The sequence below is a fragment of the Clostridium mobile genome (assembly GCF_018918285.1).
GTDB lineage: Bacteria > Bacillota > Clostridia > Clostridiales > Clostridiaceae > Clostridium_AW > Clostridium_AW mobile.
The window spans coordinates 1-51,964 of the sequence record NZ_JAHLQF010000006.1 but is presented as its reverse complement, the minus strand read 5'-3'; the positions used below and the strand labels follow the sequence as shown (position 1 = coordinate 51,964).

The window sequence follows — 51,964 nt, the reverse complement described above, 5'->3', positions numbered from 1 at the left end:
GATTATATGAATAAAGTAGTGTTAATAGGAAGAATGACAAAGGATCCAGAGTTAAAATTTACACCAGGTAATGGAACCGCAATAGCAAATTTTAGTATAGCAGTAGATAGAAGATTTTCTAAAGAAAAAGAAGTTGATTATATTCCAATAGTAGTATGGGGAAAACAAGCTGAATCAGTAGCCAATTATATGACTAAGGGGAAATTAATAGCCATAAGTGGAAGAATCCAAGCAAGAAATTACGAAGCAAAAGACAGAACAAAGAGATATATAACAGAAGTTGTGGCTGATGAAGTGCAGTTTTTAGAGTGGGGAAATAAAGAAAAAAGTGATTATGACAACGATATAACACTAATTGATGATGGAGAAATACCATTCTAATTTTTTATACCCTAAATCAGAACTATATTCTAAAATATTCTAATAAAATTCTAAGGAGGAAACATGGAATTGATAGATTGGGCAGATGAAGTAAAAAGGTTATACTTTGAAGGCTATACGCTTGATGAAGCTAGGGTGAAAGTTAAAAAAATGATGAAAGAGCAAGAAAGGAGAGAATTATGCAAATAAGAGAGTTAGTAGAACAGGCGCATGCAAATGCAGAGAAACATGGCTTCTGGGAAGATTTCCAATATAATGCAGACTTCTTAGATTATATGCTTCAAATGCCAACAGAAGATAAATATGCGATTCATAATTCTATAAGTACCAGATTAATGTTGATAGTAAGTGAGTTAGGCGAAGCATTGGAAGGACTTAGAAAGTGTGATATGAGCAATTTTAGAGAGGAATTGGCAGACGTTGCAATTAGATTAGGTGATCTTTGCGGAGGTTTAAATATAGATCTCGAAAGAGAGATAAAAAAGAAGATGGGAAAAAACAAGAACAGACCTTATAAGCATGGAAAGGAATTTTAGGAGGGGAATTAATGCCCCTCTAAGGAGGTACTAATGAAAGAGTGTGCTATATGCAATCGACCCAATAGCGAAGAACACCATAGAATCTACAGAAGTGAATGTAAGCCTTTAGTAAAGTGTAAAAAGAATTTAGTTTATCTGTGTGCTGAACATCACAGGGGTAGCCAAGGAGTACATGGAAAGCATGGAGATAAGTTAAATAGAAAACTAAAGATAGAGTTCCAGGAGTGGTTGCAAGGAGAATTTAAGAAAGATAAATATACCATGGAGGAAATACAAAAGAAGTTAGATGTAAGTTCAAATGCGGTAAGGAGTTTAAGTAAGTTAATGAGATTAGATAAAGGAGCATATTTGAGAGAGGACATTATAAGAGTGTGTATGGGAGGGAAAATGTATGATACTAGCAATTGACCCAGGGAATATAGAAAGCGCATATGTAGTATTGGACAAGGATTTAAAGCCTATAAGATTCGGTAAAGAGAAGAATGAAAAAATAATGGACATAGTTAGAGTTGAAGCACAGCTAAATGAACATGTGGCAATAGAAATGATAGCTAGTTACGGAATGGCAGTAGGCAAAGAGGTATTTGATACATGTGTATGGATTGGAAGATTTACAGAAAGAACATTAAGGTCAAGGGATTCACTACCTGAGTTTATTTATAGAAAAGACGAGAAAATGAATCTATGCGGAAGTATGAAAGCAAAGGACAGTAATATAATACAAGCCTTAATAGATAGATTTGCACCTAATACAAGGAATAAAGGGAAAGGAATAAAATCTAATCCAGGTTGGTTTTATGGGTTCAAGAAGGATATTTGGCAAGCGTACGCGGTCGGAGTCACTCTTCATGATTTATACCTAAAGGAGGGTAACCAATGAATAGGCAACAAAGAAAAGCTATGCAGCGGGAACAGAATAAACTGGAGAAGAAATTAAACAAGCTAGATGCTACAAGTTTAAAGATGGTAGAAGTTCTTGCGATGCAACGTTTTGATGAATATGTAAAACTCGTGAAGGAATTGCTAAGCGGATCCACTTATGAAGCTATGAGAGAAAACAGAGTCGGAGAAGAAAGAGCAAATAGGATTCTAGTGAGAATAAATGAAATAATGTTTGAGAAATCGGAGGGTAAAGCATGATTATAGATTGTAAGAAAGTGGCTGATAGTATACACCTAGAACCTAAGCCAAGAACATTAGGAATAATAAGATATGGAGAACATAAAGACGCTGAATATTTCTGTAAAAGCATAATGAAGCAGGCAGAGGGAACCAAATTGTACATAATTGAAATTGACTTAAATACATACGATTACAAAGGTATGATGATAGAAAATATGATTAATGCATGCGATAAAATAGTGTGTTGCAATCCATTTCCGAAAGAAATTAAAGAGTTGTTACAGGACATGATTCCACCACAGAAAGATATAGACAACTTTACTGGTCGCAGCAGATATAGAAATTGCACAGCAGAAGCTGTAAGAATGGTACTAGAAGATAAATATGAAAGTATAGAAGGGTTAAATGCAACTGTACTTGGTGCTAATGTAGGTTGGGAAATAGCTAGAGAATTAAAAGATATGGGATCAACTGTAACGGTGTATAATAGTAAAACAAAAAATGAATATCGAACAATGTACGCTGACATAATAGTTTCTGCCGTAGGAAAGGAAGATTTAATTAAATACCTACCATGTGCTGAAACAATAATTGATGTTGGAAATGATATTGGAGATTTAATATATGAACATGCTATGAATGATTTATATGATTTAACACCACAAAGAAACGGCATAGGATTAATAACAACTAAAATATTATTAAAGAAAGTGTTGGAGGATGAACATGAGATTTGAAGGTAATTTAAATAATGTGTGTATTGAACATAACGACGAATGGTTGATACTAGGCACAGGAAACCACGATAGAGTTGGAAGAAAGCTAGAATGGTACAATGCATACTTCTGTAAAAAGTGTCTTAAAGTTTATTTAGAGGAAATAACCAAAACTAATATGGCTAAAGTGTTTTATAGCAAGAAAGTGACAAAGTCATATCTCAAAGAAAGGTGTGTTTTTCAAAATGAAATTATTGGACAAAGTTACTGATTTTTTAATAATTTGTGGGTTGGTATCAACATTGTTGGTTGGGAGGATTAATTTCAAGGAAAGTGGCAGGGTAAGTTTAACTTGGATAATTCTGTTTATCTCAATATCAGTCATAACTATAGCCTTGAGATGGCTACAGATAAGGAGGAAATAAAATGGAAAGGCTAGTAAGTATAGAGGTGATACCTTACAAAAGCCATAAAGAGAAAATGAGATTAACTAAAGAGCTAAGAGGAACTACAGTTATAGTGGAAGACAATTATTTAATAGTAGAAAGGTTGATGGTCGTATAATGGATTATATAGAAGTAGGTCAGGCCATCTATGATACTTCAAAGAGAATAGAGAAAGGTGTTAATGCTATAACAGAAAAAGCTAAAGAGTATGCAGAAAATGAAAAGAAATATAGGATAGCATTAGCTAAAGAAATTATGAAGCTAAAAGCAGAAGGCTTACAGGCTACGTTAATTCCAGATGTAGCAAGAGGGAATGTTGCAGATTTGAAATTTAAAAGGGATTTATCAGAACTAGAATATAAAGCATACAGAGATATGATAGAAGGGTTAAAGGCTGAATTAAGTGGATTACAAACTATCTATAGGAGATTGGAGGATATGTAATGTATATGCTAATGGGGAGTTTAGCTGTTATATGTTGGTATCTAGCTTATGTATGGACAAAGGAGGAATAGAATGTATTGTATAAAAGCATATAAGGACCTTATTACAGAAATAGAATTAACTAAGATGAGAATAGAAGGACTAGAAAAAGAAAGGGAATTATATAAAAAGACCATATATGGAAATGCACCTAAAGAAATAAGCGGACAATCCTATTCGGACATGCCTAGGGGATCAAGAAATTATATGAGTTTAGACAGAATAATTGAAGCTATAAGCAGAATAGATAGTGCTTTGTACATAGAGGAAGAAAGATTAAAGATATTACAAGAGTTAGAAAATGGCATTACCAGTAAGTTAGAGCAATTGAGTGGATTACACTACAAGGTATATTATTTAAAAGAAATAGAAGGCAAGACATATAGAGAAATAGCAGAGGAATTATATATATCAGAGCAATATGCAAAGGAATTAGGAGCAGAAGCTAAGAGAAATAATAAGAATTAAAGAAGGTTTCTTGAAAAGAATAAAAGAAGGAAAGAATTAAAGAGGGAAAATTGCTTCCCTCTCAAAACAATTATGAATACTTTTATCCTTGCGAAAGGTTGATATTCCTACTATTTGCATACGTTGCTATTGAAAAAGTGTGTTATACTAATAGTATAGAGAAGTATATAGAAGTCATAATAAATTTGGATTAGAACACGAGGTGACGGGTTTTAATCTATAACATAATAAAAAATGAATTGACTAGGGAAGGATAAAACCTTCTCTTTTTTATTTACAGAAGGGAGTGTGAAAATTGTGTAAGTATAGGGTAGAAGTGAATGGAATATGTGTGCATTACTTAGGTGGGCATTATACACATGATAAATGTAATAGACAGTGTGAGTTTAGTTCTTCTAACATTAAGCGCATAATGGAGGAAGATAGCTATATAGATTATAGAAAGTGTTGAGAGGGGACACGGCTTTGAAATGTAATAAATGCTGCATAGCTTGCAAAATAGATAATAAGTTTTGTGAATATAGAAAAGATAGAAGTAGAGCAGTAAATAAAATGTTGTATAAGGCTAGAAAAGAAAAATTGAAAGAAATATCATAGCTCAAATGATGTAAAACTATATTCGCTAAACGTTGATTTAGCGAAGTTGATTATACAAGCCTAGCAATATCAATGGTTTGATGGGTTGGATAAAATACAATATCAATAAAACTATAAATTATTCTCAATTAGAGGGTGATTTTTTTACTTTTTATAGGGAGTAAGGTACTAAATGGAGCAAACTAATGAAACAAATAAAATTATATCTAAGTATAAAAAGAAAATGTAGCAAGTAGCAATTGAGGTGGTGGTATGGACAATATAAGAGGTCCAGATTATGAATTAGCTGAAAAAGACTATATGGATGGAATGAAGTATAAAGATATTGCTGAAAAATATAATGTGTCTTTGAATACAGTTAAGAGTTGGAAACAAAGATATAAGTGGAATAGAAATGGTGTGCACACAAAGGAAGAGGTATGCACACAAAAAAAGAATGCGGATAAAAGTGTACAAGAACCTATTGTTAAGGAAGTTAAAGAAGTTTTAGATGACTCTGAACTAACTGATAAACAAAGGCTTTTTTGTATTAAATACAGTAAGTATCTAAACGCCACTAAAGCATATAGAGAAGTATATAAATGCTCATATGAAACTGCAATGGTAGAAGGGTGCAAATCCCTAAGAAACCCTAAGATAAATGAACTGATAGAAAGACTTACGGAGATAGAATTTAATAAAGAATTAATTAAACGAAGTGTAGTTCAAAAATATATAGATATAGCTTTCAGTGATATTACTGACTATGTAGAGTTTGGGAAAAAGAAAATACAAGTAGGCAAAAAAGAAGATGGAACTCCAGATATGATAGAAATAAACTACGTGGATTTTAAAGAGAGTTCTGAAATTGATGGAACTATATTAAGTGAAGTTTCCCAAGGTAAAAATGGAGTATCAGTAAAGCTGCAGGACAAAATGAAAGCATTAAAGTGGTTAAGTGAACATATGGATTTAGCTACAGAAGAACAGAAAGCTAGAATAGAGGTTCTAAAATCTAAAGTTACTGGTGGTAATGATAATCAAAGCAATGAAGGTATTCAGGAGTTTATTAAAGCTACTACTATGTCAGAAGAAGAAGTAAATAAATTGTTTGAAGGTGATGAATATGGGCAAGAAGAAAAAGCAGATTAAAGGATTTAGATTTAAACCTTTTTCTATGAAGCAAAAGAAATTACTCTTCTGGCATGAAAAAGGTTCACCACATGATGATAAAGACATAGTGATAGCAGATGGAGCTATAAGAAGTGGGAAGACTGTAGCTTGTATATGTAGCTTTATTAGATGGAGTTTAAAGAATTATACTGGTGAGAACTTTATACTAGCAGGAAAGACTATAGGGTCATTAAAGAAGAATGTTATAAGTCCTATGCAACAGATATTAACTTCATGGGGCATTAAGTATGAATATAATAGGTCAGAAAACTACATAGTGATAGGTGATAATACTTATTATATGTATGATGCTAATAATGAAAAGTCGCAGGATAGATTGCAAGGATTAACTGCTGCAGGAGCTTTAGCTGATGAAGTAGCTTTGTTTCCTCAAAACTTTGTTGACCAGATGATAGGTAGATGCTCAATTGATGGTGCAAAAATCTTTATGAATTGTAACCCAGCAGGACCATATCATTATATTAAAACTGAATTTATTGATATGTTTAAAGACAAGAATATATTATACTTACACTTTACTATGGATGATAATCTAAGTCTTTCAGAGAAAGTTAAAGAAAGATTTAGACGTATGTTTAGTGGAGTATTCTTCAAGCGCTACATTCTCGGATTGTGGGTTCAGGCAGAAGGTATCATCTATGATATGTTTGATGAAGTTAAACATAAAGTAAAGACAGCATTAAGAGATTATAAAGAATTTTATGTCAGTTGTGACTATGGTACTCAAAACGCAACTGTTTTTCTTCTATGGGGTAAATACTTGGATAAATGGTATCTGGTTGATGAATATTATTATTCAGGAAGAGATAAAGGAAAGCAGAAAACAGATAATGAGTACTATGAGGATTTAGAAAACTTTATAGGCAATAAAAGAATAAAAGGAATAATAATAGATCCATCCGCAGCATCATTTATAGCATTAATTAAAAAGAAAGCTAAATACAAGATTATAAAGGCTAAGAATGATGTATTGGAAGGAATAAGAAACGTAGGAAGTGCATTAAATGATGCACTTATTTTATTTAATGATTGTTGTATAAATGTTTTTAAAGAGTTCTTCTCATATATTTGGGACAACAAAGCTATTGAACGTGGTGAAGATAAACCTGTAAAAGTTATGGATCATGCTATGGATGCTATTAGATACTTTGTTAATACAATTTTATTTAGAAAAGGTGGCATAGCAGTATTAAAGTAAAGGTAGGTGAGAAAATGTTTTTCAAGCCAAAGGAAGAGCCAATGGCTAAAGAAGAAATAATAAAACAATTTATTGATGAATTTGATAAATCAGATACAAGAAAATCCATGTTAGAAGGCGAGAGGTACTATAAAAATAAAAATGATATAAACAATAGAGAAATATATTGCTACACAGATAAAATAAAAACAGTAGACCCAACTAAACCTAATAATAAATTAAGTCATGCATTTATGAAACTCTTAATAGATGAAAAGATAGGTTACTTTTTAGGGAAAGCCCCTAACATAGTGGCAGAAAATAAAGATTTTCAAGATAAATTAATAAATATATTTGATGATGGAGTAGATGATCTATTAAATGATATAGGGGTAGAAGCTTCAAACAAAGGTATTGCATGGATGCAAATTTACTTTGATGAAAAGAGTAAACTCAAATTTATGAAAATACCTTCAGAGCAAATTATTCCATTATGGGCAGATAGTTTTCATAAGAAGTTACAGGCTGTTATTAGATACTATTGTATTGAGGTTTATGAAGGTAAAAACAAAAAGAATGTGCTCAAAGTAGAATATTGGGATGACAAAACAGTAATGTATTATACAGAGTACAATGGTAAGCTTATACCAGATGTTGAAGCTAATAGAACTGCAGAGCCAATAGGACACTATGCAAAGGATAATGAAAACTATGGATGGGGAAAAGTGCCTTTCATATATTTTAAGAATAACTCTAATGAACTAAATGATTTAAATTATGTTAAAAGTATCATAGATAACTATGACCTAATAACTTCTGATACCTCAAATACTTTGGAAGAAATACAAAATCTTATATATGTATTAAAGGGATATGGTGGAGAAGATTTATCTGAGTTTATGAAAGACCTTAAATATAATAAGGCTATTAAGATAGATACGGATGAAGGTGCAGGGGTAGATACACTTAATGCAGATTTAAATATAGATGCAGTAGAAAAGCATTTGGATAGATTAAAAAGGGATATTTATCAATTTGGACAAGGTGTAAATATGGATACAGATAAGTTTGGAGCTAATCCTAGTGGAGTGGCTCTTAAATTTTTATATTCAGGATTAAGTTTGAAGGTAGACCAAATGGAGAGAAAATTTAAATCTTCATTTAAGCAGCTATTTTGGTTCGTAGCAGAATATTTGAAAATAACTAACCAAGGCAACTATGATCCACTTACAGCTAAAGCAATATTCCATAGGTCTACTATTACTAATGATTCAGAGTTAATTGAATCAGTAAATACAAGCACAGGAGTAATCTCAAAGAAAACTTCTATAGCACATCACCCATGGGTAGATGATGTAGAGCTTGAATTAAAGCAATTAGAAGATGAAAGAAAAAAAGATGAAGAAATATACCCTAACTTTCCTTTAGAAAAACCACCGGGAAGTGAAGACAATGAGGAATAAGGCTTATTGGAAGAAACGTTCTGAAGTTGTAGCTAGTAAGCAATTTAAAAAAACAGATGACTATATCTTAGGACTACAATTAGAATACCAGGAAGCTTTAAGCAGCATACAAAAAGATATAGAAGTATTTTATCAAAGATTTGCAACTAACAATGAAATAACTCTAGGAGAAGCTAGAAGGTTATTAAATTCTAATGAACTTCAAGAGTTCAAAATGGATTTAAAAGAGTTTACTAAGAAAGCTAAAAACAATAAAAACCTAGAGTGGGAAAAAGAATTAAACAATGTATCTTATAAGGTTAGAGTAACTAGGCTACAAGCTCTACAGACACAGATAAGAAACCAAATAGAGTTATTATATTCTAATCAATCAAAGGACACTACAAAGCTTTTAGGGGACATTTATCAAGATACTTACTATAGGAATATATACGAAGTACACAAAGGCTTAGGAATTGGTGTCAATTTTGCAAAGTTAGATACTAATACAGTTAATAAGGTACTTGCAGAACCATGGCAGGGTGCTAATTATAGCAGCAGGATATGGACTAATAAAGATAAACTAATAATGGAGTTACAAACTAACTTAGTGCAATCTTTTATTAGGGGAGATAGTATAGATAGAACTGCTAAAGTAATAGCTGAAAGAATGAATGTAGCTAGAAATAGAGCTAGAACACTGGTTAATACAGAAAGTGCTAATATAGTAAGCAAGGCTACCTTTAATAGCTATAGTGGTAGTGGAGTTGTAAAGCAATATGAAATACTTGCAACTTTAGATTTAAGAACATCTAAAATATGTAGAGAAATGGATGGTAAAGTATTTAAAGTTAGTGAAAAAGAGATTGGGATTAATGCGCCACCGTTTCATGCTAACTGCCGAACCACTACAGTAGCTTATTTTGATGATGCCATAGATGAAGAAAGAATTGCTAGAGATAACAACGGTAAAGTTTATTATGTAGATGGAAATATAAAATATGAAGATTGGTATAGCAAGCATGTTGTAAATAATGGTAATAATGATATAATAAAAGAAAAGGTCATTAAAGAGCTTAAATATCCAGAGATAAAAACCATTAGTGAAGCTGAAAAATGGGCTAAAGATAACCTTAGCCTTAATACAGTTAGTTATAAAGGAATTGATGTTGATGTAGCTAACTATGTAAATAAATCAATGAATGAAATTTATGAAGAATATCCACTATTAAATGGATTTGTGCAGGAGATAAAAGCAGATGGAAGAGCGAAAGCCCCAGCAAGTGCTGTGTTAAGCTTTAAAGATGGAAAGTTAAATACAAAACTTGTTTTATCTAAGAATGACTTATCAAACTTGGAATCCATTGATGCTATGATTCAAAGATGTGTAGATGATAAGTGGTGGACACCTAAAGATGGAGTAAAGGGAATAATAAAACATGAAATGGGGCATATGATAGAATATGCTACAACTTTAAAGAAATATGGTGTAATAAGTTCAAAGAAAGAATTAGATGATCTAAGTAATTTAAGCACAGCCTTTAATAAAATAAAAAATGGAGAACTATCTAAAGAAATAAAAGTAAAGGCTTTAAACAATCTTAATATAGTAAGTACTAAGAAAAATGTTAAAGAAAATTTAAGTGATTATGCTAATCATAGTACACTTGAATTTTTAGCTGAATCAGTTTCAGAGCATAATCCAAGACCACTAGCAAAGGAAGTTATTAAGTTATTAAGAGAAAAGATAAAGGAGGTATGGAAGTGATAGCCTTACCAAAAGAGCTTGTAGGAATAACTGATTATGATGAAGATGATAATTGGATTCTAAAAGATGGAGCTACAGAAGAGCAAAAGAAAATATTTGAAGAATTTAAGAAGGGTATAGAGTCAAAAGAGTTAGCAGATACCATAATTAATTTTGAAGAGTAAAAGCACTTACTAAGTAAAATAGTAGGTGCTTTTATTATGTACTGAAAGTGAGGTGAGATATTTAATGTTAAACCATATAAATATATTAGGGATAAATTATAAAATAAAATACTTGAATGACTTAATAGAAAGAGAAAATTTATATGGCGAAATAGATTATCATAAGCAAACAATTAGAATAGATGAATCTATGAGACGGGATAGAAAAGTCAGAACACTTATACATGAAATTTTACATGGGATAATGGAGTCGCTTGGATATAATGATATTAATTGTGATGAAGAGAAAATACAGAACATATCAAATGCTCTGTATTTGCTATTAGAAAATAACCCTAAATTACTTTCCCTTTTTAGTTTGAGATAAAGCACTACCAGCTACGCTTTTTGAAGCTGGGCTATATCTTCCATCTTTAAGGATTTTAGAAGCAGTAGAAGCAACTGACTTACTAGTTTGTTTTGTATTTTTAGCCATAAAGACACCCCCTTTCAACAAAATATTACCATATTTGAGAAAGGTGTACAAACTATAAATAATTAATTTCAAGTCTTAGAAATAAGGCTTTTTATTTTTGCCCTTAGCATGGCTTAAAAGGCTAAGAAAGGAATGAGTTTTAGTGAAGGAGCTAATGTCAAAAGAATTAATAGAAGCTAAGAATAGCATTACTTCAAGGCTCGATTTAGATGATATGAATTATGAAGACGCAGAAGTAGTCGTGGCAATATTAAATATGTTTAATGAGAAAAATTATTTAATATCTGATGCAACCAAGATATTAACACGTTGTATTGGAGAACTTAAAAATTGTCCAGTAATAAAATATGAAAATTGTTAAGAAAGGAGCAGTATAAATGCCAAAGTTAAGTGAAATATTAGGAGAAGCTTATTCTCAAATACCAGAGGACATTCAAAAGAAATATAAAGATGTAGATTTAGTAGATAGCTCTGGTTATGTAGAAAAAAGTAAATTTGATGGTGTTAATAATCAAATAAATGATTTACAAACTCAAATTAAAGAGAGAGATAAGCAGTTAAAAGATTTATCTACTAAAACTGGAGATAATGAAGAATTAAAGAAGCAGATAGAAGAACTACAAAGTAAAAACAATACTGCTAAAGAAGAATATGAAGGCAAAATATCTAAAATGCAGTTTGATTATGCTTTAGAAAAAGCATTAGGAAAGGCAGGAGCTAAGAATAGTAAAGCTGTAATGGCATTACTTAATGCTGAAAAAATAAAATTAGATGGTGAATCTCTTATAGGATTAGATGAACAGCTAACAAGCTTAAAAACATCTGATCCTTATTTATTTGGAGATAATAGAATAACTTCACCGATGCCAGGAGACGGTTCAAGCACTCCAGGAGAAAGTAATTTAGCTACAAAGATAGCTGAAGAAAGAAATGCCACAGTAAGCAATCCATATGAAAATTTATGGGGATAAAAGGAGGATAAAAATATGTATGTAAAAACAATAAACTTTGACAATCAACCAGAATTTTTAGCAAGTGAAAAATATGTTAATTTCACTACTACAGTAAGTAATGAGGGTATAACGCCAGATGAATTAGGGAGAAAGATAGTCCCAGCAGGTAGTATCCTAGACGTTAACGGAAATATAGTTAATGATGGTACTGCAGCAGGAATACTCTTTACATCTATAGATGTTACATATGGTCCTCAACCAGGAGCATTAATGTTTGAAGGATATGTATTAGAACAAAGACTTCCAGTAGCTCCATCAGAAGAAGCAAAAACAGCATTAAAAGAAATTAAATTTAGATAATGAAAGGTGGTTTTATAAATGGCTAGAATAGAAGAGATGTTTTCAACTCAAGAAGTATTAAATTATGTAAAGAATAGACAGACAGTACCTATGTTGGGAGATATTCTGTTTCCTGAAAAGAAAATTGAGGATTTAGATTTTAAAATGATAAAAGGTGCTAATAACCTTCCAGTAAGTGCATCTATCCATGGTTTTGATACTGAAACCGAAATAGGTTCAAGGGATGGAGCTTCCTCTAGCGTAGAAGAATTGGCATTAATCAAAAGAAAAATAAAAATGGATGAAAGATTAATAATTAAATTAAATTCTCCAAGAAGCAACCAAGAAGAAAAACAAGCTATTTCTGATATATTCAACGATGTTGATAATATGGTAAGCAGTGTAAAGACTAGAGTAGAAGCAATGAGAATGGAAGCTGTAACAACTGGTAAGCTCACTATAAATGAAAATGGGGTTAAAGCCACTATAGATTATGGGACTCCAAGCGAACAACAATCTTTAAGTGGAATAGATTGGACTTCATCAACAGCAAAAATATTAGATGATATATATAATTGGACTGATAAGGTAGTTGCTAACACAGGCTTTACTCCTACAAGAGCTCTAACTTCAAAATCTGTATTGAATTTATTACTAACTAATACAACTATAAGAAAAGCAGTATTTGGAACAAATTCAGATAGAGTATTAACTAAAGATATGCTTAATCAGTTACTATCATCAATGGATTTACCACAAATTGCCACTTATGATGCACAATATAGAACTCAAAACGCTAATGGTAAATATACAGCCAAGAGATACTTTGAAGATGGTAAATTTGTACTACTTCCAGATGGTAAGTTAGGAGAAAGTATTTACGGTCTAACAGCAGAGGAAATTGAATTAAGAGGTAAGAGTGACGTTAAGATAGAATCCTTCGGGAATATAATTGCTGAAATTTATTCAACAAAGGATCCAGTAGCTAGATGGACAAAAGCTGTTGCTACTTGTTTACCATCATTCCCATATGCTGATCAAATATATATAGCTAAAGTAAAATAGACACAAGGAGGTTTAATCCTCCTTTGTTTTTTAAGGATGTGAGTCAATGGAAAATGATGTGTTGAATTTAGTTAAATTAAGGCTAGGCTTAAAAGATGATAAATTAGATGATGTAATTAAAAGCTATATATATGAAATAAAATTTAAAATACTAAACTATTGCCATATAAAAACTATACCTGGAGATTTAATGTATTTATGGGCTACTATGACCATGGATATAGTAAGAGTGGATCAAGCTTATTTAGATGAAATATCTGATACTATGTCTGATAATGTTAAGTCTATAAATCTTGGAGATACCAGTGTAAGTTTTGGCGCTAGTAATGAGGTTACCAGCACTTCTAAGAAGTCTATAGATGATATAGTACTTAATTATGGAAAGGAACTTAGAAATTTCAGAAAGGTGAAGAGGTCATGATTAAGTATTCAAGATATAGAAAAGCCATAGAAAGCCTTTATGATTGTACTTGTAATATAAGTGGGGGTACAGAAAAGATTAAAGATCCTATTACAAAAGAAACTAAGTCGGTTCCAAAACTAAAATATGAAAATCAACCTTGTAAAATATCTAAGCAAAGCTTATCTAAAAACAACCAAACTGATACAGTTAACAAGGTTGTATATGAGCTTAAGCTTTTTATAGCCCCTGAATTAGAGATTAAACAAGGAGACATTATAGAAGTGATTAATAAGGCGCTAAATAAAACTACTAACTATAAAGCTGGAGAAGGTTTTCCTTACAATACACACCAGGAAGTAATATTAAGTAAAGAGGGTAACTCATAATGGCCGGAATGGGTAGTTTCGATTACTCCGAATTTAAGAATATGGCTAAAAGCTTTCAAAAAGCACTTGATGAAAGAGTAGTCGAAAGATGGATAAGGGAATTTCTCTTAGAAATGGCATTTAGAGCTGAAAGGAAGATTAAAAAACGTACTCCAGTAGGCGATTATGGAACTTATCAAAGTGTAATTAAGAAAGGGAAAAATAAAGGACAAATAAAAACATACAAGAAAAAAGGTTCTCATGGCAAGGTTGGGGGACATTTAAGACGTAACTGGCAGGTAGGGAATGTAGTAAAGCAAGGGAATGCTTATATAGTAGAGATATTTAATAATGTGGAATATGCCTTAATATAATGGGGCATGTAAAACCGAGCAAAAACGGTGAAAACTACAATTTTATTTTATGTAATTTATATTAAACATGGACATTGAAAAGAGATTGAACTATAATTAAAGTATAATATTGGGAAAGGATATTAATTATGGCTAATTTTTTAGATTTAACAGGTAAAACTTTTGGTAGGTTAAAAGTGTTAGGTATTTCAAGGCAAATTCAATCTGGTAAAAGAAATAGATATTATTGGAATTGTATTTGTAAATGTGGAAATAAGATTGAAACAAGGACTGATTGCTTAACGTCTGGAAATACTAAATCTTGCGGCTGCTTACTTTCAGAGCAAGCTTTGAAAAATGTAGTTATTAACCATAAACATAAAATGTCTGGAACAAGATTATATAAAACATGGCAGAACATGAAAAAGAGATGTATAAATCCAAAGGATAAAAGCTATGTTAATTATGGTGGTAGAGGTATTAAGGTTTGTGATGAATGGAGTAATAGTTTCGAGCATTTTATGAAATGGGCATTGAGTAATGGTTATTCAAATAATTTAACTATTGATAGGATAGATGTAAGCGGTAATTACGAGCCTTCCAATTGTAGGTGGTCTAATGATACAGAGCAAGCAAGAAATAGAAGGAGTAATGTTTTAGTTAATTATAAGGGAAAAGAAATAACACTTATTGAATTATCTGAAATAACTGGTATTGAGTATGGATGTTTAAGTGGAAGATATGAAAGAGGAGATAGAGGTAAAAGGTTAATAAGAAATATTAATGAAGATAAAAACGTTCCTAAAGGTTCAATCCAACACTTGAGTAAACTAACTGAAGAATCAGTAAGTGAAATAAAAGCTTTACTTAGAAAAGGTGTATTGCAAAAGGAAATAGCAAAGCGATATAAAGTTAGTCCATCAGCAATAAATTCAATAGCCAGAAATAGAACATGGAAACATATAAAATAAAATCATGTCAACACCGTGGTAATTATTCAGATAGCGAAAGGTTGAATAACACCGTAGAGCGTAGAGGGTGAATAAATATAATCCCTCCAAGAGTGCTTGGCAACTAAGAAAGATAATTTATAATGGTTATCTTTTTTTGTTTAGTTGATAATGTACGCCGAACTTATAGGAAACTATAAGAAGTAGAGGATAAAAAGCCTTTACGGTAACAAAATGCATATGTAAATAACGGCCATAGAACACGAAACCACAAAGGATGGGTTGAGGGGCGTTTCATGGTTGAAATATCTATGAATGAAATAGAAAGACAACTACCTAAGTTTCTTGAAAGAAAGCAAGTAGAACTACTGGAACAAATATTGAATGGTAGAGTATAAGGGAAGTGATAATATATCCAATATAAATGATTTAAAGATAGGTATTAATCAACTGTTAGACAGAAAATTTCCTAATATAGATATACATAATGAAAAAATAGAGCAGGGCTTTGAAGAGCCTTGTTTTTTTATTAAGATTTTGAGTTCAGGGCAAAATAAAGAGCTTAACAGAAGATACAATAAAAATATATCTTTTGATATTCATTATTTTAGTGAGAAAGAAGATGTTAATTCAGATTGCTTAAGCATGGCTGATAAGCTCTATGAGGTGCTTGAATATGTACAAGTAGGTAATAGCTTGTATAGAGCTAATAAAATGACACATGAAGTTATAGATGGAGTTTTACACTTCTTCTTACAGTTTAACTACAAAGTGATTAAGCAAATAGAGGAATCGCCTAAAATGCAAGCCTTAGACAAGGAGGTAATAACTAAGAATGGCTAAGAATGAGATTAATCAAGAACTTAGATTTACTAAAGAGCAGATTATCAATTCTAGTAAATTTAATAGGATTGAAAAAGATATACTTAAAGCTTTACTAGAGAATAAAGAGTATTCCTTAGATGAAGCTAAAAAGATTATAGATGATTTTAATAAGAAAGAGGTGAAATAGATGGCAGGAGGAACATGGACTAAACAAAATAAAATTAGACCAGGAGCCTATATAAACTTTAAATCTAAAAAGAAAGACACTAGTATCTTTGGAGAAAGAGGAATAGTTACAATACCTTTAAATCTTCCATGGGGGCCAGAGAAGGAAGTAATAGAAATAAGTGTTGATGATGATTTATTTGACCTAATAGGATTAGATGTAACGGAAGAAAGTACATTATTAATAAGAGAAGCACTTAAAAGAGCAAAGAAACTTTTGCTATATAGACTTAATACAGGAACTAAGGCAACAACTACAATTGAGGGGTTAACTGTAACTGCTAAATATAGTGGAATAAAGGGCAATAGCATTAAAGTTATTATACAAAACAATATTGATGATGAAACTTCTTTTGATGTAATAACAATATTGGGAAATAGGCAAGTAGATAAACAAATAGGAGTTAAAACTATAGAGAATTTAAATCCTAACTCTTTTGTAGAGTTTAAAGGTACTGGAGAATTAAAAGCTACTGCGGGTATTATTCTTAGTGGAGCTGATGATGGTACAGTTACCAATGGAGATTATACGGATTATTTGAATCAAATAGAACTGTATGATTTTAACACAATGGCAATTCCTACAAAGGATTCTAGTATTAAAGCTATAGCTACAACTTTTATTAGAAGGCTCAGGGATCAAGAAGGGAAAAAGGTACAATGTGTACTTGAAAACTACCCACAAGCTGATTATGAGGGAATAATTTCTGTTAAGAATGGTGTAATTTTAAATGATATGATAGTTATTTCTTCTGATAAGGCCGTAGCTTTTGTTGCAGGTGCTACCGCAGGGGCAAATGTTAATCAATCTTTAACTTATAGTACTTATGAGGGATCCATAGATGTTGAAACCAGATATACAAATAAAGAGGTTGAAACTGCTCTTAAGAATGGTGAAATAGTATTTACAATAAGTAATAACAGAGTAGTTATAGAACAGGATATAAATACCTTAAAAACTTTTACAGAAGATAAGAATAAAGACTTTAGAAAAAATAGGGTTATAAGAACATTAGACGCTATAGGAAACGATATTAAAACCTTATATGAAAATAATTATATAGGTAAAATCTCTAATAATGAAGATGGTAGAAATTTATTTAAAAAAGATATAATAAAACGTTTGGAAACTTTACAAGGCATAGGAGCAATAGAGAATGTTACTACAGGAGATATAACAACATTACAAGGAGAGGACAAAGACTCCGTATTTGCTAGAGTAGGAGTACAACCTATAGACAGTATGGAAAAACTTTATATGGAAGTGGAGGTGCAATAACATATGGGATTTTTTAAAGCAGAAGATACTATTAGTGGACAAGAAGCGAGAGCCTATATCACTATAGAAGGCCGTAATGAAGAGCTTTTTTATGCTAAGAAGATAGAATCTAAGGTGGAAAAGCAGAAAACTGAGATAAAAACACTTGGTAGAAGAGGAACGCAAAACAAAGCAGCCGGCTGGAAGGGCACAGGTACTCTTACTGTTTATTATGCAACCACTCTTTTCAGGGAGCTTATGCTTAAATATATGAAAGAAGGTAAGGATGTTTACTTTGATATTACTGTAACCAATGAAGATCCAACAAGTGGTTTAGGTAAACAAACAGTTGTACTAAAAAACTGTAATCTGGATGAAGTGAGTATGACTGCCTTTGATGTTGATAGTGAAGTTTTGGAAGAGGACATGAGCTTTACATTTGAGGATGTAGACATATTAAATGCATTTAATAAACCAGTATTAGGATAAGACAGGATAATAATAGGAGGAATGTATAATGGATTTTAAAGATTTTTTAATGGATAGCTTTGAAGAAGTAGAAGAAATAGAGAGAGAAATAACTATGGGTGGAAGAAAAAGAAAGATGAAGTTTAAGCCTATAGGAGCCACTACGGGTGATGAGATAAGAAAAAAATGCCGAAAGGTTACTATTGCAAAGGGTCAAAAAATAATAGAAACAGACCAAGATAAGTATATTGCTAATTTAATAATAGAAACTACAACTTATCCAGACTTGAAAAATGCAGAGTTGCAATCAGCATGGACAGTTATGGGTGCAGAGGAATTATTAAATGCCATGAAAGCCAAGATGAGTGATGGTGAATATGCAGAATGGTCAAGCATAGTTAGCCAGGTAAACGGATATGACAAAGGTATGCAGGAGCTTATTGAAGAAGCAAAAAACTAATAAAGGAGGGCGATAGTGACGCTAATTATGCTCACTATGCCCTCCACAGACTTAAAATCCTCCCTAGCACATTAATGAACATGGATAGAAAAGAAAGAGCCTACATATATGCAAGTATAGACCTTCATATAGAAAATGAAAAGAAGGCTGCAAATAAAATGAAGAGGTAGTTATTGAGCTATTAAGAAATATTTGTTAATATTAAGATAACTAAAGGGAGGGGTTGCTATGGGTTTGTTTTTTAGAAAGAAAAAAGATGTAACTGGAGAGTTAGGAAAATTTGATCTTAGACATTTAATAGGATTAGAAATACCAGAAAAGATGTATTGTACAGTTACTGTATATAATGATAAATTAGTCATTGAATCTGGTGATAAAGAATATAGTTTAAAAATAGATAAAATATATTCAATAGATTTTGATATGGATATAGATATAGAAAAATATACAAAATCAAGTATGACAAAAGGTGTTATTGGAGCAGCTACATTTGGGGTATCAGGTGCAATTATAGGGTCAGCACCAAAAACAAAAGAAAAGAGAAAAGTTACTTGTAAAGCTATTATAAGTTATGAGAACAGTTCTGAAGATACTGCATATATAATATTTGAAGATTTTGAAGCAAATGCTATAAAAGGAGCAGCTAAATTAGTAGATACATTAAGACCTTTGATAAAAAAGCAAGAAGAAAAACAGAAAGTTGAATTGTAATATAAAAAAAGCACTTATTTAAGTTAGGTGCTTTTTATTATTCCTAGAAGTGAGGTGATAGGATGTCTACAGTATCAACAAGTTTAAGAATGTTCGACCAAATGACGAGACCCTTACAACAAGTAACACAAGCTTTAAACCTCACCATATCAGCTATGGACAATATGAATAAGAGTGCAAACAGAGATATAAGAATAACTAATAGTTTAAATTCAGCTAGAGAAGCAATTCAAAGAGCTGGCTCAGGCTTACAAGAACTAGTAAAGGAGCAGGATAGGGCTAGAAGTAGTCAAGATAGATTAAATAATTCCTTTAACAATGGAATAGATTCAGCTGGAGGACTAACGGGTAAGGTAAAAGGGCTTGTAGGTGCTTATCTAGGATTCCAAACGATAAAAAAAGGCTTAGATTCAACTATAGGTGGTGCTGCTAATCTGGAAAGACAACTAATCACTATCTCTGGAATGTTAGGGAATAAGGATGTAGGAAAAGCATACTTTGAAAAAATAAACGATTATGCACTTATAAGCCAATATGGGCTTAAGGACTTTGCGGCTATTTCCAGACAGTTTATCCAATTCACAAAAAATACGGATAAGCTTATGGACCTAAATAAATTGAGTGAAAGACTAGCATTTTTAGATCCAAGCCAAGGTTTAGAAGGTGCAGGATTTGCTCTTAAAGAAATTTTAGGCGGAGATGGAATGTCTTTAAAATCTAGGTTTGGTTTTGGAAGTGATGAAATTAAACAATTAAAAGAAGCGTCTAATATTGATGATTTTATGGAAAAGTTTAATCATATGTTAAATGAGAAAGGTGGTACCCAGTTGGCAGTAGAAGAGGCAGCAGGTGCGGCCATATCTTTATGGGATAATCTTATAGCTAATATTCAAACATCTTTTTCTAAAGCAGGTAATAATGCATTGGAAGCTATAAAGCCTTTATTGAAGACTTTAAATGAAGGATTCAAAGAGGGAAAGTTCCAACCGTTTTTTGATGGGTTAGCTAATGGGATAGTTACAGTTGTTAATGCTGGGTTAAGGTTATCTAATATAATACAATCTATAGGAAGTTCTATACAAAATAATTGGGGAATTATAAGTCCTATACTAGCTGCAGCTATAGGAGCAATCGTTACACTTAAAGGTGCAATGATTGCTTATAATATAGTACAAGGAATATCTAAAGGAATACAACTTGCCTCTGCAATTGCTACAGCAATTCATGGAAAAACAACACTAGCCAAAGCTAATGCAGATGCAGCAGCAACAGCATCACAGTGGGGATTAAACGCAGCTATTTTAGCATGTCCTATAACTTGGATAGTCGGAGGTATACTTTTATTAATTGCAGTGTTTTATGCAGCTATAGGAGCAGTTAATAAATTTGCAGGTACATCACTAAGTGCAACAGGTATGATAGTCGGTTCAATTGCAGTTGCAGGTACAATTATTTGGAACATCATTATAGGTGTAATTAATGCAATCATCCAGGCTGTGTGGTCAATATTCGCTGAACCATTCATTGGGATAATTGAATGGGTTTTAAATGCGGCGAATGGTGGGTTTAATAGTTTTGGTGGTGCTGTTGCAAATCTAATTGGCGAAATTATTTCATGGTTTTTATCCCTTGGAAAAGTAGTAACTAAAATTATTGATGCAATATTTGGTACAGATTGGACTTCAGGACTTTCTTCTCTCCAAGATAATGTACTTAAATGGGGAGGAAACGATAAAGCGATAACACTTGATAGAACAATGCCTACAATTGATAAAAGAATAAATTATAGTGATGCATACGATTCAGGTTATAATTTTGGTAAAAATTTAGGGGATAAATTTAGTTTTAAAATGCCTAATACTCCAGATGTATCTTCTTTAATGGGAGACCAAAATGCATTACTAAATGATTGGAATATGGATCAAAAAGATGGGTTTGGTACAACTAATGATAATCTTGGAAAGATTAAGGATAGCATAGACGTAAGCAATGAAAACTTAGAACTTATGAGAGATTTAGCAGAGCAGGAAAGCATACAAAACTTTGTTACTCTAACTCCTACAGTACAAGTAACTACAGGAGATATAAAAGAGGAAGCTGATATTAATAAAATAATCTCTAAGATAGAAAATTATATGGAAAATGAATTAGCTAATAGTGCAGAGGGGGTATATGCTTAATGTACAAGATGTATTTAGGAGTGAGTAATGGTGATGAAGGATTTACACTTCCTATTCTCCCTGAAAAGATAGAATTTAATGAAGATGGTGATAACAAAACCTTTGATATTATTAATATTGGTGAAATTAATGTAATAAATAAGCCTAAATTAACTCAAATATCTTTTGAAAGTTATTTTCCTAAGAGTACAGGACCATATGTAAGTTCGGAGCAACTTTTTTCTCCGGACTTTTATATTTCTAAAATTAGAAATTGGAGAGAAAAACAAGAAAAGGTAAGATTCATATTTACAGGAAGCCCTTTAGATATTAATGATTTATTTACCATAGAAAGCTTAAAGCTAACTGAAAAAGGTGGAGAAGTAGGAGACATATATTATTCTATAGAGCTTAAGAGATATAGACCTTACGCAGCTAGAAAAGTATTCGTAGCTACTAAGCAAAGTAATACTAGCAAGCCTACAGTAAAAACTAATCAGCCAAGACCAGTAGAAAAGCCTAAGCAAAAAACACATACTGTTGTTAATGGAGATACTTTATGGAAAATAGCAAAAAAATATTTAGGTGATGGTAGTAGATATAAAGAAATAGCACAACTAAACAATATAAAAAATCCTGATGTAATTTATCCAGGACAATTATTTAAAATACCGTAGGTGATATTATGCAAATTGAATTATTGTTAGATAATAAAAATGGAAATATGTTTAATATATCTGAACTCATTACAGAAGTCGCATGGAAAACTAAAAGAAAAGGTAAATCTTCAAGTTTAGATTTTCAATTCATTAAAGATCCAAATGTAACTATAAGCAATGGTGATGTAGTAAGCTTTAAAGTAGATAATAACAATGTGTTTTACGGATATGTATTTGATATAAGTGGTAGTAAAGACCAAGAAATAAAAGTAACAGCTTATGACCAGATAAGGTACTTATTGAGCAATGATGGTTATGCATTCGTTAATAAAAAAGCTAGTCAAATAATATCACAGATAGCAAAAGATACAGGCTTGAAGATAGGAACAATAGAAGATACAGGATATACTATTCCACAGTTACTAGAGGATGATAAAAAGCTCCTAGATATAATATACAGCGCATTAGAAAAGACATTATTATCAACAGGAAAGACTTATACCTTATATGATAATTTTGGAGCTCTTTGTTTGAAAAATATAAATAATATGAAGCAACAAGTTGTAATTTCAGATGATAGTAATTTAGGTGATTATGATTGGAAAAACAGCATAGATAATGATACTTATAACAGAATTAAAATGGTTAAAGATAATAAAGACACTAATGGCAGAGATGTTTATATTGCACAAGACAGCAATAGTATAGCTAAATGGGGAAGATTGCAGTATTTTCATAAGGTAGATGAAAATATGAATAAAGCACAAATAGAAGAAATGGTTAATAACACATTAAAACTTAAGAATAGAGAAACTAAAACTCTAAAATTAAAAGATGTGGTAAGTACAGATATAGCAGCAGACTTAAAGCTAAGAGCTGGTAGTGGTGTCTATGTAGATATAAAGGAAAAAGGCATAAGTCAATATTATTTAATAGAAGATGCTACACATAAATTTGAAAAGGGAAGTTTAGTTATGGATTTTGATTTAAAGGTGGTGTAGATATGGGAATGATAGATGTTATAAAGAAGGCTGGAGTGGATGCAGTAGGAGCAAGTAACCCTGTTAATATAATATTTGGTGAAGTACTAGATGATAAGAACTTTAAAATAAAAATAGATCAAAAGCTTATACTCCCTAAAGAGTTTTTTATTATTCCTGAAAGTCTAACTAGGTATGAAATAGATTTAGGCCATAGTCATAGTTATTCCAATGGTTCAACTTCTAAAGAACTAAATAAAATAGTTATAAGAGAAGGATTGAAACAAAGGGACAGGGTGTTGCTTTTAAGGGTACAAGGTGGGCAGCAATATGTTGTCCTAGATAAGGTGGTGTAAATATGAGTAATGTTAGTATATTACCACAAGGAGCAATTATATCTGATAACTTAGAGGTAGAAGAAGTAATTGAACCAACAAAAACTTATAAAATTGACTTTGAAAAAGGAAAAGTAGTAGGAATTTGTGATGATGTTGAAGCTCTTAAGCAAGCGATACAATTAATATTGAATACCGAAAGATATGAGCATCTTATTTACAGCTGGAACTATGGCAGTGAATTAAAAGATTTAACTGGTAAAGATAGAGATATAACAGAGAGTGAGATTAAAAGAAGAGTAACAGAAGCATTAATTCAAGATGAAAGAATTAATAATATAGATAATTTTATATTTAAATATGATAAAGATGGTGTAATAGTAGATTTCACTGTCTTTTCTATTTATGGGGATTTTGAAGTAACTAAGGAGGTGTAGTAGTTGTATGAAGAAGTAAATACAGAAGAAATTATACTTAACAGAATGATGGATAAAGTTCCTAATGATTTAGATAAAAGAGAAGGTAGTATAATACATGATTCCTTAGCTCCTATAGCTTTAGAATTAGCTATGGCTTATTCTAACTTAGATAGATTTTTAGAGTACACTTTTGCCCAGGTAGACACTCCGGAAGAATTTTTAGAAAAAAGAGTAAGTGAAATAGGAATGTATAGAAAACAACCAACCCAATCTATTAAGAAAGGGTTATTTTATAATAGTGAAAATAAACTAATAGACATACCATTAAACAGTAGATTTTCTATAGATGGTATTAATTATAAAGCAATAGAAAAGATAGATACTGGTATATATAAAATTGAATGTGAAGAATTAGGGTCTATAGGAAATAAGCCAGCAGGAACTTTAATTCCCATAGATTATATAGAAAATTTGGCAACTGCAGAGCTAGGGGAAACATTAAACGAAGGACAGGACATTGAAGAAGGTGAGAGCTTATATAATAGGTTCACAGAGAAGATTCAAAATCCTACTACCTCTGGTAACTCCAATCATTATAAACAATGGGCTCTTGAAGTAAATGGAGTTGGTAAAGTAAAAGTATTTCCTCTTTGGAACGGTAATGGCACTATTAAAGTAGTTATAGTGGATAGTAACAAGAAAGCACCTTCACAGGATCTAATAGACAAAGTTTACAACCATATAGAAGAAGTTAGACCCATAGGTTCAAAAGTTACTGTAAAAGGAGCTGTAGAGAAATCCATAAATATAACTGCTAAGATAGTATTATCTAGTGGTTTTAACATTGGAGAGGTTCAGAATGAATTTAATAAGTTGTTAGATAAATATTTGAAGGATATAGCTTTTGAATTATCTTATATTAGTATAGCGAGGATAGGAAATCTACTTCTTAGTACTCCAGGAGTTTTAGATTATGCAGATTTGAAGGTTAATGATTCTACATCTAATGTAGGTTTACAAGATGAAGAAATACCAGTCTTAGGAACAGTGGAATTGGGGGTGTGATAATTGTACCCACAAAGCATAGATAAGTTTACAGAAAAGCTAAATAAGGTTGATGGAAGTACCTATGTTATTGAAGAAGAGGTAAGTATTACAGATGGAGTTTACGAGGGAGAGTTAGAACATGACAATGTAAGTAATTCTAGTGTAAGAGTATATACTGGCCCTAAACTTACAGGGAATAAAATAGAGAATTTTATTCTATCTACTCCAAGTGTTACACCATGGAAAAGAACAATAAAGATATTTAGTAGTTATTCTAAAGTCTATATTACCTATGAAACTACTGGAGATACTGTAGAAGCAGAAGACATAAACAAGGTTCAAGAAAGCATAGTTAACACACAGAAAGAGATAGATAGATATAAAAATGTTAATGATCTAGAAGTAAGTAATTTAAAAAATAGGACAACATTAGTTGAAAATAATAAGGCTGATAAAACCTATGTTGATACTGAATTAAATAAAAGATATTTAAAAGAACAGGTATTTACTAAGGAAGAAGTTTTACAGAAGATACAAGATGTTATAGGAACTGCTCCTGAAGCTCTAGATACTTTACAAGAGATAGCAAAGGCGTTAAATAATGATGCAGACTTTGCTGGAACTATGACTAATGAATTGAGTAAAAAGGTTGATAAAATAGTAGGAAAGCAGTTAAGTACAGAGGACTATACTACAGTAGAGAAAAATAAACTTGCTGGGATAGAGCAGGGAGCTAATAAATATATTCACCCTTCAACACATAGTGCTGATATTATAGTTGAAAATGCAAACAAAAGATTTGTAAGTGATACGGAAAAAGCTAATTGGAATACTGTAAGTAACAAGGTTGATAAGGTAACAGGCAAAGGACTATCAACTAATGATTTTGATAATAGTTATAAAGGAAAATTAGATGGAGTAGCTACTGGATCCACTAAAATAGAAAATAGTAGCACCAATGGAAATATAAAAATAAATGGAACAGAGACAAATGTTTATACCCATCCTTCAGGAACTAATCCTCATGGTACTACTAAAAGTGATGTTGGATTAAGTAGTGTAGATAATGTTAAACAAGCTACTAAGACAGAGTTTGATACACACACAACCGATAGCGTAAAACACATAACTGCTGCTGAAAGAACAGCATGGAACGCAAAGTCTGATAAGACATATGTTGATACTGAATTAGCTAAAAAGCAAAATAAATTATCTTATACGCCAGTTAATAAAGCAGGTGACACTGTAACAGGCCAATTAATTATAGATGGTTCAGCAGCAGATAGACCGTTAGTGGTAAGAGGGATATCAGGCAGTAGTGCAACAGGTGAAACCCCTGATACTTTGTATCTTAATTATGATAGTGACAAGCCAGTTAATATTGGGACTACAATAACCATAAACCCAACAACAAAATCAATTAATGTTAACGCTGATAGTGCTACTAAATTGCGAACAGCAAGGAAAATCAATGGAGTGAATTTTGATGGGAGTTCTGATATAACTATTACAGCTAATCCTAATGTACATACTCATGACGATAGATACTATACTGAAACCGAAGCAGATTCTAAGTTTGCAACAAAACAGGAGTTAGGTAATGCTGGATATGGTGATATGCTTGCATCTGTTTATGATAAAAATAATAATGGTAAGGTTGATGCAGCAGAGGTTGCTGATAGTGTTCCATGGACAGGAGTAACAGGAAAGCCAAGTACATTTACACCTTCAAGCCACACACATACTAAATCACAAATAACAGACTTCCCAACTAGCTTACCTGCTAATGGAGGAAATGCAACTACAGCCACTAAGTTGCAGACAGCTAGAACAATAAATGGAGTTAGTTTCGATGGAAGTACTAATATAACTATTACTGCGGCTCCCAATGCTCATACTCATACGATAGCTAATGTCACAGGTTTACAATCTGCTTTAGATGGAAAAATGAACACAGGTCCCGTTACATGGAACAATTTAAAGGGGGTGTAGTAAGTGTATGGATCTACAAAGTATGGTGCTACTAAATATGGCGAAGAATCATCTTCAACGGAAGAGATAAATTTATATAGACCAGATCTGTTAGCTTACTTACCTCCAATTTTAAGAGAAATTAGAGAATTTATAGTAATAGATGATGTTGTAGGATATGAATTAGGACTTTTGAATTGGAATATACAAGATTTACTTAAGCAATGCTTTATTGATACTGCTACATGGGGTCTAACCTTATGGGAAAAAGAGTATGGAATCAACACAGATATAAATAAAAGCTATGAAGAAAGAAGAGAGATATTAAAGGCTAAAAAAAGAGGTCATGGTACTGTAACTAAAAAGATGATAAAAGAAACAGCAGAAGCTTTCAGTGGTGGAGAAGTTGAAATAATAGAACACCCTGAAAGCTATTCTTTTACAGTGCAATTTATAGGTATTAAAGGTATTCCAAAGAACTTAGCAGGGTTTAAAGATATGCTAGACACAATTAAGCCTGCGCATTTGTCCTATGACTTTAAATACACTTATACAGTTTGGGACCACTTAAATGAAAATAAATTAACATGGGGCAATGCTAAAACTAAATCATGGAATGACTTGAAAGTATATGAATAGAGGTGATTATATTGAAAACTACAGCTAATTATGGGCTCAAAAAGCCAGATGGTACAGATGTAGTAAATATTGATGATTTAAATTACAATGCAGATGTAATTGACACAAAAATAAAAGAGATAGATACAAAGGCATCAAATATAAAAGTTCCAGTTACTTCTGTAAATGGAAAAACAGGAGCAGTAAGTTTAAGTGCTGCTGACGTAGGAGCAGTTCCTACGGGTAGAAAAGTTAATAGCAAAGCTTTATCCGCAGACATTACGCTAAGTGCAACAGATATTAAGACTAGTTCAGGAGCCACTATTGAGTCGGAATTGGCTCAAATGGCGAAGGATTATGTAAGAAATCCTGGGTACGGTAAGACTGCAGGCACATCTACTGCATATACATTAACTTTAAGCCCTGCCCCAAGCTCTTATGTTGATGGTTTAACAATAACTATAATTCCACACGTTGATTGTGGCGACAATCCAACTCTTAATATAAATAACTTAGGAGCTATACAACTGGTAAACTCCGAAGGAAATAATTTAAAAGCAGGAGAATTAAAAGCAAATAAACCTTACAGTTTTGTGAGGGTAGGTAGCAATTTTTTTATTCGTAGTAGTGGTGGATGTAACGCGATTAAAAGTATACAAAGTGGTGAATATTATTTTCAATCAGATATTGCAAATGCCAATATAACGATATCGACAGTTGATTTTAATAAGAGCGTTGTAATAATTGAAGATGAATCATCTGTTGATAGAACGACAACGTATTTTATGGGGCAACTATTCAATAACAATACACTTAATATACAAAGAAACAACGGAAACGCTTATGGTGCTGCAACTGTATACTGGCGTGTAATTGAATTTGATAATATTAAATCAGTCCAACAAGGAGTAATTAGTTCAACACAATTTATGTATCCAATACCTATAAATCGTGTTAATGTTTCAAAAACTCTTGCTTTTGCGTCTTTCAAGACAACTGATTTAAGTAACATATCCTATGTGAGAAAGCAACTAGTAGTTTCTGAATCGAATTTAGTTATACGGTCTCGTACCGAATCAAAAGTATGGTACTGGTATGTAGTAGAATTTAACTAAAAGGAGTGTTTTTTTATGATTTATGCACAATTAAATGAAAATAATGTATGTATAGGAATTTCTCAGTTAAGTGGGAAAATTGAAGATAGCAAAGTAGTAGAAATAGCTACAGCAGATTTTGAATATTATATATGGAGAAAATACGAAAATGGCGAATGGTCAACTGAAAAATTTGAACCTGAAACAACATCACCTTTAACCGAGTTTGAAAAATTAAAAAAGAAAAATGAAGAGCTTGAAGGTGCGGTAATGGAGTTAACTGCTATAATAGCTACAATGCAAGGAGGTAGTATATAATGTTTAATGCAAATAGTTATCTTGTAAAAATATATGTAAGAAAGATTAAAGAGGAAGGATTAACTTTTGAGGTAGTACCTTCTTTATTTAATTTAAAAGAAGTAGTAACAGAAGTAGTAAATGTTACAGCATAGAGTTATATTATGACATAAGTTATTGACAGGAGGATTATATGCTAGAATTTAATAAAATTTATAACATGGATTGCTCGCATGGGTTAAGTCTATTAGATGATAACTCTATAGATTTAACAGTAACTTCCCCACCGTATGATAATTTAAGAAACTATAATGGGTACACCTTTGATTTTGAAAATATAGCAAAGGAACTTTATAGGGTTACTAAAAATGGTGGCGTTGTTGTTTGGGTAGCAGGTGATGCAACAATTAAAGGAAGTGAAACAGGAACTTCATTCAAGCAGGCTCTTTATTTTAAAGAGGTAGGATTCAATTTACATGATACTATGATATATGAGAAAAATGGTTGTGCTTTCCCATCTAAGAATAGATACTATCAAACGTTTGAATACATGTTCATTTTAAGTAAAGGAAAGCCTAAAACAGTAAATCTCATTAAAGATAGGAAAAATAAATGGGGTAAACCTTGGGGAAAGCAAAGCAGACGAAATAAAGAAGGTAAATTAAAAGAAGTTGATAATTATGATAGTGCTGAATTTGGTGTGAGGTTCAATATATGGAAGATAAATAACGGATATGGCTATAGTGCAAAAGAGAAGATTGCATATGAGCATCCTGCAATATTTCCTGAACAGTTAGCAAAAGATCACATATTATCATGGAGCAATGAGGGAGATATTGTACTAGATATATTTATGGGTAGTGGTACAACAGCCAAAATGTGTATTGATACTAATAGACAATATATAGGCTTTGAAATATCTGAACAATACTGCAATATAGCTTACAACAGACTTAGTGGGTTTATATATGAATAATGTCTCAATGCAAAAGTATAAATAGAAAATTCAAGTAGGGCTAGAGATAGTCTTTTTTTATTACCTAAAAACAAGAAACGAGGTGTAATATGAGTGTAGAATTAGGAGTACTTTGTACTATTATAGGTGTGGCTATAGGATATTTAGGCTATAGAAGGAATGGAAATAAGGATATACAGGAGGATGCAAAGACAATAGCCTTCATCTCCACTAAATTGGACTATATTTCCAATGGAGTAGCTGATATAAAGGCAGATATGAGGGCACAGGATAAAAAAATATCAGATTTATCAGATAAAGTAATAAGAATAGAGGAAAGCACAAAGTCCGCACATAAAAGGTTAGATACTATAGAGAAAGAAGGGGTGTAGTATGAAAATAAATATAATGGAATATGTAGTTGAGCAGGCATTTATTTTAATACCTGCTCTTTATTTTTTAGGGTTAATGTTAAAGGGTACAAAAAAGATACAGGACTGGACCATACCATGGATATTACTAATATGTGGCATAGCTGGAGCTATAGCTTTGATGGGACTCAATATAGATGCGGTTATTCAAGGAGTAATTGTAACGGGTGTGACTGTATATGCTAATCAGTTGATAAAGCAAAGTACAGAAAAGAGAGGGTGAAAACATGCTATCTATTCAAAAAATGTTTATAAACTATAATTTTTCTAAGAGAAATGAAAAAATTAAATATATATGTATACATGATGTAGGTGCAGTATCTAGTGCGAAAAACAACAGAGATTATTTTGCAGGAGGTAATAGAGGAGCTAGTGCAGACTTCTTTGTAGACTCAAATAATATTATTCAAATAATAAATTATCACAATAATTATAGTTGGGCTATTGGGGATGGTGGAGGTAAGTATGGAATTACTAATGCAAATAGCCTATCTATAGAAATGTGTTTGGAAAGCAATTATCAACCTTCTGAGAAAACTATACAAAATACAATAGATTTAGTAAAGCGTTTAATGAAAGAATTGAACATAACTATTGATAGAATTGTACGACACTATGATGCAAGCAGAAAGAATTGCCCTCAATCTTTTAGTGCTAATAATTGGGCTAAATGGAACTGGTTTAAAAGTCAATTAATAGATAAATACCTATATAAAAAAGGTGATTCTGGAAGTGGCATTAAAAAGCTACAGCAGGATCTACTTGAAATAGGATATAAACTCAATGGTGGTGCAGATGGTATATTTGGAGAAAGCACATATAAAGCAATACTAAATTGGCAACAACTCCATACCTTTTTAAGACAGGATGGAATTGTTGATGAAAATACATTAAAGTCTATAAATACAAAAGTTGAAGAATTAAAAAACAAAAAAGAAGTACCTACTGATAAATTATACAAGGTCCAAGTAGGAGCTTGTAAAAACAAAGAATATGCCATAAATCTTTTAGAGGAATTGAAGGCTAAAGGATTTACAGCATATATAAGGGAGGAATAAAAGATGTTTGATTTTACAGATTTGGCTTTCATGACAGGAATAGTAATGGCCTTATCAGAAATGTTTAAAAGATTTGGTGTTAGTCCTAAATTTATACCAGTGCTAAACCTCTTATTAGGGATAGTAGCTGGAATGGTATATGTATCACCACAGGATACTAAAACCGCAGTTCTATCTGGTATTGTAATAGGATTAACTTCAAGTGGATTATATAGTGGAACTAAAAACATTTCACAAGGTTTACAAGAAAACAAGTAGACATAATTATATAAATGTAAACTAGAGGGGATTAAGTTCCCCTCTTTTTTTATTGTCCTACTTTCCATATGCCATGAATTATGAAACCTATAGGTATTTCATGTTTTTCATCATAATTTCCATTGCAAACATACTCTTTACCATCAATTTCACAAGTTATTGTTTTCCCTTCTTTCCATAGCTTTAAGGCTTCTAACATATCAACTACCATAATGCCCCTCCTAAATTCTAAACTTCTTTACTTCTATAATATGAAAGTTCTTAAAAATTGTTACTCTAAAATTATTAACTTTTTTCCTTCTTTCGAATATAATGTATTAAAGGGGGAATACATATGCAAGTTATTTCAGTGTTTAATCAAAAAGGTGGTTGTGGGAAATCTACTACCTGTTCTAATCTAGGTGCATATCTAGCTAGACATGGTAAGAAAGTATTATTAATTGACATGGACCCGCAAGCTAATTTAACAGTAAGCGTTGGTGTAAATGATGATGAATTAGAAGAAACTATTTATACTCTTTTACAGCTAAATTCTAAAGAATTAACGAGGGAAAGAATATTAGAAGTAATGAAGGAAACTTCTTACGAACGGTTACTTATTCTTCCTTCCGATATAACGCTCTCTAATGCGGAGATTTCATTGGCTAGTGTTATGAGTAGGGAACATGTTTTGAAACGTATTATAGAGCAAATAGGCGATTATTTTGACTATGTATTAATAGATTGTCCACCATCTTTAGGACTACTTTCTGTTAACTCTTTAGTAGCGAGTGATTATTTAATTATTCCAGTTACACCACAATTCTTTAGTATAAAAGGAATAAAGCATTTAATGGAAACTTATACTTTAATAAAAGATACTTTAAATCCTAACTTAGAAATTATGGGTGTACTTGTAACAATGTACGATAAGCGTAAAAATATAGCCAAAGATATAAGAACTACTTTAGTAGAAGTTTTTGGGGACAAAGTATTCAATACTGTAATTAGACAGGATGTACAAATTGAATATTCTCAGGATAATCAAACCCCTATTATTTATTACAATGATAAGTGTAGATCACATGAGGATTATAAGAATTTAGGAAGGGAAGTTTTAGCATGGCAAAGAGTATAGGAATTTTAGAATCTATAAAGAAAGATATTAAAGAAGAAAAGAAGTTAAATTCTTCAGAAGATAAAAAGATTGATATTTTAGAAGTAAAGAAGAAAAGAAGTTATTCTTTAAATGATTCCACCATAAAAAAACTAGAAGAAATGAAAGTGTTTTTCTATCCTACTGGAACAGCTCTTGAAGATATAGTCGATGAAGCTATATGCCAATTATATAAAATGAAAAAAGGGGAATAATTTCCCCCTATTTCAACACCTTATATATCATTAAGCCCGATAAAGCATAGCAAACATATTCTCCAACTAATAAAGCCAAGTACATAAAATCACCTCATGTATAGCATTACCAATTTTCTTTTTAATATACATAGAAAGGTATAACACACTATACTTTTAATTACTTAAAAGGAGAATACTATGGAATTTTTATTACTGAAAAAGTTTTTACAGTTACTATTAGCTGGACTATTTGTAGAGCTGGGATTAACTATGCGGAAAAAACGTAACAAACTAGGAACTGCTGAAATAGGAAAAGACTTAGGTAAATACAAAGGCACAGATGGAATTATCTTATCTAAAAATCACACACTTTCACAAAAGGCAAGTCAAGAACACATATGCATAATTGCTCCGTCTGGAGAAGGTAAAACCACATCTTTGTTTATTCCGAATCTATTAAACGAAAATTTAAAAGGAAGTATAATTGTTCCTGATCCTAAAGGGGAGCTTTACGAACTTACACATAAATTTCAGTCTAAGTATAGAAAAGTTATTTTATATAAACCTTTAGAAAGTGGAATAGGATACAATCCATTAAAGAACTGTAGGACAGATAGAGAAGTAATGCAATTAGCACAAAATCTTTTAATTAATGGTGCTTTAACTTTAGAAATACAAACAGGAAAACAGGCAAGTGGAATTGAGTGGCTGCAGATGGGCCAAAGTCTCTTAACTGCTGCCTTACTTTATGTAAAAGATAAACCTTTAGCAAGTATTTCAACTGCATTAAGGCTAATTATTTCAACGTCTGTAGAACAATTGGATGAGATTTTTTCTACTTCTAAACCTAACGTAGTTGAGCAATATAATATTTTTAAATCATGTTTAGAAAGTCCCAAAACCATGTCTAGTATCAAAATTACTTTAGGAAGTAATCTTCAACTTTTTACGGATAATCTTAATATAAGAACTAATGATTTCACGCCAGAAGATTTAAGAAAAGAACCAACGATACTTTATATTTCCTATCCAGAGAATAAGAGTGCTTATTTAAGCCCTTTAATGGCTTGTATTTACTCTCAATTGATAGATAGACTTATAGATACCTATGCAAAAGATTCTTTCCCTGTATGGCTTTTATTTGACGAATTTGCTAACATAGGTCAATTGTCTAATTTTACTCAGAATATTGCTACTGCTAGAAGTAGAAAAATGCCTTTTATGTTATGCCTGCAGAGCATTACTCAATTACAACAGCTTTACGGTGAAAAGAATGCATTATCTATTTTAAACAACTGCAAAACCAAGGTTGTACTACCTTCACTTACAGACACGGAAACTTTAGATTATTTGTCTAAGTTATGTGGAGAAGAAGAAATCAAAATTACCCAGGAAGATAGCAAAATTAAAACTAAGAAATCCCTTTTTACGCCAGATGAAATTAGAAGAATAGTTGATGAAAAATTGTTAATACTGGCTGGTAATAAATCTCCTATTATAGATACCCAGAACATTTATTATAAGCAGCAGAAGTATTTGGAGAGGATTCCTTTTTCAAAGGTATAGTGAGTTATACTTCCAGGAGGTAGTTATGGAATATCAAGAAAAAGTTTACGAGGAAGATAACCGACTTTTTAAAACTAAGTCTATTGGAAGCACATATGTAAAAGGAATGGGAAACTGTTATTGTATATTTAGAGTTGGAAAAAATTTTAAATCTATTAATCAAATAAATGGATTTCAAAAGCACATGGAGAGGGAAATTGATACGCCAAATGCTAATAAAAATATATCCAATCTTCTTTTACATGGAAGTAAGGATATTGTAGGGGACGTAGAACGATATATAAAGGGAGCATGGCGTAGAAAAGATAGTGTGTTAGCAAAAGAATTGCTACTTACTGCAAGTCCTCAATTTTTTAAAAATATTTCTGATGATGAATTGTATAAATGGGTAGAGGATAATTACAACTGGCTCAAGCAAGAATTTGGGGATAATTTAATTTATGCAAATGTACATTTTGATGAAACAAGTCCTCATATTAATGCTTTAGTAGTACCAAAATTCCAAAATGAAAAGGGATATGTTCTTGCTAATAAAAGATATTTTGGCGGAGTTCAAAAACTTAGAGAATGGCAAGACAAGTATTCCGAAGCTATGCAAAAGAATTTCCCAGCATTGAAAAGAGGAATAAGATTCAGTAAGGCCAAGCACATAGAAGTAAAACATTTTTATGGTATTATAAATCACTCTATAACGTCACAGGAATTAAAAGACGTTGCTAAAGGCAATTTACTATTAGAAAGCAATTTAAAACGTGTACAAGGCACTTTAAATGCATATAGAGGGTATTCAGACAAAGTCTTTAAAGAGAAGCAAACTTTGGAAGAAGAAAATAAAAATTTACTAATAGAAATGAAACAGCTAAAAAAAGATAAAGAGCAGTATAAAGAAGTTATAAAGGCTATGTCTATACTCTACAACCTTCCTAAAAATGCTGTAGAAAAGACATTTCGATATGTAGAAAATAAATTAGAGCAAGAAAAATAGGTGACTAAATAGTCACCTTATGTATTATGAGGGTTTGGGGTTATGAATACTTTTGCTAATCTACTAGTTTCGGCAAAAACTAATCTATAATTTATTATACCACATTGCGAGAATTATTCAAGCATTTTAAGAATATTTTTAGAAATATTTTAGATAATAATAGTGATAACCTATTGATTATTTTTATGTAAATGTGTATAATTATAATTAAAGGTAGGTGGGAAATAATGAAAACTAGAGCAAATTTTTCAGTTGAAGCTGATATCAAAAGTGATTTTGACATTTTAGCTAAAAAATTGAGTTTAAATAAAAGTCAATGGTTTGAAAATCATATGAAATCTTTAATAGATCAACACAAAGAATTATTACAAAACATTAAGAATGAGAATGAATAAGGAGTGAAATTTATGAATACAGTCAACAGTGACAACTTCAACGAAACCATAGAAGGTTATAAAAGCTATACTAAGGATTTTATGTATGAAGTGTTAAAAGAAAAAGGATATAAGGAATCTCAAATTAAAGAAATATTAGAAGTAATGGATAATGGTTTTCATTGGTCAAAAGATGATATGACTATGGAACAGGCTAGAAGATATAAAAGAAAATACTAGGCTGTAACACATTTGAAAATATTGTTAAATAGTAAGGGAGGAATAAAAATGAGTTGTGCAATAGAAATGAAAGCAACATTAATTATTGATGATAACGAAAGAGGTTATCAGGAATGGGAAGAAGGAGATGATATTCATCTTAACTTATCAAGTGGAAATACAGTATTTGGAGAAATAAAACAAATCCTTGGTACTGAATTAACTATAGAAACTGAGGATGGAGAAGATTTAGTTGTAAGCTTTGAAGATATAGAAGGATATTTATAAGTCGGACTTCTAAATATGAGAAAACTAAAAAAAGAGGTGATTAAAAATTAAACATAAAAAAATAAGAGATTTAGTAACTGCAATTACTAAACCTCTAGGAAATGTGATAACACATAAATATTCTTTATATAAGTATATCACATTTCCTAAGAAATATTCAATAGAAGGAGATGTGAAAATAAATGGGAGTAATGAGAGCGAATGACGGGAATTACACTAAAATTTCTGTAGATATTTTTGACGAATATATGAGTAATATTGAATTATCATGGAAAGCTAAAGGAATTTTAACTTACATGCATAAGAATCCAATTAAAATTTATAATGAATATGATTTTGTTATTGAGGAAAAAGACAAATATACAAGTATTATTAATGGTTTAAAAGAACTATTGAAGCATGGATATATTAAAAAAATTAGTAAGAACATTAATGGTTATTGCTTAAGAAATTTAGATTTACCTAAAATATCTGACAAGTCTGGATTTGTATATGTAATCACTTATGGCGATGAAAAATATTTCAAAATAGGACTTAGTTCAAATATTGGTGTTAGAATGAAATCTTATATTACTTCATTGCCTACCAAGATAAAGATTATAAATATAATATTTTCTTTAGATATGTATAAAACTGAAAAAATATTACATGATAAATTTTCTAGTAAAAATAGTAATGGTGAGTGGTTTGTGTTGTCTAAAGAAGATTTAATATATTTAAAGGATTTAGGAGGTGCTATTAATGAGTAAATTATTACTTGATAGCGAACCTCTTATAATTCTTCCAGATTTAGCAGTAAAAATAGGACTAAATGAGAGTATAATATTGCAGCAAATACATTATTGGCTAGAGATCAACAGAAAAGCTAAGATTAATAATTATGATGAACATGTATGGACTTTTAACACTATAGAAAAGTGGCAAGAGCAGTTTCCATTTTGGAGTGAAAGAACTATCAAAAGAATATTAAAAAGTTTAAAAGAACAAGATTTAATCATAACAGGAAACTATAATAAAAAGGCTTATGATAGAACTTTATGGTATACAATAAATTATAAAAAAGTTGAACAATTAGAGAATGAAGAACCCTCAAACGCTGATGAAATCTCATCGGGACAAAATGGCACTATGGATAGTGACAATGTGGCACAATCTACATCAGGACAAAATGGCACTATGGATAGTGACAACATGGAACGACCTATACCAGAGACTTCTTCAGAGACTTCTCCTAAGACTACTACAGAGATTAATTTAGAAGAAGAAGAAACAATCATCAAGAAATATAAAAATGCTAAGGGTAAAGTTTTAACTAAATCTGAAAAAGATAAGTTAAAACAATTACTTAATACTTACTCTAAAGATTTAATTTTAAAGGCAATAGATGAAATGGTATTGAGAGCAGAAAAGATTAATTTAAAATATATTCAAAGTACACTAGAAGATTGGAACAGTAAAGGTCTTTTAAATTTAGATCAAGTAAAAGAATATCTTGCTAAATTTGAAGTTAAAAAGGCTAAAGTAAAAGATAATAGGGAAAAAGCCATGGATAGGGCTTCAGAGGGATATGTTCCAAGTAAGAAAGCTAGTACATTTACAGATTATAACCAGAGAGAATATTCAACAGAGCAGTTAGCAGAAATAGAAAGAAAATTAAGGGGGATTGATGGGTAAATGAATAATGATTTAATTACATCATATGCAAAAGTAGCAATACATCAACTGGCATTAGGACAGAAAGAATTAAAAATTGAATATATATTAAAAAATATAGATAAAGAAATAAACTTTTTAAATAATACTTATACTGATGATGAAATTATATTAAAGGCTAGCAAATTATAGAAGGCACTTTATAGTGCCTTTTTCTCTTCATGACATTTACAGCCTATCAAATCTCGAGGACACATTTCTAATATATCACCTATCTGTTCCAACATGTATACACTACATTTTGTAGAATCGTTTTCTATTTTAGAAATATAACTTTGACTAACATTCAGTTTTTTAGCAATTTCATTCTGCGTTATTTCTTTAAATTTTCTATTTTCTTTTATTTTAAGCATTTTTGACGCACCTCAGATATAAAGCAATTTATACTTAAATCTTAGCATAATCAACAAATACAGTAAAGACAAAATTCGACAATTAAGAATGTTAATTTTATGAAATATTCCTGGTAGGAATAAACAATTTTTAATGACATTAAATTTTGTAGTAAATTGTTGTACGATTACATGCCCTATTTTAGGGAAAAATGTTATAATTAACTTGTTGGAAAAATATTTCTTAGGAACGTATGTTCTAATTCCAAAATTTATGATACAATATTATTATGACAAAACAAGGGGGAAAATTTAAATGAAAGAATTACTAAAGAAATTAAAAGGATTAGAAGAATTTCAGAAGTTTGAAAGTTTGACATGTGAAGAAGTAAAAGAGTTGGGGGAATTAATAACTAAAGAAGTACATAAAAAAAGAGCAGTGGATTAGTCCCTGCCTTCTTTTTCTTTTAAATATTTTTTAACCATACTTATGATAATAGCTTGAGTATTCTCATCTATATTATCTGAAGTAATTACTTCAGTTTCATGTAATGCATTAATCAATTGCAATAACTTATTATCTTCTTTCTTCTCTGCAAAATCAGAAAATAATTCTGGAGTCGAAGTAAGTTCTTCCAGTGGAATATTTAATGTGTTAGATAATTTTGGTATATATACTGGACTAGGTTCATTCTTGTTAGCTTCCCAATTACTTACCACTCTTTGAGTGCTTCCAATCAATTGCGCTAACTGATCCTGACTCAATCCCTTTTCCATTCTTTTAGTTTTAATCAAATCTCCTATTCTCATTTTTCCCCACCTCATAGTTTTTATAATATTATTATACTCAGTTGTTAGAATATTTATACACATTCTAAGCGACATATTCTATTCTAATACATTTTTTAGAAAATGTATAGACTTTTTAATAAAATTAATCATAAAAAGTTTAAAATAAGAAAAAAAAGTAAGAAAGTAAGAAAAGTGTAGAAAAATATTAGAATTATATTCTTGACTTTTAGAATAATTAGAACTATAATAGAATTAACAGGAACACATAGTTCACGAAGGAGGGGATTAGGTGAGGGAGTTTCTTAAGCAAGCTAGACTAGAAAAAGGATATACTCAAAAACAGCTTGCTGACATGACAGGACTTACAGAACGATATATCAGGTATTTAGAATCTGGAGAAAGAGATGGCTGTTTAAAAGTTCTAAAGGATATTTCATTGATATTAGGTGTGGACATGAATTTATTTTAAGGAGGAAGGTTATGAATAGAGAAATTAAATTTATGGCATGGGATACAATAGATGAAAAAATGAGGAATGTAGAATTTATAGATTTTAAAGACCAACTAGTAAAATTGTTTAATGATTATACTAAAGAAAGCTATTTCAGAAGGTTTGAAGAAATTAAATTATTACAATATACAGGACTTAAAGATAAAAACAGTGTAGATATTTATGAGGGGGATTTGTTAGAGGATAAAGAAAAACTATTATGGGAAGTAGAACTTCAAGACGAAACCTTTATAATGACAAATGCATTTATTCCAGGTTCTCAATACATTTACAAAGGTCTTTTAAAGGCTGGGAACATCTACGAAAATTCAGGATTATTGAAGGAGGTATAACCATGAATAAAGAGATTAAAGACTTAACAGATGTCTTTGTAGTATCTGAGGTAATGCGACTATGTGAAACTAAGGGGATAACATGGGAACAGGCTGAAAGACTTGCAGAGAAGAAAAGAAAGAAGATGTATAGAAAGGCTATGGAGATTATTATTCATTAGATTGATTTAAATGGGGAGTGAAATTATGGAAAATGATTTAGAGAAAAAATATAAACAATTTAAAATAGATTTAAAAACTGCAAAAATGAATAGTGATATAAGTGATTACAATAATATATCAGAGTGTATTAATCTTATAAAAGAAAGAGTAGAACAAAAACAAAGTTTTGTACATGAGGATGACTATAATACATACAAAGTATTGGAAGATGTTATTGGCAGTCTGAGTGATGCAACTTCTAGGCTTGAAGATTTAAGGTTTTATGATGGAGATGGAAATAGACTATCTTAGAACATTGTTTATTGTATCGAATTAAATTGGAGGGATTAAAGTGAAACAAAGAATGGAGCAATTATTATTATCAACTGGCAGAGAAGGGATTCAAGATTTGCTAAGTTGCATGGACAACCAAGGGTTTTACCAAGCACCTTGCAGCAGCCAACATCATTTATCAAGACCAAGTGGACTAGCAGAGCATAGCTTGAATGTATTTGATTATATGTTTGCGACTGCATGGGGAATTGATTTTATAAGACATGGCAACACAAGTGAAGCAATAAAATTTGAGCCAAATAAAATGAGTAGTATTATTATAACTTCACTCTTGCATGATATAGGCAAAATGGGAATAGATAACACACCTCATTATGAGGACAATTATTTAAAAGATGGTTCGCTAAGCAAAAACAAACCTTATGTAATTAATAAAAGTCTTTTAAACGTGCCACATGAGGTTTTAAGCTTATCAATTATTGAGAGATATATTCGCCTTACTCATGAAGAAAGACATGCAATATTAAGTCATAACGGAGCATACGGGGCGTTGTGGTATCAAATTAAAGGAAATGAAACACCTTTATATATGCTTTTACATTTCGCTGATATGTGGGCATCAAGAGTAGTTGAAAAGGAGGAAAAGTGATGGAATATGTATATGTTAGAACACTTGAAGGTATGATTAGAGACTATCCTTTTACAGATACAGCAGCAGGGAAAGCGACAGTAAATGCATGGCAAATAGCATTAGATATATTTAAGGATCAATTTAATTACAAAGAAAAAGAAAAGGAGAATGTAGCATGAATATATACCAAAAACTGATGGATATACAAAACAAGCTAAAAGCACCTAAAAATCAATTTAATGATTTTGGTAAATACAAATACAGAAGTTGCGAAGATATATTGGAAGGTGTGAAGCCAATGTTAAAAGAAGTAAATGCAATTTTAGTCTTAAATGATAATGTGGAACAAATAGGAGATAGAATCTATATAAAAGCTATAGCAACACTAATAGATACAGAAAAGGGTGAAAAAATAGAAGTTAGTGCATACGCAAGAGAAGATGAAACTAAAAAAGGTATGGATTTATCTCAAATAACAGGTAGCACAAGTTCTTATGCAAGAAAATATGCTTTAAACGGATTATTTTGTATTGATGATACAAAAGATAGCGACGCAACCAACACTCATTCTGAAAAAGAAGGAAGCAAAGGAAATGTTATTACAATATCTGATGGACAACAGAAACGCTTATTTGCAATAGCAAAAGGTAATACAGAATTAGTCAAGAAAATTTTACTAGAAAAGGGATATACAAAATCTGCTGATATTCCAAAAGGCAAAGCATATGAGGAAATTTGTAAAGAAATAGAAAGCAAGGTGAGTTAATTGAGTTTTTACGAAATGTTTAACCAACTAAATAATCATATTTCGAAAATGGAGAAAGAAGGATTAAAAATATATGACAATGAAAATCCAGGATTTTATATCAAGAGTGTAAAGTACAACAGGGAAAAAGACAAGATAGAATTTGAATGTATAGAGGAATAGCACCCTTTGCAGAGTGCCTAAAGTTTAGGGTCTGGGAGTTCGTACCTCCCACCCTCCATTATAATACAGGAGGATTAGAAAGTGAAGAATGAAAAGATAGAATTTATTATAGAGTGTTTAGGGTTTTGGAGTATTATGTTTGGGTTAGTAGGTGGATTATGGGGGTTAGGGATATGAAGATAATAGGTTATTTTAAAAAGCCTAAAAGCAACATGGAAGGTGTAATAATACAAGACTTAGAAGATTATGCGACATAAGGGGGTGTAGAATTGAAGGTTTTAAAATGGCCGGGAACTAAATGGAGTATAGCAAATAAAATAGTGGATTTAATGCCTGAACATAAAATTTATCTAGAGCCATTCTTTGGCTCAGGAGCAGTATTCTTTTCCAAAACACCATGCAATACAGAGATATTAAATGATTTAGATAGCGAAGTAGTTAATCTCTTTAGATGTATCAGAAATACGCCAGAAGAATTGGCCAAGTTAATTTATTTTACTCCATACAGTAAAGAAGAATACAAAGAATCTTATAATCGTTCCGGAAGTGACATAGAAAGAGCAAGGCAATTTTTAATAAGAGCTAATATGGCCAGAGCAGGTATGCAATACTACTCTTCCAGTTGGAGACATGCAGGCCCAGTACTAGGAGGACAGTGTAAACAGAGAGTAAGTGGAGATTGGAACAAAGTTCCGGAAAGAATACTTCAAGCTGCAGATAGGTTAAAAGATGCGGAAATAGAAAATACAAATGCCTTGGAATTAATAAAAAAGTACAATAAGAAAAATTGTTTAATATATGTGGACCCACCATATTTACTAAGCACCAGGAGACAAAGGTATTACAATGTGGAAATGACTGAGGACCATGAGCATGAAGAATTAATAAAGGTATTAAAAGAACATTCAGGACCTGTGCTGCTTAGTGGATATGATTCAGATTTATACAATGATCTATTAAACGATTGGAGTAAAGTTGAGATAAAAACCAATGCAGAGCAAGGGAAAGAAAGAATAGAAGTTATTTGGGCCAATTATGAAATACCAAAACAAATTTCATTATTTGGTTAGTGAAAATTATGCGTACCAAAAATAAAAAATGGAGGTTTGTTAAATGAATGATTTAGAAAAATTAGAATTGATAAATACTATGGAGTTTGTTGATAACGATGCAGACGGAGAAAACTGTTCTTCTGTTACTGTGGAAGACAATAAAACAAATAGAAATATACTATATCAAATTGGACTAAGTAATAATGATATAGGCGAGTTAATTGATGAAGAGGGTTATATAAATATAGCACATGTAGCTTTTAAATATTCCAATTGGTGGAATGGTGATTATTTTGAAAATAAAGTTGAGAATCAATTAAAAGAATTTTACGGAGCAGTAAGTCTATCTGGAAGAGTTAGCTTTTTTATAAAATCAGAAGATATTGAAAGTGCAGAAGATGCAGTGTTTGAAGATATTGAAGGAATTGAACTTATTTTAAAAGATGGTAGTAAATTAGAAATATCTGAAATCAATTGGGAATTAATAAATGAAGCAAGTAGAGGTAATGTAAGGCAGTCAAATATTGATGATTTTGAAATATATGAAGAAAAATAGTTTGCCATACAAATAAGACGATACAAAGGATGGTGATAAGGTGGCAATAGGATTGATAGATATTGATAGTAAAATACCTAATCTGGCATTGATGAAGATATCTAGTTACTACAAAGGAATAGGCGAAGATGTTGAATTTGTACAGCCTAATAAGACATATGAAAAAATATATGCCAGTGCCATATTTACTAAGTCCAAAGGGAAATGTGAGGAATTGCAAAATATTTATGGAGATAAGATTGAAATTGGTGGTACTGGCTGGGACATAAATAAAGTGCTGCCCAAAGAAATTGAATTTAGTAAACCTGATTATGACTTATACTCTGTTGAAGATATAGCAAGTAGAATGAGAGGAATAATGACTAAAGAACGTAAACTTCAAAAGGCTACAGAGATAGTTAATGCAGGTATGGGTTTTACTTCAAGAGGGTGTGTAAGAGAATGTGGTTTCTGCTTTGTGCCTAAGAAAGAAGGAAAGTTTAGACATGTTGCAGAGATAAAGGATTTGTTAAATCCTAAAAGTAATGTTTTAATCCTTCATGATAATAACCTTACAGCAGACCCATACTGTATAGATAAATTAAAAGAAGTTAAAGAACGCAAGTTAATAGTAGATATTAACCAAGGGTGTGACGTAAGACTTGTAAATGAAGATATAGCAAAGGCATTGAGTGAAGTAAGACATTTGAGAAGTATCCACTACGCATGGGATTTGATGGGTTTTGAAAATCAAGTCATGGAGGGAATAAAAACACTTAGTAAATTTATTAAACCTTATAGGCATATGTGCTTCACATTAGTTGGTTTTAATACAACTTTTGAAGAAGACATGTACAGATTTATAAAACTTAGAGAAATGAAAGTAGATCCATTCGTAATGGTGTACAACCAAAAGGATGATAAAAGATTAAAACATTTTGCTAGATGGGTAAACTCAAGGATTTATAAATCTTGTAAATGGGAAGAGTATGAGCCTTGGATAAAAGCACAGGTAGAGTATAACCAGATAAGTCTATTTTAAATTTAATTATCCATATATATGGATAAAACGATAAATAAATAATTCAAACAGAGGATGACACTTTTATGTAATCTTTGAAAATCATGCGAAGGAGTAAATTATGTTTTGGAAATATTTTTTAACATGGTATATAGGATTTATAATGGGTGGAATGGTTATGTACTTACTATGGTTAAAATTTGGTAAAAACTATAAGTCATAATACAAATAGGAGATATAGTATGGAAATAAAAACTTTAAATATTGATGGTAATGAATATTTGTTTTTAAATTTAGATCAGTTAATAGAAATACTAAAAGATGATGACTACGAAATAAAGTTAGACATTAAGAAAAAAGGCAATATAAGGAGAGTTGAAGTTATTTTATAAAAAAGGAGGAGCTATGAGAATACTAATAATGAACTGCTCTAACAGCAATCTATGGTACAGTGGAAAAGTTTCTGAAAGGTATATTGTACAAGCGATAGATAGCAAAGGCAACTATAAAACAAAAGATGGAGTGGTACTTAAGAAGGATGCAGCAGTAATAGGAAAGTAAGCCTAAAGAACTAAAGTAAAAAAGAGAGCTGCGCAGTCTGGGAAACTTATCAGCTCTCTAAGTAAATCACTAGAGACATTATGCCATGTGTGTGTCTCAGTGGCAAACATAAGGAGGAAGTATTATGTATAGTACAACAAGCAAAAATGAAGTAGTAATAAAATTAGTGGGGAAATTGTCTCTAGAATTTCCAGAGATAGACCAGTTAAGAGTAAGAGCTATAACAGAGGAAGTGCTTTACAAATATGATATATTGCCACAGGAGACAGCATTAGTGGCCAGTGACATTGAGGAAAAGATACAAATTTATCTAGCGACTAAAAGGCTGGATGGGCTGAGTGAAAAAACATTAAAAAACTATAATTACAACTTAATAATATTTGCTAATCATCTAAGAAAACCACTTAGTACAATTAATGCTATGGATCTGAGAATGTATTTAGCAGTTAGAGGAAAAAACCTAAAAGCAAGTAGTTTAAATGGACAAATATCTATATTAAAATCCTTTTTTAGTTGGTTACATGAAGAGGAATACATTCCTAGGAATCCAGCGAGTAAATTAAAACAGACTAAGGAGCCTAAGAGATTAAGAAATCCTTTAAGTGAAGAAGAAATAGAATTGCTAAGACAAGCTTGTGATAGCGATAGAGAAAAAGCTTTACTAGAATTTTTGTATAGCACAGGATGCAGGTTGTCGGAGGTAGTCAGCATTGATACTAAGGATATAAATTGGTATGAAATGAGTTTGAAGGTAATAGGAAAAGGAGACAAGCAAAGAAAAGTTTACTTCAGCACAAAAGCTAAAATATTATTAAAGAATTATTTAACTTCTAGAAAAGACGCTAACCCAGCTCTATTTGTGGCAAGTAAATATCCATACAAACGATTAGGTGGCAGAAGTGTAGAAAGGGAAATAGATAAAATAGCTGCTAGAGCCAATATAGAAAAATCAATATATCCACATATTTTCCGACATAGTTTTGCTACGCATAAACTCAATTCTGGAATGTCATTGCCAGTGTTACAGGCTTTAATGGGTCATGAAAACCCTTCAACCACTCAAATATATGCTCAACTTTCACAAGAAAACATTAAACATGAATATAGAAAAATATCTTAAAAGAATAATGGGGAATTTTTTTTCAGAATTTTTTAGAATATAATTCTAAAAATGCTTGAAATATTCTAAATGCTATTATATAATATAAGTAACAGTAAAAGTAAAACAAAGGAGGTATTTTATGAGTATGACACCAGCAGAAATGGCTAGAGCTGCAAGAGCTGCTTACATGAGAGAGTACAGAAAAAAGAATAAGCAGAAGATTAAAGAGCAACAAGAACAATATTGGGAGAAAAAATATAGGGAGTTACAAAAGTAGGTGATTGAATGTGCCTAAAGAATTTTCTACCTTTAAGCAGAGATATACAGAATCATTGGGTGTATAAAGATAGTGAGTACCTTCATGTGTGGGTAGAAATGTTGTTTAGTGCAAGGTATTCATTAGAGCCTAAGACAGATATGCATGAAGGAATAATTTATACAATATGCTATGGAGAATTTATATTCGGTAGACCTAGTTGGTGTAAAAGGTTAGGAATAACAGATAGAAGAATGAGGACTTTATTAACAAAGTTAATTGAAACAAACATGATAAAAGAAGTAAAAAAATATCCGAAGTTCACAATTTATTCAATATTAAATTTCGATAAGTACAATAAAAACGACCAACAGAAAGACCAACACCAAGGGATTGATACTAAAGAGGTTGAGGGATATAGCGACCAGCAGAAAGACCAACGAGCGACCAGCAAGTGTCCAGCAAGTGTCCAGCAAGCGACCAATAAAGAAAATAGTAATATAGAAAGAAAGAATAATAAGATTAAATATGCTGAATTTGTAACAATGACTTTAGAAGAATATAAGAAGTTGGTAGAGCAGCATGGTGAGGACGCAGTTAAAAGGATGATAGATGTTCTTGACAACTATAAAGGTGCTAATGGCAAAAAGTATAAAAGTGATTACAGAGCAATATTGAATTGGGTAGTTAAAAAAGTACAAGAAGAAAACAATGTAAAATTGAAAGAAGTTCAAACAAGAGCAAATGTTGGAATGTATAAAGAGTTTTAGGAGGTTATATGTTTAAAAACATTGAAGCAGAAAAAAACATATTAAGTTCCATTTTATATAACAATGATAGTTTAGGTGAAGTAATAGGAATATTACAACCTAATGATTTTCAAGAAGATTCTAATAAAATAATTTATCAATCTATGAAAAAGTTGTATATGGAAAATAAAAGCATAGATATAGCAACTTTAGTACAAGAAGTTGGAACAAACCTTAAAGAAATAGGTGGAATAACCTATATATCACAATTAGCAAGTCAAGGAATTACAAGCGCAAATATGAAAGCTTATGCAGATATAGTCAAGGAAAATTCTAATCTTAAATATTTATATTTAAATTTGCAAGATCAAGTAAAAAACATTGAGAAAAAGAAAGTTAAAGCTGAAGAAGTTACTCATAATGTACAAGAAATAATATTAAAAGCAAATGACACTAAAACTTCTGATGGAGATATAAAAGAAGCAACTGAAAATGTACTAAATATACTAGAAGAAAGATTCAAAAATGGTGGCAAAGTACAAGGTATACCAACGGGATTTTCAAAATTAGATATGAGAATAAATGGATTACTAAAAAAGAATTTTATAACTATTGCAGCAAGGCCTAGTATGGGTAAAACTGCTCTAGCTTTAAATATAGCAAATAATGCAAACAAGCATGGTAAGGTAAGTATCTTTAGTTTAGAAATGTCAAAAGAGGAATTGCTAGAAAGGATGTTATCCTTAAGAGCTTTAGTGGAAATGGATAAAATAAAATTTGGGAACTTAGAAGATAAGGATTGGAGCAAAATAGCACAAGAAAGTGAATATATAGCCAATAGTAATTTAAAAATACATGATGATATATTTGGAATAGAAAAAATAATTGCAGAATGCAGAAAGAGAAAGTTAAAAGAGGGGTTAGATGTAGTCATAATAGATTACCTGCAACTTATTGAAACTCAAGTTAAAGAGGGGCGAACTCAAGAAGTTAGCTATATATCAAGGCAATTAAAAAAAATGTCTCAACAATTAGATACAACAGTAATAGCCCTTTCGCAATTATCAAGAGAGCCAGAGAAAAGAGCAGATCATAGGCCAATGTTATCTGACTTAAGAGAAAGTGGAAGTATTGAACAAGATTCAAACATAGTTATATTTTTATATAGGGATGAGTATTACAATCCAGAAACAGAAGATAAAGGCATTGTAGAAACTATAATAGGTAAAAATAGAAGTGGTCAAGTAGGTACAACAAAATTACATTGGATACCTGAGTATCAGAGAATGGCAACAATAAGTGAATTTTAGGGAGGGATTTTAGATGGAATTAAGAAAAGATGATCCTGTGTATTATAAAAAGAAAATTGGAGATTTGATTAAACAAGCAATAAACGAGGGGTTAGAGATAACGGTTGATGTTTTAAACAATGGGATTAGATTAAATTTTAAGGCTGATAATGGTGAAATTGCTGGAGTTAAGCTTTTAGAATGTTAGAAGGCAGCAAGAAGGGTATTAAGTAGCAATTTGAAAATTAAGGAGGAAGGACAATGAAAAAGATTATAACTGAATCCCCTAACGATATGACCGAATCAATGCATAACATGGTATTTGTGAAGAATAAAGAAGTGTATTTACGTGGTATAGGTGAAGATTATACTGATATAAGTTTAGAGGATTATTGTAAAAATGAATATAAAAGATTGTATGACGAAGATATAGACGCAAATGTAACCGAATTTGGTGAATATATGGATGATGATAGTTTATTATCGTTATTTTATTGGGCTTGTGTAGGCTTTGCAGAAGTAAGAGAGCATTTGAAAATATATGAAGATGAAGCTAAAAAAATAAGAATGAGTTGCACGAAGCTATGTCACATGGGGAAAGACATTAAACTTATCGAAAGAGAATATAGAGAAGGTCATGAGCCTTATGGACAAATATTAGCTGAATATGAGTGCCAATTAAGAGATTGTCCCAAAATGTGTTCAAGATATAAGGCTTTAAAATAGAAGGTCGGAATCTGAAAATATTATGAATTTAAAGGAGAGATTTATGTTAGAAAAAATAAAATTAACAATACGTAGGCTTAAATGTAAACATGATATGGAAATCAATAGATGGCATTGGGTACACTATCCAGAAAGTGAACCGTCATCTGTAGAAGCAGAGTACAAATGTAATAGATGTGGAAAATTAAATTATATTCACCTATATGACAAAGAAGCCGAAGAATGGTCATCTGCAATGGGTGAATATAAGAAAGTTTAGAAGATTAGCTATATAATACAACCAAAGTCTGATATTGAAAATTATACGAAGCTAGAGGGGTGATAAATTGATACCATTTCCAAATAAAAAATATCAAATAATCTATGCTGACCCACCATGGAGTTATAACAGTAGGATGGCATTAGGTAAAGGAGCAAAAAGAAGTTCAGCAGAGGATTATTATAATGTGATGAATATAGAAGATATATGTAATCTCCCTGTAAATAGTATTGCTGATACAGATTGTATTTTGTTTATGTGGGCTACTTTCCCTAAAATATTTGAGGCAGAAAGAGTAATCAAGGCATGGGGATTTGAGTACAAAACTTGTGCTTTTGTATGGGTGAAGAAAAATAAAGTATTTTCAGAGGAGAGAAATATAAAGCGTGGTGGAATTGATGATTTTATGGGGCAAGGGAGATGGACAAGGCAGAACGCAGAAGTTTGTTTGTTAGCTACTAAAGGTAAACCTAAAAGACTTTCTGCAAAAGTAAGACAAATTATCTATTCTGAAATCAGAGAACACAGTCGAAAGCCAGACAGAGTAAGAAATGACATTATCGAATTAGTTGGAGAGTTACCAAGAATAGAACTATTTGCAAGACAACAAGTTCAAGGATGGGATTGTTGGGGAAATGAAATTAAACTACAGGAGGTGAATTAACAATGTGTAATTGTTTAAAAATAGAAGAAACTTTAGTTGTTGCTGGTCAATTGTTACCTAAAAATAATGAGGTGACAGATGATTATGAAGAAATACAATTCAATTATTGTCCTGTTTGTGGTATTAAATTTAGCAATATAAAAGAAGATGTATAACATCGCATTTCAAGTATAATGTGACCTATGAGGAGGGTTAACCATGAGGCATAAATTAAAGCAATATGAAATCGCTTATAAAAATGGCGGTATTGGTGTTGTAAATGCATACAGCATAAAAGATGCTTTAAAAACAGAAAAACGTTTCTTTGGAGACATTGAGGATATAGAAAGTATCAAAAGGATTAATAAAATTTAAGAGGTTAATGTATATGAGAAATAAAAGATATATAAGATTAGCGAAAAAGATGAAAGCATATTGTAATGGTCGTTGTAGTGGGGAAGATTGGATGTGTAAATATTACAAGCACTGTTTCCATAGATATATCTTATGTCCAAAGCTTGATAGTTTAAGATATTTGCAAAAAAGGCTAAAGGGGCAAAAGATAAAGAGTTACGAAGGAAGGTGAATATATGAAAGAATGTTTGAAATGTAAAAAAGTAAAGTGTCAACTTTGTGAAAAGCATACACAATTAAAAAATACCCTCATAATTAAAAACAAAATAAATGGTAAAGAGCTAAGAATATGCAAGGAGTGCGGTAAAGAGTTTAATTGGATATAATTCATAATCCAAATATAAGGAGAGAAAATTATGGATAAAGCATCTAAACACATGGAGATATGTACAGAATTAAACGAATTATACAAAAGAAAAAATCATGATTATGGAGATAGCTTTGGGAAAACTTACGAAGAATATGGAGCTGTTATGGCAGCTATAAGATTAGAGGATAAGTTACAAAGATTTAGAAGGCTTATAAAGGCTGAATCAAAGGTTAAAGATGAAAGTATAAGAGATACATTAATTGATCTTGCTAATTATGCAATCATGACTATTATTGAAATGGATAAATAGAAAGGGGAAGGGAAATGTCAAATGCAATGCTGATGAAACTGATAAAATTACAATTTAAAGATAAAGTAATGAAAAGAGAGTTATTAGATTGGTATATAGAAATAAATACACGACAAGCTACAGAGGTAACTATTTCAGAGTTAATTAAGATAGCAGAAGAAGCTGGAGTAAAAGTACAAATTGAAACTAAGGCAGAAATGGTAAAATGGGCTAGCAAATGCAAGGCAATACCTCAAACTAAAGAATTTATAGAAAGAATGACAAGTGAAGAAGTAGAAAGTATTCTAAATAAAGACATTATGCACGATATGTATTGGAAAGAAGGAAGAACAATAACTCAAATTGCTAATCAGTTAGGAGCACCTTACCAAACAGCATATACAAGGTTTATCATGTATGGAATACCTACAAGACCTAATAAGGGAAAGCAAAGCAAGGTAAGTAAAGAAGAAGTATGGGAACTATTTAATCAAGGAATGACGAGAGCTCAAATAGCTGAATGCTTGGGAGTGGGCACAACCACAATAAATAGAAGAATCAATCAAATGAAATCAAAAATAAGCGCATAGGAGTGATTATATGAATAAAGTAGTGTTAATAGGAAGAATGACAAAGGATCCAGAGTTAAAATTTACACCAGGTAATGGAACCGCAATAGCAAATTTTAGTATAGCAGTAGATAGAAGATTTTC

At 31.3% G+C, this 51,964-nt stretch carries 90 protein-coding genes and 2 pseudogenes; 88 read left to right on the top strand and 4 right to left on the bottom strand.

Annotated features, from left to right (window positions below; translation table 11 throughout):
• The first annotated feature begins 6 nt into the window (after positions 1-6).
• The 18 genes from KQI86_RS19530 to KQI86_RS19455 all read left to right on the top strand — a co-directional run bounded on the left by KQI86_RS19530 (position 7) and on the right by KQI86_RS19455 (position 10,843).
• Positions 7-381: a single-stranded DNA-binding protein gene (locus KQI86_RS19530; RefSeq protein ID WP_216441101.1), complete on the top strand. Its 375-nt coding sequence runs from the start codon at positions 7-9 to the stop codon at positions 379-381.
• Between the two features lie 63 nt (positions 382-444).
• A complete protein-coding gene (locus tag KQI86_RS20450; protein ID WP_281417345.1) occupies positions 445-570 on the top strand; it encodes a hypothetical protein in 126 nt (41 codons plus the stop codon).
• Positions 561-917: a nucleoside triphosphate pyrophosphohydrolase family protein gene (locus tag KQI86_RS19525; RefSeq protein ID WP_216441093.1), complete on the top strand. Its 357-nt coding sequence runs from the start codon at positions 561-563 to the stop codon at positions 915-917. Before KQI86_RS20450 ends, KQI86_RS19525 begins: the two co-directional genes overlap by 10 nt.
• Positions 918-950: 33 nt before the next feature.
• Positions 951-1,328, top strand: coding sequence for a hypothetical protein (locus KQI86_RS19520; RefSeq protein WP_216441092.1), 378 nt, complete (start codon positions 951-953; stop codon positions 1,326-1,328).
• On the top strand, positions 1,312-1,800 hold the full coding sequence (locus KQI86_RS19515) for a hypothetical protein (RefSeq protein WP_216441091.1): 489 nt from the start codon (positions 1,312-1,314) through the stop codon (positions 1,798-1,800). Before KQI86_RS19520 ends, KQI86_RS19515 begins: the two co-directional genes overlap by 17 nt.
• On the top strand, positions 1,797-2,060 hold the full coding sequence (locus KQI86_RS19510) for a hypothetical protein (protein WP_216441090.1): 264 nt from the start codon (positions 1,797-1,799) through the stop codon (positions 2,058-2,060). Before KQI86_RS19515 ends, KQI86_RS19510 begins: the two co-directional genes overlap by 4 nt.
• The gene (locus KQI86_RS19505; protein ID WP_216441089.1) at positions 2,057-2,779 is read left to right on the top strand and encodes a hypothetical protein; all 723 of its coding nucleotides are present in this window, start codon (positions 2,057-2,059) and stop codon (positions 2,777-2,779) included. The genes KQI86_RS19510 and KQI86_RS19505 overlap by 4 nt, the downstream gene beginning before the upstream one ends.
• Positions 2,769-3,029, top strand: coding sequence for a hypothetical protein (locus KQI86_RS19500; RefSeq protein ID WP_216441088.1), 261 nt, complete (start codon positions 2,769-2,771; stop codon positions 3,027-3,029). The genes KQI86_RS19505 and KQI86_RS19500 overlap by 11 nt, the downstream gene beginning before the upstream one ends.
• 155 nt (positions 3,030-3,184) lie before the next feature.
• Positions 3,185-3,322, top strand: coding sequence for a hypothetical protein (locus KQI86_RS19495; protein WP_216441087.1), 138 nt, complete (start codon positions 3,185-3,187; stop codon positions 3,320-3,322).
• Positions 3,322-3,648, top strand: coding sequence for a hypothetical protein (locus KQI86_RS19490; protein WP_216441086.1), 327 nt, complete (start codon positions 3,322-3,324; stop codon positions 3,646-3,648). The genes KQI86_RS19495 and KQI86_RS19490 overlap by 1 nt, the downstream gene beginning before the upstream one ends.
• A gap of 72 nt (positions 3,649-3,720) precedes the next feature.
• Entirely contained in the window at positions 3,721-4,155 is a 435-nt protein-coding gene (locus KQI86_RS19485) for an RNA polymerase sigma factor (RefSeq protein ID WP_216441085.1), read from the top strand.
• Positions 4,156-4,620: 465 nt separating this feature from the next.
• Positions 4,621-4,752, top strand: a complete 132-nt coding sequence (locus tag KQI86_RS20445) for a hypothetical protein (RefSeq protein ID WP_281417344.1) — start codon at positions 4,621-4,623, stop codon at positions 4,750-4,752.
• A 252-nt stretch (positions 4,753-5,004) separates the two neighbouring features.
• Positions 5,005-5,883, top strand: coding sequence for a terminase small subunit (locus tag KQI86_RS19480; RefSeq protein WP_216441084.1), 879 nt, complete (start codon positions 5,005-5,007; stop codon positions 5,881-5,883).
• Positions 5,858-7,123 carry a PBSX family phage terminase large subunit gene (locus KQI86_RS19475; RefSeq protein ID WP_216441083.1) on the top strand — a complete coding sequence of 422 codons (1,266 nt, stop codon included), beginning with the start codon at positions 5,858-5,860 and terminating at the stop codon, positions 7,121-7,123. Before KQI86_RS19480 ends, KQI86_RS19475 begins: the two co-directional genes overlap by 26 nt.
• 41 nt (positions 7,124-7,164) lie before the next feature.
• A complete protein-coding gene (locus KQI86_RS19470; RefSeq protein ID WP_216441082.1) occupies positions 7,165-8,565 on the top strand; it encodes a phage portal protein in 1,401 nt (466 codons plus the stop codon).
• On the top strand, positions 8,555-10,312 hold the full coding sequence (locus tag KQI86_RS19465; protein ID WP_216441081.1) for a minor capsid protein: 1,758 nt from the start codon (positions 8,555-8,557) through the stop codon (positions 10,310-10,312). Before KQI86_RS19470 ends, KQI86_RS19465 begins: the two co-directional genes overlap by 11 nt.
• Positions 10,309-10,476: a hypothetical protein gene (locus tag KQI86_RS19460; RefSeq protein WP_216441080.1), complete on the top strand. Its 168-nt coding sequence runs from the start codon at positions 10,309-10,311 to the stop codon at positions 10,474-10,476. The genes KQI86_RS19465 and KQI86_RS19460 overlap by 4 nt, the downstream gene beginning before the upstream one ends.
• A gap of 64 nt (positions 10,477-10,540) precedes the next feature.
• Positions 10,541-10,843, top strand: a complete 303-nt coding sequence (locus KQI86_RS19455) for an ImmA/IrrE family metallo-endopeptidase (protein WP_216441079.1) — start codon at positions 10,541-10,543, stop codon at positions 10,841-10,843.
• Here KQI86_RS19455 and KQI86_RS20440 read toward each other — a convergent pair.
• Entirely contained in the window at positions 10,817-10,951 is a 135-nt protein-coding gene (locus KQI86_RS20440; RefSeq protein WP_281417341.1) for a hypothetical protein, read from the bottom strand. The two genes, KQI86_RS19455 and KQI86_RS20440, sit on opposite strands and share 27 nt — an antisense overlap.
• Positions 10,952-11,093: 142 nt before the next feature.
• Between KQI86_RS20440 and KQI86_RS19450 the strand changes: the two genes are divergently transcribed.
• The 31 genes and pseudogenes from KQI86_RS19450 to KQI86_RS19305 all read left to right on the top strand — a co-directional run bounded on the left by KQI86_RS19450 (position 11,094) and on the right by KQI86_RS19305 (position 31,607).
• Positions 11,094-11,312: a hypothetical protein gene (locus KQI86_RS19450; RefSeq protein ID WP_216441078.1), complete on the top strand. Its 219-nt coding sequence runs from the start codon at positions 11,094-11,096 to the stop codon at positions 11,310-11,312.
• 16 nt (positions 11,313-11,328) lie between these two features.
• Positions 11,329-11,922, top strand: coding sequence for a phage scaffolding protein (locus KQI86_RS19445; protein WP_216441077.1), 594 nt, complete (start codon positions 11,329-11,331; stop codon positions 11,920-11,922).
• Positions 11,923-11,937: 15 nt separating this feature from the next.
• On the top strand, positions 11,938-12,264 hold the full coding sequence (locus tag KQI86_RS19440) for a hypothetical protein (protein ID WP_216441076.1): 327 nt from the start codon (positions 11,938-11,940) through the stop codon (positions 12,262-12,264).
• A gap of 18 nt (positions 12,265-12,282) precedes the next feature.
• A complete protein-coding gene (locus KQI86_RS19435) occupies positions 12,283-13,308 on the top strand; it encodes a major capsid protein (protein ID WP_216441075.1) in 1,026 nt (341 codons plus the stop codon).
• Between the two features lie 46 nt (positions 13,309-13,354).
• Complete coding sequence (locus tag KQI86_RS19430) at positions 13,355-13,729, top strand: phage head-tail connector protein (protein WP_216441074.1); 375 nt, start codon at positions 13,355-13,357, stop codon at positions 13,727-13,729.
• Positions 13,726-14,097, top strand: a complete 372-nt coding sequence (locus KQI86_RS19425) for a hypothetical protein (protein ID WP_216441073.1) — start codon at positions 13,726-13,728, stop codon at positions 14,095-14,097. Before KQI86_RS19430 ends, KQI86_RS19425 begins: the two co-directional genes overlap by 4 nt.
• Positions 14,097-14,441 (top strand): annotated as a pseudogene (locus KQI86_RS19420) (HK97 gp10 family phage protein); the annotation flags it as partial. The gene KQI86_RS19425 and the pseudogene KQI86_RS19420, both read left to right, overlap by 1 nt.
• 137 nt (positions 14,442-14,578) lie before the next feature.
• Positions 14,579-15,400, top strand: a complete 822-nt coding sequence (locus tag KQI86_RS19415; protein ID WP_216441071.1) for a helix-turn-helix domain-containing protein — start codon at positions 14,579-14,581, stop codon at positions 15,398-15,400.
• 215 nt (positions 15,401-15,615) lie between these two features.
• Positions 15,616-15,777, top strand: a pseudogene (locus KQI86_RS19410) (HK97 gp10 family phage protein); the annotation flags it as partial.
• Positions 15,764-16,222, top strand: coding sequence for a phage tail terminator family protein (locus KQI86_RS19405; protein WP_216441070.1), 459 nt, complete (start codon positions 15,764-15,766; stop codon positions 16,220-16,222). The pseudogene KQI86_RS19410 and the gene KQI86_RS19405, both read left to right, overlap by 14 nt.
• Positions 16,215-16,391: a hypothetical protein gene (locus tag KQI86_RS19400; RefSeq protein ID WP_216441069.1), complete on the top strand. Its 177-nt coding sequence runs from the start codon at positions 16,215-16,217 to the stop codon at positions 16,389-16,391. Before KQI86_RS19405 ends, KQI86_RS19400 begins: the two co-directional genes overlap by 8 nt.
• Entirely contained in the window at positions 16,392-17,708 is a 1,317-nt protein-coding gene (locus tag KQI86_RS19395; protein ID WP_216441068.1) for a phage tail sheath family protein, read from the top strand.
• 3 nt (positions 17,709-17,711) lie between these two features.
• Positions 17,712-18,176 carry a phage tail tube protein gene (locus tag KQI86_RS19390; RefSeq protein ID WP_216441067.1) on the top strand — a complete coding sequence of 155 codons (465 nt, stop codon included), beginning with the start codon at positions 17,712-17,714 and terminating at the stop codon, positions 18,174-18,176.
• A 25-nt stretch (positions 18,177-18,201) separates the two neighbouring features.
• Positions 18,202-18,615, top strand: a complete 414-nt coding sequence (locus tag KQI86_RS19385; RefSeq protein ID WP_216441100.1) for a phage tail assembly chaperone — start codon at positions 18,202-18,204, stop codon at positions 18,613-18,615.
• A gap of 228 nt (positions 18,616-18,843) precedes the next feature.
• Positions 18,844-19,326 carry a hypothetical protein gene (locus KQI86_RS19380; protein WP_216441066.1) on the top strand — a complete coding sequence of 161 codons (483 nt, stop codon included), beginning with the start codon at positions 18,844-18,846 and terminating at the stop codon, positions 19,324-19,326.
• 62 nt (positions 19,327-19,388) lie between these two features.
• Positions 19,389-21,506 carry a phage tail tape measure protein gene (locus KQI86_RS19375; RefSeq protein ID WP_216441065.1) on the top strand — a complete coding sequence of 706 codons (2,118 nt, stop codon included), beginning with the start codon at positions 19,389-19,391 and terminating at the stop codon, positions 21,504-21,506.
• Positions 21,506-22,162 (top strand): LysM peptidoglycan-binding domain-containing protein, encoded by a 657-nt coding sequence (locus KQI86_RS19370; RefSeq protein WP_216441064.1) that lies wholly within the window; start codon positions 21,506-21,508, stop codon positions 22,160-22,162. The genes KQI86_RS19375 and KQI86_RS19370 overlap by 1 nt, the downstream gene beginning before the upstream one ends.
• Positions 22,163-22,170: 8 nt before the next feature.
• Positions 22,171-23,145 (top strand): XkdQ/YqbQ family protein, encoded by a 975-nt coding sequence (locus KQI86_RS19365; RefSeq protein WP_216441063.1) that lies wholly within the window; start codon positions 22,171-22,173, stop codon positions 23,143-23,145.
• Positions 23,146-23,147: 2 nt separating this feature from the next.
• Positions 23,148-23,480, top strand: a complete 333-nt coding sequence (locus tag KQI86_RS19360) for a DUF2577 domain-containing protein (protein ID WP_216441062.1) — start codon at positions 23,148-23,150, stop codon at positions 23,478-23,480.
• Between the two features lie 2 nt (positions 23,481-23,482).
• A complete protein-coding gene (locus KQI86_RS19355) occupies positions 23,483-23,896 on the top strand; it encodes a DUF2634 domain-containing protein (RefSeq protein ID WP_216441061.1) in 414 nt (137 codons plus the stop codon).
• A gap of 3 nt (positions 23,897-23,899) precedes the next feature.
• Positions 23,900-24,943 carry a baseplate J/gp47 family protein gene (locus KQI86_RS19350; RefSeq protein ID WP_246582911.1) on the top strand — a complete coding sequence of 348 codons (1,044 nt, stop codon included), beginning with the start codon at positions 23,900-23,902 and terminating at the stop codon, positions 24,941-24,943.
• A gap of 3 nt (positions 24,944-24,946) precedes the next feature.
• Entirely contained in the window at positions 24,947-26,917 is a 1,971-nt protein-coding gene (locus tag KQI86_RS19345; RefSeq protein WP_216441060.1) for a hypothetical protein, read from the top strand.
• A 3-nt stretch (positions 26,918-26,920) separates the two neighbouring features.
• Entirely contained in the window at positions 26,921-27,535 is a 615-nt protein-coding gene (locus tag KQI86_RS19340; RefSeq protein WP_216441059.1) for a YmfQ family protein, read from the top strand.
• An 11-nt stretch (positions 27,536-27,546) separates the two neighbouring features.
• Positions 27,547-28,629 (top strand): hypothetical protein, encoded by a 1,083-nt coding sequence (locus KQI86_RS19335; protein ID WP_216441103.1) that lies wholly within the window; start codon positions 27,547-27,549, stop codon positions 28,627-28,629.
• A 15-nt stretch (positions 28,630-28,644) separates the two neighbouring features.
• On the top strand, positions 28,645-28,926 hold the full coding sequence (locus tag KQI86_RS19330; RefSeq protein ID WP_216441058.1) for a hypothetical protein: 282 nt from the start codon (positions 28,645-28,647) through the stop codon (positions 28,924-28,926).
• Positions 28,926-29,060: a hypothetical protein gene (locus KQI86_RS20435; protein ID WP_281417339.1), complete on the top strand. Its 135-nt coding sequence runs from the start codon at positions 28,926-28,928 to the stop codon at positions 29,058-29,060. Before KQI86_RS19330 ends, KQI86_RS20435 begins: the two co-directional genes overlap by 1 nt.
• Positions 29,061-29,098: 38 nt before the next feature.
• Positions 29,099-29,881 carry a DNA-methyltransferase gene (locus KQI86_RS19325; protein ID WP_216441057.1) on the top strand — a complete coding sequence of 261 codons (783 nt, stop codon included), beginning with the start codon at positions 29,099-29,101 and terminating at the stop codon, positions 29,879-29,881.
• 89 nt (positions 29,882-29,970) lie between these two features.
• Positions 29,971-30,252, top strand: coding sequence for a hypothetical protein (locus tag KQI86_RS19320; RefSeq protein ID WP_216441056.1), 282 nt, complete (start codon positions 29,971-29,973; stop codon positions 30,250-30,252).
• A 1-nt stretch (position 30,253) separates the two neighbouring features.
• Positions 30,254-30,514, top strand: a complete 261-nt coding sequence (locus KQI86_RS19315; RefSeq protein ID WP_246582910.1) for a phage holin family protein — start codon at positions 30,254-30,256, stop codon at positions 30,512-30,514.
• A 4-nt stretch (positions 30,515-30,518) separates the two neighbouring features.
• Positions 30,519-31,349: an N-acetylmuramoyl-L-alanine amidase gene (locus KQI86_RS19310; protein WP_216441055.1), complete on the top strand. Its 831-nt coding sequence runs from the start codon at positions 30,519-30,521 to the stop codon at positions 31,347-31,349.
• Positions 31,350-31,352: 3 nt separating this feature from the next.
• A complete protein-coding gene (locus KQI86_RS19305) occupies positions 31,353-31,607 on the top strand; it encodes a holin (RefSeq protein ID WP_216441054.1) in 255 nt (84 codons plus the stop codon).
• A 49-nt stretch (positions 31,608-31,656) separates the two neighbouring features.
• On the opposite strand, the gene KQI86_RS19300 is transcribed toward KQI86_RS19305, so the two are convergent.
• Positions 31,657-31,818 (bottom strand): hypothetical protein, encoded by a 162-nt coding sequence (locus tag KQI86_RS19300; RefSeq protein WP_216441053.1) that lies wholly within the window; start codon positions 31,816-31,818, stop codon positions 31,657-31,659.
• A gap of 123 nt (positions 31,819-31,941) precedes the next feature.
• On the opposite strand from KQI86_RS19300, the gene KQI86_RS19295 reads away from it, so the two are divergent.
• From KQI86_RS19295 to KQI86_RS19250, 10 genes are all read left to right on the top strand, one after another.
• Positions 31,942-32,724, top strand: a complete 783-nt coding sequence (locus KQI86_RS19295) for a ParA family protein (protein ID WP_216441052.1) — start codon at positions 31,942-31,944, stop codon at positions 32,722-32,724.
• Entirely contained in the window at positions 32,709-32,957 is a 249-nt protein-coding gene (locus KQI86_RS19290) for a hypothetical protein (RefSeq protein ID WP_216441051.1), read from the top strand. Before KQI86_RS19295 ends, KQI86_RS19290 begins: the two co-directional genes overlap by 16 nt.
• 180 nt (positions 32,958-33,137) lie before the next feature.
• Positions 33,138-34,505, top strand: coding sequence for a type IV secretory system conjugative DNA transfer family protein (locus tag KQI86_RS19285; protein WP_216441050.1), 1,368 nt, complete (start codon positions 33,138-33,140; stop codon positions 34,503-34,505).
• 25 nt (positions 34,506-34,530) lie between these two features.
• Positions 34,531-35,490: a MobV family relaxase gene (gene mobV / locus KQI86_RS19280; protein WP_216441049.1), complete on the top strand. Its 960-nt coding sequence runs from the start codon at positions 34,531-34,533 to the stop codon at positions 35,488-35,490.
• 227 nt (positions 35,491-35,717) lie between these two features.
• Positions 35,718-35,885 carry a hypothetical protein gene (locus KQI86_RS19275; RefSeq protein ID WP_216441048.1) on the top strand — a complete coding sequence of 56 codons (168 nt, stop codon included), beginning with the start codon at positions 35,718-35,720 and terminating at the stop codon, positions 35,883-35,885.
• A 12-nt stretch (positions 35,886-35,897) separates the two neighbouring features.
• Positions 35,898-36,104 carry a hypothetical protein gene (locus KQI86_RS19270; RefSeq protein ID WP_216441047.1) on the top strand — a complete coding sequence of 69 codons (207 nt, stop codon included), beginning with the start codon at positions 35,898-35,900 and terminating at the stop codon, positions 36,102-36,104.
• Between the two features lie 48 nt (positions 36,105-36,152).
• A complete protein-coding gene (locus KQI86_RS19265) occupies positions 36,153-36,371 on the top strand; it encodes a hypothetical protein (protein WP_216441046.1) in 219 nt (72 codons plus the stop codon).
• Positions 36,372-36,553: 182 nt separating this feature from the next.
• Positions 36,554-37,120 (top strand): GIY-YIG nuclease family protein, encoded by a 567-nt coding sequence (locus KQI86_RS19260; protein WP_216441045.1) that lies wholly within the window; start codon positions 36,554-36,556, stop codon positions 37,118-37,120.
• Positions 37,113-38,045, top strand: coding sequence for a DnaD domain-containing protein (locus tag KQI86_RS19255; RefSeq protein ID WP_216441044.1), 933 nt, complete (start codon positions 37,113-37,115; stop codon positions 38,043-38,045). Before KQI86_RS19260 ends, KQI86_RS19255 begins: the two co-directional genes overlap by 8 nt.
• Complete coding sequence (locus tag KQI86_RS19250; protein ID WP_216441043.1) at positions 38,046-38,216, top strand: hypothetical protein; 171 nt, start codon at positions 38,046-38,048, stop codon at positions 38,214-38,216.
• A gap of 8 nt (positions 38,217-38,224) precedes the next feature.
• On the opposite strand, the gene KQI86_RS19245 is transcribed toward KQI86_RS19250, so the two are convergent.
• Positions 38,225-38,437 (bottom strand): helix-turn-helix domain-containing protein, encoded by a 213-nt coding sequence (locus tag KQI86_RS19245; protein WP_216441042.1) that lies wholly within the window; start codon positions 38,435-38,437, stop codon positions 38,225-38,227.
• Positions 38,438-38,732: 295 nt separating this feature from the next.
• On the opposite strand from KQI86_RS19245, the gene KQI86_RS20430 reads away from it, so the two are divergent.
• Positions 38,733-38,864, top strand: coding sequence for a hypothetical protein (locus KQI86_RS20430; protein ID WP_281417338.1), 132 nt, complete (start codon positions 38,733-38,735; stop codon positions 38,862-38,864).
• Here KQI86_RS20430 and KQI86_RS19240 read toward each other — a convergent pair.
• The gene (locus tag KQI86_RS19240) at positions 38,861-39,226 is read right to left on the bottom strand and encodes a helix-turn-helix domain-containing protein (protein ID WP_216441041.1); all 366 of its coding nucleotides are present in this window, start codon (positions 39,224-39,226) and stop codon (positions 38,861-38,863) included. The two genes, KQI86_RS20430 and KQI86_RS19240, sit on opposite strands and share 4 nt — an antisense overlap.
• A gap of 271 nt (positions 39,227-39,497) precedes the next feature.
• Between KQI86_RS19240 and KQI86_RS19235 the strand changes: the two genes are divergently transcribed.
• From KQI86_RS19235 to KQI86_RS19100, 28 genes are all read left to right on the top strand, one after another.
• Positions 39,498-39,677 (top strand): helix-turn-helix transcriptional regulator, encoded by a 180-nt coding sequence (locus tag KQI86_RS19235; RefSeq protein ID WP_216441040.1) that lies wholly within the window; start codon positions 39,498-39,500, stop codon positions 39,675-39,677.
• Positions 39,678-39,688: 11 nt separating this feature from the next.
• Positions 39,689-40,051 carry a YopX family protein gene (locus KQI86_RS19230; protein ID WP_216441039.1) on the top strand — a complete coding sequence of 121 codons (363 nt, stop codon included), beginning with the start codon at positions 39,689-39,691 and terminating at the stop codon, positions 40,049-40,051.
• 2 nt (positions 40,052-40,053) lie between these two features.
• Positions 40,054-40,212, top strand: a complete 159-nt coding sequence (locus KQI86_RS19225; RefSeq protein ID WP_216441038.1) for a hypothetical protein — start codon at positions 40,054-40,056, stop codon at positions 40,210-40,212.
• Between the two features lie 25 nt (positions 40,213-40,237).
• On the top strand, positions 40,238-40,504 hold the full coding sequence (locus KQI86_RS19220; protein WP_216441037.1) for a hypothetical protein: 267 nt from the start codon (positions 40,238-40,240) through the stop codon (positions 40,502-40,504).
• Positions 40,505-40,544: 40 nt separating this feature from the next.
• Positions 40,545-41,135: an HD family phosphohydrolase gene (locus tag KQI86_RS19215; RefSeq protein WP_343216196.1), complete on the top strand. Its 591-nt coding sequence runs from the start codon at positions 40,545-40,547 to the stop codon at positions 41,133-41,135.
• Positions 41,135-41,296 (top strand): hypothetical protein, encoded by a 162-nt coding sequence (locus KQI86_RS19210; protein WP_216441036.1) that lies wholly within the window; start codon positions 41,135-41,137, stop codon positions 41,294-41,296. The genes KQI86_RS19215 and KQI86_RS19210 overlap by 1 nt, the downstream gene beginning before the upstream one ends.
• Positions 41,293-41,883, top strand: a complete 591-nt coding sequence (locus tag KQI86_RS19205) for an ERF family protein (protein WP_216441035.1) — start codon at positions 41,293-41,295, stop codon at positions 41,881-41,883. The genes KQI86_RS19210 and KQI86_RS19205 overlap by 4 nt, the downstream gene beginning before the upstream one ends.
• Positions 41,884-41,898: 15 nt before the next feature.
• Complete coding sequence (locus tag KQI86_RS19200; protein WP_216441034.1) at positions 41,899-42,045, top strand: hypothetical protein; 147 nt, start codon at positions 41,899-41,901, stop codon at positions 42,043-42,045.
• A gap of 269 nt (positions 42,046-42,314) precedes the next feature.
• The gene (locus KQI86_RS19195) at positions 42,315-43,115 is read left to right on the top strand and encodes a DNA adenine methylase (protein WP_216441033.1); all 801 of its coding nucleotides are present in this window, start codon (positions 42,315-42,317) and stop codon (positions 43,113-43,115) included.
• A gap of 43 nt (positions 43,116-43,158) precedes the next feature.
• A complete protein-coding gene (locus tag KQI86_RS19190; protein ID WP_216441032.1) occupies positions 43,159-43,653 on the top strand; it encodes a hypothetical protein in 495 nt (164 codons plus the stop codon).
• Between the two features lie 40 nt (positions 43,654-43,693).
• The gene (locus KQI86_RS19185; protein ID WP_216441031.1) at positions 43,694-44,674 is read left to right on the top strand and encodes a radical SAM protein; all 981 of its coding nucleotides are present in this window, start codon (positions 43,694-43,696) and stop codon (positions 44,672-44,674) included.
• Between the two features lie 221 nt (positions 44,675-44,895).
• Positions 44,896-45,045 (top strand): hypothetical protein, encoded by a 150-nt coding sequence (locus KQI86_RS19180; protein ID WP_216441030.1) that lies wholly within the window; start codon positions 44,896-44,898, stop codon positions 45,043-45,045.
• A gap of 13 nt (positions 45,046-45,058) precedes the next feature.
• On the top strand, positions 45,059-45,214 hold the full coding sequence (locus KQI86_RS19175) for a hypothetical protein (RefSeq protein WP_216441029.1): 156 nt from the start codon (positions 45,059-45,061) through the stop codon (positions 45,212-45,214).
• 124 nt (positions 45,215-45,338) lie between these two features.
• Positions 45,339-46,334, top strand: a complete 996-nt coding sequence (gene xerA, locus KQI86_RS19170; RefSeq protein ID WP_216441028.1) for a site-specific tyrosine recombinase/integron integrase — start codon at positions 45,339-45,341, stop codon at positions 46,332-46,334.
• A 121-nt stretch (positions 46,335-46,455) separates the two neighbouring features.
• Positions 46,456-46,593: a hypothetical protein gene (locus KQI86_RS19165; protein WP_216441102.1), complete on the top strand. Its 138-nt coding sequence runs from the start codon at positions 46,456-46,458 to the stop codon at positions 46,591-46,593.
• A gap of 8 nt (positions 46,594-46,601) precedes the next feature.
• A complete protein-coding gene (locus KQI86_RS19160; RefSeq protein ID WP_216441027.1) occupies positions 46,602-47,342 on the top strand; it encodes a hypothetical protein in 741 nt (246 codons plus the stop codon).
• Positions 47,343-47,350: 8 nt separating this feature from the next.
• The gene (gene dnaB, locus KQI86_RS19155) at positions 47,351-48,631 is read left to right on the top strand and encodes a replicative DNA helicase (RefSeq protein ID WP_216441026.1); all 1,281 of its coding nucleotides are present in this window, start codon (positions 47,351-47,353) and stop codon (positions 48,629-48,631) included.
• A 13-nt stretch (positions 48,632-48,644) separates the two neighbouring features.
• Positions 48,645-48,818 carry a hypothetical protein gene (locus KQI86_RS19150; protein ID WP_216441025.1) on the top strand — a complete coding sequence of 58 codons (174 nt, stop codon included), beginning with the start codon at positions 48,645-48,647 and terminating at the stop codon, positions 48,816-48,818.
• A 53-nt stretch (positions 48,819-48,871) separates the two neighbouring features.
• A complete protein-coding gene (locus KQI86_RS19145; RefSeq protein ID WP_216441024.1) occupies positions 48,872-49,336 on the top strand; it encodes a hypothetical protein in 465 nt (154 codons plus the stop codon).
• 43 nt (positions 49,337-49,379) lie between these two features.
• Positions 49,380-49,595, top strand: a complete 216-nt coding sequence (locus KQI86_RS19140; RefSeq protein WP_216441023.1) for a hypothetical protein — start codon at positions 49,380-49,382, stop codon at positions 49,593-49,595.
• A 67-nt stretch (positions 49,596-49,662) separates the two neighbouring features.
• Positions 49,663-50,259 (top strand): MT-A70 family methyltransferase, encoded by a 597-nt coding sequence (locus KQI86_RS19135; RefSeq protein ID WP_281417337.1) that lies wholly within the window; start codon positions 49,663-49,665, stop codon positions 50,257-50,259.
• Between the two features lie 2 nt (positions 50,260-50,261).
• Positions 50,262-50,414 carry a hypothetical protein gene (locus tag KQI86_RS19130; protein WP_216441022.1) on the top strand — a complete coding sequence of 51 codons (153 nt, stop codon included), beginning with the start codon at positions 50,262-50,264 and terminating at the stop codon, positions 50,412-50,414.
• A 43-nt stretch (positions 50,415-50,457) separates the two neighbouring features.
• Positions 50,458-50,613, top strand: coding sequence for a hypothetical protein (locus tag KQI86_RS19125; protein WP_216441021.1), 156 nt, complete (start codon positions 50,458-50,460; stop codon positions 50,611-50,613).
• Positions 50,614-50,626: 13 nt separating this feature from the next.
• Positions 50,627-50,824 carry a hypothetical protein gene (locus KQI86_RS19120; protein WP_216441020.1) on the top strand — a complete coding sequence of 66 codons (198 nt, stop codon included), beginning with the start codon at positions 50,627-50,629 and terminating at the stop codon, positions 50,822-50,824.
• Between the two features lie 4 nt (positions 50,825-50,828).
• Complete coding sequence (locus KQI86_RS19115) at positions 50,829-50,978, top strand: mszf55-1 (RefSeq protein WP_216441019.1); 150 nt, start codon at positions 50,829-50,831, stop codon at positions 50,976-50,978.
• A gap of 27 nt (positions 50,979-51,005) precedes the next feature.
• Positions 51,006-51,272, top strand: a complete 267-nt coding sequence (locus tag KQI86_RS19110) for a nucleotide modification associated domain-containing protein (protein WP_216441095.1) — start codon at positions 51,006-51,008, stop codon at positions 51,270-51,272.
• Positions 51,273-51,304: 32 nt separating this feature from the next.
• Complete coding sequence (locus KQI86_RS19105; RefSeq protein ID WP_216441018.1) at positions 51,305-51,841, top strand: hypothetical protein; 537 nt, start codon at positions 51,305-51,307, stop codon at positions 51,839-51,841.
• Positions 51,842-51,851: 10 nt separating this feature from the next.
• Positions 51,852-51,964 (top strand): single-stranded DNA-binding protein (locus KQI86_RS19100; RefSeq protein WP_216441094.1); only part of this gene is annotated, 113 nt, incomplete at its 3' end.

Coding starts and splice junctions, on each gene's coding strand:
- KQI86_RS19315 (WP_246582910.1), top strand. CDS start 30,254: ATGAAAATAAATATAATGGAATATGTAGTTGAGCAGGCATTTATTTTA.
- KQI86_RS19105 (WP_216441018.1), top strand. CDS start 51,305: ATGAAACTGATAAAATTACAATTTAAAGATAAAGTAATGAAAAGAGAG.
- KQI86_RS19435 (WP_216441075.1), top strand. CDS start 12,283: ATGGCTAGAATAGAAGAGATGTTTTCAACTCAAGAAGTATTAAATTAT.
- KQI86_RS19425 (WP_216441073.1), top strand. CDS start 13,726: ATGATTAAGTATTCAAGATATAGAAAAGCCATAGAAAGCCTTTATGAT.
- KQI86_RS19125 (WP_216441021.1), top strand. CDS start 50,458: ATGAGGCATAAATTAAAGCAATATGAAATCGCTTATAAAAATGGCGGT.
- KQI86_RS19285 (WP_216441050.1), top strand. CDS start 33,138: ATGGAATTTTTATTACTGAAAAAGTTTTTACAGTTACTATTAGCTGGA.
- KQI86_RS19120 (WP_216441020.1), top strand. CDS start 50,627: ATGAGAAATAAAAGATATATAAGATTAGCGAAAAAGATGAAAGCATAT.
- KQI86_RS19470 (WP_216441082.1), top strand. CDS start 7,165: ATGGCTAAAGAAGAAATAATAAAACAATTTATTGATGAATTTGATAAA.
- KQI86_RS19475 (WP_216441083.1), top strand. CDS start 5,858: ATGGGCAAGAAGAAAAAGCAGATTAAAGGATTTAGATTTAAACCTTTT.
- KQI86_RS19520 (WP_216441092.1), top strand. CDS start 951: ATGAAAGAGTGTGCTATATGCAATCGACCCAATAGCGAAGAACACCAT.
- KQI86_RS19325 (WP_216441057.1), top strand. CDS start 29,099: ATGCTAGAATTTAATAAAATTTATAACATGGATTGCTCGCATGGGTTA.
- KQI86_RS19365 (WP_216441063.1), top strand. CDS start 22,171: ATGCAAATTGAATTATTGTTAGATAATAAAAATGGAAATATGTTTAAT.
- KQI86_RS19130 (WP_216441022.1), top strand. CDS start 50,262: ATGTGTAATTGTTTAAAAATAGAAGAAACTTTAGTTGTTGCTGGTCAA.
- KQI86_RS19140 (WP_216441023.1), top strand. CDS start 49,380: ATGTTAGAAAAAATAAAATTAACAATACGTAGGCTTAAATGTAAACAT.
- KQI86_RS19295 (WP_216441052.1), top strand. CDS start 31,942: ATGCAAGTTATTTCAGTGTTTAATCAAAAAGGTGGTTGTGGGAAATCT.
- KQI86_RS19430 (WP_216441074.1), top strand. CDS start 13,355: ATGGAAAATGATGTGTTGAATTTAGTTAAATTAAGGCTAGGCTTAAAA.
- KQI86_RS19290 (WP_216441051.1), top strand. CDS start 32,709: ATGGCAAAGAGTATAGGAATTTTAGAATCTATAAAGAAAGATATTAAA.
- KQI86_RS19390 (WP_216441067.1), top strand. CDS start 17,712: ATGGGATTTTTTAAAGCAGAAGATACTATTAGTGGACAAGAAGCGAGA.
- KQI86_RS19405 (WP_216441070.1), top strand. CDS start 15,764: ATGGTAGAGTATAAGGGAAGTGATAATATATCCAATATAAATGATTTA.
- KQI86_RS19230 (WP_216441039.1), top strand. CDS start 39,689: ATGAATAGAGAAATTAAATTTATGGCATGGGATACAATAGATGAAAAA.
- KQI86_RS19445 (WP_216441077.1), top strand. CDS start 11,329: ATGCCAAAGTTAAGTGAAATATTAGGAGAAGCTTATTCTCAAATACCA.
- KQI86_RS19310 (WP_216441055.1), top strand. CDS start 30,519: ATGCTATCTATTCAAAAAATGTTTATAAACTATAATTTTTCTAAGAGA.
- KQI86_RS20435 (WP_281417339.1), top strand. CDS start 28,926: ATGTTTAATGCAAATAGTTATCTTGTAAAAATATATGTAAGAAAGATT.
- KQI86_RS19250 (WP_216441043.1), top strand. CDS start 38,046: ATGAATAATGATTTAATTACATCATATGCAAAAGTAGCAATACATCAA.
- KQI86_RS19500 (WP_216441088.1), top strand. CDS start 2,769: ATGAGATTTGAAGGTAATTTAAATAATGTGTGTATTGAACATAACGAC.
- KQI86_RS19525 (WP_216441093.1), top strand. CDS start 561: ATGCAAATAAGAGAGTTAGTAGAACAGGCGCATGCAAATGCAGAGAAA.
- KQI86_RS19115 (WP_216441019.1), top strand. CDS start 50,829: ATGAAAGAATGTTTGAAATGTAAAAAAGTAAAGTGTCAACTTTGTGAA.
- KQI86_RS19395 (WP_216441068.1), top strand. CDS start 16,392: ATGGCAGGAGGAACATGGACTAAACAAAATAAAATTAGACCAGGAGCC.
- KQI86_RS19305 (WP_216441054.1), top strand. CDS start 31,353: ATGTTTGATTTTACAGATTTGGCTTTCATGACAGGAATAGTAATGGCC.
- KQI86_RS19360 (WP_216441062.1), top strand. CDS start 23,148: ATGGGAATGATAGATGTTATAAAGAAGGCTGGAGTGGATGCAGTAGGA.
- KQI86_RS19510 (WP_216441090.1), top strand. CDS start 1,797: ATGAATAGGCAACAAAGAAAAGCTATGCAGCGGGAACAGAATAAACTG.
- xerA (WP_216441028.1), top strand. CDS start 45,339: ATGTATAGTACAACAAGCAAAAATGAAGTAGTAATAAAATTAGTGGGG.
- KQI86_RS19265 (WP_216441046.1), top strand. CDS start 36,153: ATGAGTTGTGCAATAGAAATGAAAGCAACATTAATTATTGATGATAAC.
- KQI86_RS19465 (WP_216441081.1), top strand. CDS start 8,555: ATGAGGAATAAGGCTTATTGGAAGAAACGTTCTGAAGTTGTAGCTAGT.
- mobV (WP_216441049.1), top strand. CDS start 34,531: ATGGAATATCAAGAAAAAGTTTACGAGGAAGATAACCGACTTTTTAAA.
- KQI86_RS19255 (WP_216441044.1), top strand. CDS start 37,113: ATGAGTAAATTATTACTTGATAGCGAACCTCTTATAATTCTTCCAGAT.
- KQI86_RS19175 (WP_216441029.1), top strand. CDS start 45,059: ATGAGAATACTAATAATGAACTGCTCTAACAGCAATCTATGGTACAGT.
- KQI86_RS19275 (WP_216441048.1), top strand. CDS start 35,718: ATGAAAACTAGAGCAAATTTTTCAGTTGAAGCTGATATCAAAAGTGAT.
- KQI86_RS19270 (WP_216441047.1), top strand. CDS start 35,898: ATGAATACAGTCAACAGTGACAACTTCAACGAAACCATAGAAGGTTAT.
- KQI86_RS19190 (WP_216441032.1), top strand. CDS start 43,159: ATGAATGATTTAGAAAAATTAGAATTGATAAATACTATGGAGTTTGTT.
- KQI86_RS19415 (WP_216441071.1), top strand. CDS start 14,579: ATGGCTAATTTTTTAGATTTAACAGGTAAAACTTTTGGTAGGTTAAAA.
- KQI86_RS19495 (WP_216441087.1), top strand. CDS start 3,185: ATGGAAAGGCTAGTAAGTATAGAGGTGATACCTTACAAAAGCCATAAA.
- KQI86_RS19370 (WP_216441064.1), top strand. CDS start 21,506: ATGTACAAGATGTATTTAGGAGTGAGTAATGGTGATGAAGGATTTACA.
- KQI86_RS19480 (WP_216441084.1), top strand. CDS start 5,005: ATGGACAATATAAGAGGTCCAGATTATGAATTAGCTGAAAAAGACTAT.
- KQI86_RS19485 (WP_216441085.1), top strand. CDS start 3,721: ATGTATTGTATAAAAGCATATAAGGACCTTATTACAGAAATAGAATTA.
- KQI86_RS19210 (WP_216441036.1), top strand. CDS start 41,135: ATGGAATATGTATATGTTAGAACACTTGAAGGTATGATTAGAGACTAT.
- KQI86_RS19160 (WP_216441027.1), top strand. CDS start 46,602: ATGTGCCTAAAGAATTTTCTACCTTTAAGCAGAGATATACAGAATCAT.
- KQI86_RS19375 (WP_216441065.1), top strand. CDS start 19,389: ATGTCTACAGTATCAACAAGTTTAAGAATGTTCGACCAAATGACGAGA.
- KQI86_RS19165 (WP_216441102.1), top strand. CDS start 46,456: ATGAGTATGACACCAGCAGAAATGGCTAGAGCTGCAAGAGCTGCTTAC.
- KQI86_RS19490 (WP_216441086.1), top strand. CDS start 3,322: ATGGATTATATAGAAGTAGGTCAGGCCATCTATGATACTTCAAAGAGA.
- KQI86_RS19455 (WP_216441079.1), top strand. CDS start 10,541: ATGTTAAACCATATAAATATATTAGGGATAAATTATAAAATAAAATAC.
- KQI86_RS19220 (WP_216441037.1), top strand. CDS start 40,238: ATGGAAAATGATTTAGAGAAAAAATATAAACAATTTAAAATAGATTTA.
- KQI86_RS19515 (WP_216441091.1), top strand. CDS start 1,312: ATGATACTAGCAATTGACCCAGGGAATATAGAAAGCGCATATGTAGTA.
- KQI86_RS19260 (WP_216441045.1), top strand. CDS start 36,554: ATGGGAGTAATGAGAGCGAATGACGGGAATTACACTAAAATTTCTGTA.
- KQI86_RS20430 (WP_281417338.1), top strand. CDS start 38,733: ATGAAAGAATTACTAAAGAAATTAAAAGGATTAGAAGAATTTCAGAAG.
- KQI86_RS20450 (WP_281417345.1), top strand. CDS start 445: ATGGAATTGATAGATTGGGCAGATGAAGTAAAAAGGTTATACTTTGAA.
- KQI86_RS19320 (WP_216441056.1), top strand. CDS start 29,971: ATGAGTGTAGAATTAGGAGTACTTTGTACTATTATAGGTGTGGCTATA.
- KQI86_RS19180 (WP_216441030.1), top strand. CDS start 44,896: ATGGAAATAAAAACTTTAAATATTGATGGTAATGAATATTTGTTTTTA.
- KQI86_RS19205 (WP_216441035.1), top strand. CDS start 41,293: ATGAATATATACCAAAAACTGATGGATATACAAAACAAGCTAAAAGCA.
- KQI86_RS19505 (WP_216441089.1), top strand. CDS start 2,057: ATGATTATAGATTGTAAGAAAGTGGCTGATAGTATACACCTAGAACCT.
- KQI86_RS20440 (WP_281417341.1), bottom strand. CDS start 10,951: ATGGCTAAAAATACAAAACAAACTAGTAAGTCAGTTGCTTCTACTGCT.
- KQI86_RS19380 (WP_216441066.1), top strand. CDS start 18,844: ATGGGTTTGTTTTTTAGAAAGAAAAAAGATGTAACTGGAGAGTTAGGA.
- KQI86_RS19225 (WP_216441038.1), top strand. CDS start 40,054: ATGAATAAAGAGATTAAAGACTTAACAGATGTCTTTGTAGTATCTGAG.
- KQI86_RS19150 (WP_216441025.1), top strand. CDS start 48,645: ATGGAATTAAGAAAAGATGATCCTGTGTATTATAAAAAGAAAATTGGA.
- KQI86_RS19300 (WP_216441053.1), bottom strand. CDS start 31,818: ATGGTAGTTGATATGTTAGAAGCCTTAAAGCTATGGAAAGAAGGGAAA.
- KQI86_RS19200 (WP_216441034.1), top strand. CDS start 41,899: ATGTTTAACCAACTAAATAATCATATTTCGAAAATGGAGAAAGAAGGA.
- KQI86_RS19145 (WP_216441024.1), top strand. CDS start 48,872: ATGAAAAAGATTATAACTGAATCCCCTAACGATATGACCGAATCAATG.
- KQI86_RS19400 (WP_216441069.1), top strand. CDS start 16,215: ATGGCTAAGAATGAGATTAATCAAGAACTTAGATTTACTAAAGAGCAG.
- KQI86_RS19330 (WP_216441058.1), top strand. CDS start 28,645: ATGATTTATGCACAATTAAATGAAAATAATGTATGTATAGGAATTTCT.
- KQI86_RS19355 (WP_216441061.1), top strand. CDS start 23,483: ATGAGTAATGTTAGTATATTACCACAAGGAGCAATTATATCTGATAAC.
- KQI86_RS19245 (WP_216441042.1), bottom strand. CDS start 38,437: ATGCTTAAAATAAAAGAAAATAGAAAATTTAAAGAAATAACGCAGAAT.
- dnaB (WP_216441026.1), top strand. CDS start 47,351: ATGTTTAAAAACATTGAAGCAGAAAAAAACATATTAAGTTCCATTTTA.
- KQI86_RS19440 (WP_216441076.1), top strand. CDS start 11,938: ATGTATGTAAAAACAATAAACTTTGACAATCAACCAGAATTTTTAGCA.
- KQI86_RS19240 (WP_216441041.1), bottom strand. CDS start 39,226: ATGAGAATAGGAGATTTGATTAAAACTAAAAGAATGGAAAAGGGATTG.
- KQI86_RS19530 (WP_216441101.1), top strand. CDS start 7: ATGAATAAAGTAGTGTTAATAGGAAGAATGACAAAGGATCCAGAGTTA.